The following is a 41,039-nucleotide window of genomic DNA, read 5'->3' as shown; positions in this document are numbered from 1 at the left end:
ATATACACATCTCCTCCCCCCCCCCCGCCATCTCAGACCGCAGATCTCACGCCCGAGTATAGTCCGGCTAAGTAGATGTTCGTAAACAAACTAAAGACCACTCCATAGCGGAGTGGTCTTGGTCGTTGTATGGTCTTATGTCGTATTGAAGTACATTGAACAATCTACTTAGGAAGACCGGTTTGATGTATGCGCGGTGATGGCCTCTATAATCGCAGGCCAGTCATCGGCATGAAGTTCATGTCCTGCTCCATCCAGTGTCAGCAGGGCAGCGCCAGGAATAGTACGGGCGAGGGCTTTCCCATGCTCGTAAGGAATAATTGGATCTTCTGTACCGTGGATCACAAGGGTAGGTATCGCGATCTCATCTGTCCTGGTGAGATAGGATTCTCCACCGGTCACAAGACCGTGGTTATGAATGCTGGCCATATTGTGGCTTCGTCTAATTTCTCTTTTGGCGAGATTGTATATTTTGGCCTCATTCGTCTTGCGCTTAGTGCCCTTAAGGATACTCCACTTCTCAACCGCAAAGCGTGCGGCCTCCTCCTCATTCGTCAAATCAACTTCTGCCGATCTAGAGAAGAAGTCTATCACCTTCTGTTCCATTGGAGGAAGATCTGGAGCAAAATTGGAGGTGGAGACTAAGGTGATACTGAGCAGGCGTTCGGGATGACGAAGAGCCGAAATTTGGGTCAGCAGCCCACCCATGGACATGCCCACGATATGGGCCTTATCAATATTGTAGGCATCCATCACCGCAATGGTGTCGTCGGCCATATCCTCAAATGTATATCCGGGGCTCCCGGGTTCGTACGTGGTGGACTGTCCGACATCCCGGTTATCATACCGGATCACATACCGCCCGGCATCGGCCAGGCGTTGGCAGAACTCATCCTCCCACCAAACCATGGAGGCTTGAGCCCCCATAATGAGGATCACAGTCGGATTCAAAGGGTCTCCGAAGCTCTCTGTACACAGTTCAATGCCATTCACTTGGATTTGTTGTTCGCTCATAGTTAAACTCTCCCCTTATTAGAAAAAATAAAAAAACACAGGCTGCTGCCTGTGCTTCCGTAATCGAGGAAAGAAGAAGGGAATGAGAATAGACTGGTCTCCGGGATATTCATCACGGACCATCTATTCCTTTAAATCCTTCTTTACAGTACATAAGTGTCCCCATATTAAAGCCGCCCAACGGGGCTTAGGATCACCTATGACTGACTGGTTACCACATGGCAAACCATTCTTCGATTACGATGCACACCACATAGCCTACAAGTGCTACTGTTCTCCATGGCTGCAAATGAAATCGAAAAATTAATTTACCACACGTAACCCTCCGTTCGTTATAAGTTAGGATCAGCCTAACATGACAGTTCAACTTATGTCAAGTTATGGAAAGTGACTTTAGCCTATAGTTAGAATACGGGCGATTACTGGTCAAATACAAATATTATTTTCAATATTCACTTGAAGGAATATTCCTATTATGGTATATTGAAGTTGTTAGAGCACAACCTGTCATGAATAGCAAGGTGGCATGCATGATTACGAAGACTGCTGGCGGCCACGTATGCAGCATGATCAGGGACAAAGAAGGAATTAAGGCCTATGGATATCACAACGTTTAGTGCGCTTGCGGAGCCGAACCGGTTCCGAATTGTGGAGCTGCTGCTCACCGGGCCCCTAACGGTAGGCGAAATTGCCAGCCGGCTTGAATTACGGCAGCCTCAAGCCTCGAAGCATCTTAAGGTCCTGCTCGAAGCAGGACTGGTAGAGGCTGAAGTGGATGCTAACCGGCGGAATTACAGGCTGTGTATGGAGCCTCTTCAAGCCATCGACGCTTGGCTGGACAGCTACCGTGCCGTATGGACCGAACGATTCGACAACCTAGAGAATTATTTGCAGAAGCTTCAATCTGAGGATAACAAATAAAATCAATCAGGAGGAATTTTCATGTCGAACACGTCGATGACCCGGGTAGAAGGAACGGAATTTATTATCGAGCGCATCTTTAATGCGCCGCGGGAGCTGGTATTTAAGGCTTTTTCCGAGGCTGAGCATTTGAAGAACTGGTGGGGGCCGCGAGGCTGGACAGTGCCGGTATGTCATGTTGATTTTCGCCCGGGCGGTGTGTGGCACTACTGTATGAAATGTGAAGATAAGAACCAGGGCGATTTCTATGGAATGGAATCCTGGGGCAAGGGAGTCTATCACGAAATCGTGAATGGGGAGAAAATTGTCTACACGGATTACTTCTCGGATGCGGATGGCAATGAGGCCCCGGGTGCGCCCTCCTCAACGACTACTGTGATCTTCGAAGATGTTGAAGGAAAGACTAAGGTAACAAGCCGTTCCAAATACGATTCAGCTGAAGCTGTGAAAGCAGTAATGGATATGGGTATGGAAGAAGGAATTACTCAGACTTGGGACCGTCTCGAAGAGCACCTGCAAGAGATCCGCTAAGCGGTCATCTTATTCTCTTGAATTACAACATAAATCCCCTTCCTGATCCAAGCCGTGCTTTGCACGCTTGCCTCGGGAAGGGGTTTTATATTATGGGAAAGGAACTGCTTTAATGAGCTGCTTGATTAGCTGGCTAAAGAATCAATCCGAGCTGGAGCTTGAGTCTTCTGCTTCTTAAGCCGCTTGTACAGTAGGAGTGAAGCTAAGAAGCCGATTACCGCAAGAACGATCAGGGACAAAAAGATGTATTTATAGCCAGGCGTTCCAGGGTTCTTATCGAGCAGATTGCCGAAATAAGTGTAGATGAACGTATCCGGCAGATAACCTACCAGGCTTATGGCCCCATAAGCAGCTCCCGCCAATGAGTTAGGAACTTTAATTTCATCCAACGGGGCGAAGTATACCCCTTTAATTGTGAATACCAGAAGGGAGACCACCAGCATATTCACCAGCATGATGACCAGGTAGCTTGGGTTTCCAGGGATGATGGTGAACAAGGCCATTAATAGAATGACTGCCACAAAGCCTATACGGATGTACCGCGTTGCTGAGCCCATCCGGTCTGCAATAATTCCTCCAAGCGGGCCACCGCCAAGCCGCAAGCCGTACGTTCTGATAATCCCGATAAAAGCACCCACCGATACGGACATGTGGAACACATCGGTCAAGTAAGGAGTTACATAAGTCAGCCCAGCGTTAATGCTGTAGCCTGTGAAGATAATAATGGCTGCCAGCCAGATGGATGGCATCTTCAAGACATCCACAATACCTTCGAACAATTTGCCGCTGGATTCTTCCTCGGATTTCTTGTTGTCCAGCAGGAAGTAGGCGGCGATACCAAGCACAATCAGAGCTACGGAGTAGAACAGAATAGCCCCACGCAGCCCCAAACTGGTTGCCCCGAAGGCTTTAAATATCCATAAAGCCGCAAAGGCGCTTAAGGTTGCGGACAAGCCCCGTCCTCCATCCAGGAAGCCGAACAGTCTGCCTTGCTCTGAGCTTTCCCCGAGCATTTTGACTGCCTTCAGCATCGTTGGCCAGAACGTGAATACGGTGGTGAATGCCCAGATAACATGAACGGTCAAAGCCATATGGTAAGCTGGGAAGGTGGAGTAATAGAATCCGGTAATCCCTGTAAGGATCAAGGAAAACGGAACCAGCAGCTTATAGGAGAATTTGTCCGCGAGCAGGCCGCCCGGCAGGTACAGGAAGAAGTTAATAATCCCGTAAATGGTCATCAGATTCCCAAGCTGCGTGTTGTTAATATGGAACGCATTTTGCATTGGAATATAGAACTGTTCCCTTAAATAAGGCAGCTGATAGATTAATCCGCCGGAGAAAGCCAGCACGAAGAGCGTTACCCATTTGCGTGTGCTAGATGTCATAGTGTCCCTCTTTCGTCATGAAGTAAAGTGATATAAGTAACAGGTAACGAACTGGTTTTTTAGCAAATCAAGATGTAATTGGCTTCATAGAAGAAGCGGATTTATTTACCCAAAGAAGCGGTCCGGATAATCGGTGATGATTCCGTCAACGCCGAAGTCCTCCAGAGTCTGTCCGGTCACGGCATCGTTAACCGTATAGCAGTATATTTTATAACCGTGCTGATGAATTTCAGATACATATTCCCGGGTGAGAAATTCATAGGCGGGATGAATGCTGTACACATTCAGACCGTTATCCTGAATATACTTCCAGGGATTAAGCATATGGGTATAGGTGAGCAGTCCAGTTTGGAGAGTTGGATCAATCTCATGAATACGCTTAAGACTGTAATGGTCGAAGGATGAGATAATCGTATGATCGGCCCGGTTGTACTTGGCAATGGACTCGGCTACCTTCTCTTCCAGATTTCTGCGTTCATAAGCAATCTGCTTCAGTTCCACATTTAAGAGCACATCACTTGGAATCAGTTCAAGGACTTCCTCCAGCGTGGGAACAAGTTCTCCCCCAAATTCCGGACGGAACGCACTTCCGGCATCCAGACTTCGAATTTCCTCAAGGGTCAGTTCATGAATCTTCCCTCTCCCATTGGTCGTTCTGTCTACAGTGAAGTCATGAATGATGACCACGTGATTGTCTTTGGTTAGTTGAGCATCAATTTCAATGCCCTGTACGCCTTGTTTTAAAGCGGTTACAATTGATTTCAGTGTGTTTTCGGGAGCATGTCCCGCTGCGCCTCTATGACCTATGATCTTCAAGACTTTACCCCCCCCAATCTATTATGTTTACCGAATCTTGTTGTTGCAGTCTTTGAACGAACCCCTCCCATTTCTTCAGGAACCTGTCTGCTATGAGCAAGTCTAACTCCTGAAATTCAATTCCTTGACGAAAGTGGCTGCACAAAAAAAGAGACCCGACAAATTGTCCCCGTACTGCAGGAAAAATTTGTGAGTCTCCATAATCTCCGCCACCAAGTATTAACTTGAGGTTATATTAATTTAAAATAAAAGCGCTGTCAACAGAAACATATTATTCTCCGTAAAGGGAATTTATTCCTTTTCTTTGCCGATAAGAACGGCTAGATCAACCGTAATCTCCAAGGAATCGACTTGAAGTGCGTCATGAAGACGCTCGGCATCTGCGCCCCAGGATAGTGGAGTCATGTGTACCAAATGCCGGGTAAGCTCACGGTCCAGCCTTCTCTTATAGTACAGACGCTGGGAGTCTACCAGTTGAAAGTGCTCAAGGAAGCGGTCCTGGATACCCTGGCTGGAATGGGGAGATTTGTTCGGCTCTCCGTAGAGAAGGGTGCGCAGCTCTCTCAGATAATCCGGTCCCGGTACCACTTTAATGATTCTTCCATCCTCTTTCAGCAGTCTGCCGAATTCAGCATAGTTGCTTGGCGAGAGAAAGTTCAGAATATAATCAAACCGGTCATCGGATAGAGGGCTGCGGGCGAGATCGGCAACGAGCCATACCAGGCTGGAATCCCTCTTCGAGGCCATCGCCACCCCTTCCTTAGCAATATCCAGGCCTACTCCAACTATGCCGGTATGTCCGTAAATACTGGTCAGACGCTCATGAATGTACGATAAATGAGAGCCTTCACCACAGCCCGCATCGAGCAGGGCCACAGGCCGGCAGCAGGATTGGCTGGACCTCTGAATATACTGGGAAATCCAATGGTCCATCGGTTCGAATAGACCATGCTCGCTGATTATGTGACGTGATTCAAACAGCGGCTTGCCGTACTTGGTACTGGCAGGGCGGGATAGCAGGTTCACATAGCCGTATTTGGATATATCATAGCTGTGCTTGTTGGCACAGGTTAAATTGGTGTTGTTAACTACACTCATAGGCCGGGTACATACCGGACATCTGAGCAGGTCTGCACAGGCAGTCAGCAGGTTCGCGGCAGTCGTTCTTCTATGGATATGAGACAATGTTATAGCACCCCATTCATTCGTATTGGTTGAATGAAAAAAGGCGCAGATAAATAAACCTAGCCCTGTTGGTTCAAAAAAAGGCAGGTCAGTTATCCGCACCTCTCATTAACGCAAACGAATGAATTTGATGATCATAACAGAGGATCACTCCGAATCTGATAAGGTAATAAGGGGGAATCCCCTTTCTATCATAACATAAAGTTGGGTTAGGGCGTGTCTCAGCAGGATCTGATTTGTATCCAGGCAATCGGAGAACTTATAATTAAGGCCATACCATTGAAGTAGTATAAAAATTTGATCCGGGGGTGAGCACAGTGCTGGATTTATTTATACATACACCATTGCAGCAGGAATGGCTCGGACGGCTCAGCGGGAAGGGAGGCTCCTTCAGAAACCGGGCAGATGGGATCGACAAGAGCGGTACCTTCCCTAGTGAGAATGTGACCGAGCTGATAGACATGGGGTACACTAAGATAACGCTGCCTTCTTCTTATGGAGGCGAAGGGCTTCGTATATATGATATGGTGCTGCTCCAAGAGACGCTGGCCTCATATGATGCGTCTACCGCATTATCCATCGGCTGGCATTTGTCTGTGGTGGGTGAGCTGTTTGAGAAGAGCCTGTGGGAGCAGGGAAGCATGAGCTTCATTGCTGAAGAAATCGCTAAAGGTGCACTGATCAACCGGGCAGCCAGTGAGGCTCAGACCGGAAGCCCGACACGTGGGGGGCGCCCGGGAACAACCGCGGTGAAGCAGGGCAACAAGTGGGTGATCACGGGACGCAAGATCTATACCACGCTGTCTCCGATGCTTACTTATTTTGTAGTATCAGCATGGATTGAAGAGAAGATGACCATTGGGCAGTTCCTGCTGCACCGTAATTTAGAAGGCCTTCGTATCGAGGAAACCTGGGATACGATGTCGCTGCGCGGAACGGGCAGCCATGATCTTGTTCTTGATCATGTGGAGGTGGACGAAGACCAGCTGGTGGAGCTCGGCACCCACCCCCGCAAAGTGGAGTCTCCGCTAAATGCATGGCTGCTTCATATTCCGGCATGTTATCTCGGCATCGCCCAGGCAGCCCGTGACTATGCCCTGCGGTTTGCATGTGAGTATACACCGAACAGCATCAGCGGTCCGATCAGCCAATTGGCGAACATCCGGCAGTTGATCGGAGAGATGGATCTTGAGTTAATGCAGGCCCGTCATTTCTTGTACAGTGTAGCTGGAGCCTATGACGACGAGATGCGCCGGGGCCGGCTGGAGACAGAGCTTGGCGCCGCGAAACATGCGGTGACTAATTCGGCTATTTCAATTGTAGACAAGGCCATGAGGATTGCCGGAATCCGCAGTCTGCAGCTGGATAACCCTCTGCAGCGCTACTACAGGGATGTAAGAGCAGGCCTTCATAATCCGCCTATGGATGATGCCGTGCTGAACAAAATCGCGTTGTCTGCGATCGAGCGTACAACCGGTCCAGTTCAAGGCCATATAAAATGAACTTTAGACTTAACCGATCTCAGCAAGAGAGGGCGAGTGATCCTGAAGAAGCGGAGCGTCCGCCTTTGTCTCCGAAATGCCCCTACTTAGACATCTAGTTCGAGGATTCCGGAGACAACAGGGTCGTAAGAACACTCAGCATCGCAGCGCCTGAATAGGATAACTTTCATAAGTTCAATTTATAAAGTAGAGAGTTTGAACATCATTGCGGCTGTAGGAGAGTTATTTCACTTTGGGGCAGCTAATATGGTAAATTATAGAATATACAATATTGTGAAATTTAGGGAGGGATTTCATTGGAGCTGGGTAATGAATATTCCATTTTCAACAAAGAGGGTTTCCAGGTGGTGGGATTAAAGTGGACAGGGACATTCGCTGAGGCAGCAGCAGGAGAAATCCGTAAGGTACATAATGAGATGCACCAGCGGCTGGGCGAGATCGAACATGTTCTCGATCCGGATAAGCTGCTGGGACTCTCCTATCAGAACATCCCGGGTGGATTCACCCATTATGCGGCCGTACTGGTGGACCGGGCTGAAGAGATTCCGGAGGGAATGGAAGCAGTCACCGTTCCGGCTTCGGCTTACGCCAGGTATGAACACGCCAAGGAACAGGACATTTCCGAGTCGTATTCCCGGATATATGCATGGATAGAAGGCCAAGGCTATAAGCCGAATGTAGGGGAGTATACCCACCTGGAGGAGTATCCGATGCAGCAGGACCCTTTTACCCCAGACCCTCAATTTGTCATCATGATCCCTATTGAGAAATAAGATCAGCAAGCCACCCGCCGGGTGGCTTTTGTCATGCCTGCGCTCAAAAGGGACAGCCCTATCCACCCTGGATACTCTTCCTTCTTGTTATTGCGATCAGCCTGGTTATCCTCTATTATCAATATTAATGAGAATGATAATTAATATCAATTGAAATAAATCTTTGGTTACAGGAGGGTACAATATGCTTGAGCATAAGGGAAACGGCGGTGGAGCAAGTACAGATATTAAGGGAATGTCGCTGGCTGAGATCCGTGATTACATGGCCGCTCATTTTCACGAGCCATTAACGATTCATCATCTCGCCAAGCTGACTGGGCTCAGTCCGAATTATTTCGGGGAAGCGTTCAAGAAGGCCTACGGCCAGAGTGTTTTGGACTATATAACGGGACTTCGGATTGGCCAGGCCAAGCAAATGCTGTGTGACACCGATCTGTATCTGCGCGATATTGCGCGGAGGGTGGGATATAGCGATGAGTTTTATTTTAGCAGGAAGTTTAAGAAAGAAGTCGGTGTTTCACCGTCGGTGTATAGCCGGGATTGCCGCCGCAGGGTAGCCGCCGTCTCTCCGGAGGCCACAGGGAATCTGCTTGCGCTTGGAATTGTGCCTGTAGCCGCTCCGTTAGATCCCAAGTGGAGCCCATACTATTATTATTTCTATGAATCGAGAATCAAGGTGCATTTGAGTTCTTCAAATTTAGAGCATGAAGATAACCTCCGGAAGCTGTTGTCCGCGAAGCCGGATTATCTGGTTGTCCATAGCGCGCTCCCGGAGCCTGTGATTAGCAGGATTATGAACAGCGGTATACAGCTCATCAGCGTTAAAGCGGAGCATTGGAGGGGGCAGATGAGAGAAACAGCGGCCGGGCTTGAACAGTCAGCAAGCTGTGAAGACTGGATCCGGTCTTATGATATAAGAGCTTTAGAGGCCAGAAAGAGCTTGAACCGGGCGGTGGGAGACGATATCTTCGTTACTCTAAGAGTATCCGGGGACGAAATTTATCTGTACAGCAACAGAGGCACCCGGGATGTGCTCTACCAGGATCTTGGACTTCATGTGCATTCTAAAATGCGAGGGCGGTGTAATGAGCCAATCACGTTAGAGCAGCTGTCAGGGATCAATCCGGACCGATTGTTGATGCTGATCTGCCCGGATGCGGTCACCCGGATGTTTTGGCTATCTCTTCAGAACCGTGAGGAGTGGAAAAGGCTTGAGGCTGTGAAGCGCGGGCATGTCTATTTGATTCCGTCTAATCCATGGTTCGAATACTCGGCTACAGCCGTCAACCGGATGCTGGAGGAAATGCTGCTTATGCTGACAGGGAAAAGTCCAAATCCATCTCCTGTTCCTGTCCATGGCGTCCCGTCAGCCATTCACTTATAATCCCTTCATATGAGAATTATTATCAATGGAAGGGGTTAGAGATTAAAGTGAATTCAGTTTATAATTGGCGCCAAGGTAAGATGCGGCAAGTAGGGGTCCTGCTGGCAGCTCTTCTGCTGGCAATGGGAGTACTGGCCGGATGCGGCTCCAGCTCCAGCAAAGCTGGTGAGTTGGGTGCGCCGAAAGAGGGGGCCGAAGGAACAACGGCAGCGCCTACAGCTGCCAAGGCAGACGATCAAGCGGGGGATCAGGCTTATCCGCTGACTGTACAAGACGAGATGGGCCATGAGGTGACAATCCCGGCCAATCCTGACAAGGTGTTCGCTCCGATGATGGAGGACTCCTTGCTAGCCTTGGGGGTTAAGCCGGTGATGCAGTGGTCTAACGGGGTTCAGCCGCAGCTGTACCTGAAGGATCAGCTTGAAGGGGTGCCGGAAATCGGTTTTGCCAGCGGGCAGCCGTCATTTGAAGTGCTTTTGGCAAATAAGCCGGATCTAATCATCCTGCACAATTCGTTCTATGCGGAGAATGGGGCCTATGAGCAGTATTCCAAGATTGCCCCGACCTATGTGTTTAAGAGCGCATCTAACGATTTGGCCAGCTCCATCCGGATAGTGGGGAAACTGCTGAACAAGACAGATGAAGCCGAGAAGGTACTGAAGGAGTATGAAGCCAAGGCCGAGGCAGCCAAGACGAAGCTGGCTGGTCATGCGAAGGGCAGAAAGGCCGCGATCATCCGGTTCAACGCCAAAGGCATGTTCTTCATGAACTATGACTATTACAGCGGTTACGTGCTTGCCAAGAACCTGGGGTTTGGCCAGAGCGACATGGTCAAGTCGGGTGCCTATGAGGTCTCCTTGGAGAAGCTGCCCGAGCTTGATGCCGATTATATCTTCTTGATCAATGATGGCAATCTGGGAGATGCCGCACTGAAGACTTTGAAGGAGAGCAAAATCTGGCAGAGTGTGCCTGGCGTCAAGAAAGGGCAGGTCTACGAGACAGCCAGTGATTATTGGCTTAGCGGCGGGTTCATCGCTCAGGGTAAAGTCATTGATGATATTGTGAGGTTTCTGGCGCCATGAGCAGAATGACGGCCAATCCATACGTTCCGGACCGGTGCTTTGAATACCGGATGACCTCAGGCAAGCAGCTTGAATACCGGATCATGATCTCCATTCCGGCAGCTGAACCCCCACCAGATGGATATGCGGTCATCTACGCGTTGGATGGAGATGCGGTATTCCAGACGCTGGTGGAAACCGTAAGGCTGCAGACGCGGAAGCCGAAGGGCTTCGGTCCGATATTGGTGGTCGGCATCGGGTATCCGTCCAAAGAGCCGTTCGATGCGGACCGGCGCTGCCGCGACTTCACCATGCAGACCGGCAATGCCTCTCTTCCGGTTCGGCCCGACGGCAGTCCATGGCCCCCGCATGGCGAAGCGGAGGATTTCCTTTATTTTCTGGAGCATGAGCTGAAGCCGGCCATCTCCCAAGAGTGGCCTGTTGACCCGAGCAGACAGGCAATTGTGGGTCACTCCCTTGGAGGGCTGTTCACCCTGCACGCTTTATTTACAAGAACACATCTTTTTACACATTATGTCGCGGGGAGCCCCTCCACCTGGTGGGCAGAGAACCTGTTGTTTAAGGAACTCGAAAGCTTTACAGAGGCCTGGAAGGGAGAGTGCCCAGTCCATCTTCTTCTTACCATCGGGGCCGACGAGCTTCCCGATATGCTGGAGGGGGCGGAGCAGGTTGCCCAAAGGCTGAGGCCTTTTTCTGATAAGGGAGTACGCATGGAATGGGTGAAGTTTGCGGATGAAAATCATGTAAGTGTGCTTCCGTCCGCACTCGGCCGCATTCCCCGGTTTCTATCGATCAACTCTACGGATATCTAAGAAATTCCCGGCACCTCATGGTATACTATTCTTATCTATCGATTAAGAGAATATAGGTGCGTGAGCAAATGGAAGTTAAGCCGGAACAGATAGCCAAAGGGAAGAAGCCGCTGTACTTGGCGGTGTATGATGAGCTTTTCAAACAAATTACGAACGGAACTTTTCCAGCGGACAGTCAGCTGCCGACAGAGCCCGAGCTTGCGAAGATGTTCAAGGTCAGCAGGATGACGCTGAGACAGGCCTTGGCACTGCTCCAAGATGACGGGCTGGTGAGGAGCATCCACGGGAAAGGCAACTTTATTACCAGATCCCAGAGGAAGAACCGGACGGTAGGTCTGGAGCGAATCGGGAATCCTATGTACAAGTGTCATACTGAGGACATTGACGAGGTGGACATGCAGTTCAGGCTGGACCTCGAGAGCGATTATACGCAGGAGGTCCTGAACCGCAAGGCCGCCGCGGTGGTTGCGATTGAGCGCTGGTACAGAAGCCAGGGGGAAGTGGTGGGCTTTGCGTTCACTTTTATGGCGATTGAAGCCGTATCCGAAATGAATTTGGATCTGCAAAATAAAGACGGGCTGTTGGACTTTCTGGAGAACAGGGCGTATGATCTTGCCACTTCCGCAGCTATTGAGATTAAGCGTTCTACGGCAGTAAGCACCTCAAGCCAGAAATTGAACATGGCGGGCGGCGAGGAATGTGATCTTATACTGGAGAGCTTGTATGTCAATGAGCAGCACCCGGTTGTATACAACAAGTATTATATTCCGAAGCAGTACAGCTTGATTAAGATCAACGCCACCAAATAATACAATACGAACATAAGAAGCAGTGAGCCCACGGGGGCCGCTGCTTTTTTTGCGTACGCTTCCAACCCGGGCGTGTGTTCGCCGGACTGCCTCTTTTTGCTATAAAAAATGTGGTTGATAAACAAGTTGCTACTGTGGTATTTTGTTAATATATCAATTAGACAACTTAACATACAACTATACTTAGTTGTAAAAAAGAGGAGAGATGGAAGTGAGTACATCCATGCACAAAGAAACTCCGCATATCAAGCCAGGGGGCGTTGAGATCGCCGAAACCATTCTGCTGCCGGGTGATCCGCTGCGGGCAAAATTTATTGCCGAGACTTATCTGGACAATGTCGTTCAATTTAACGAGGTACGCGGCATGCTTGGTTATACAGGCACCTTCAAGGGCAGAAAAATCTCTGTGATGGGCACCGGAATGGGAACACCAAGCATGAGCCTCTATTCCTGGGAGCTGATTCACGTATTTGGCGTGAAGAACCTGATTCGTATTGGTTCGGCCGGGGCGATCCAAGATCACTTGAACTTGTATGACATTGTTTTTGCAATGGGTTCTGCAACCGATTCCAATTATGCGCACCAGTTCAATTTACCGGGCCATTACTCGATTACTGCTTCCTTCGAGCTGTTGGAGAAGGCCAAAAAAGCTGCTGACCGTCAGGGACAAAAGGTTCATGTGGGCAACGTTCTCTCAAGCGATATCTTCTATAATGCCGATCCGACGGCTCTGAAGAGATGGAGCGAGATGGGCATTCTGTGCGCCGAGATGGAATCGGCTGGATTGTATTTGAACGCGGCGCATGCCGGGGTTAACGCGCTGTGTATTCTGACGATCAGCGATCACATTTTCAGACAGGAAGCCACCACGCCGGAAGAGAGACAGACCGCATTTACTAAAATGATGGAGATTGCTCTCGAGCTGGCTTAAGTTAAGACATCTTATATAGGGAAAGGATTGAAGCTAATGGCAATGGTAAGTGAACACCTGTCTCAGACTCCCGCCAAGGCTTATGATGCCAAGAAGGCTGTGCCTGTCATCCTGTTGTTTTTCGTGTTTGCTCTAATTATTGACAACTCTTTCAAGCTGGTCTCGGTAGCAATTGCGGATGACCTGGGCATCTCGGCAACTGCGGTGAGCTGGCAGGCTACCCTTGCCGGACTTGTGATCGGAATCGGTGCGGTGGTCTATGCGTCTCTGGCCGACTCGATCAGCATCAGAAAGCTGCTGAGTGCGGGAATTATTCTGATCTGTATCGGCTCCGTGCTGGGGTATATTTTTCAGCATTCCTTCATGCTGGTGATTATTGCGCGACTAATCCAGACCGCAGGTCTCGCTTCCGCCGAGACACTGTACGTAATATACGTAACCAAGCATCTGCCCAAAGAGGAGCAGAAGAAGTTCCTTGGACTCAGCACAAGCAGCTACTCGCTGTCCCTTGTAATCGGTTCCATTACGGGCGGTTACGTTTCTACGTACCTGAATTGGGCGGCCCTGTTCCTGATCCCGCTGTTGTCGCTGGTTCTGCTTCCCTTCATTCTAAAATATTTGCCTAAGGAGGAGTCGCAGAAGAGCCATGTGGACTTCATCGGCCTGCTGCTGATTGCGGCAATCGCTACTTCCGTGATGCTGTATATCACCGACTTCAACTGGATGTTTATCATTCTGTTTGTTGTGGCGACCGTTTTGTTCCTGATGTATATCAGCAAGAGCAAGAGTTCGTTCATCGGGATCTCCTTTTTCCAGAATAAAAGGTTCATCTCCGTGCTTGCCATCGCCTTTGTGATCTATTCCGTTCAGTTGGGGTACATCTTCATGTTTCCGTTCCTGCTTCAGAAGCTTTACGGGCTTCAGCTGGATACGATCTCGCTGCTGCTGATTCCCGGGTATGTTACAGCCGTTCTGGTCGGAGCGCTGTCCGGGAAAATTGCCAAAGTCCTGTCTAATAAACAGGCCGTGTCCATTGCTATGGTTATCATCGCCTGCAGTCTGGCCCTGCCGGGTCTCTTCAACACCAGTCCGGTGATCATCTACGTGCTCTCCATGCTGCTGTTCTCAGGGTCTTTCGCATTCATGTATGCGCCATTGCTGGATTCTTGTGTAGGTGCTATCCCTGCCGAGAAATCCGGGACTGCTGTAGGATTCTACAATTTGGTGCTTAACGTGGCTATCTCCATCGGGATTACTTATACGGCGGCATTGATGGAAGCGGTGTCGTTTAGAACAGTGCTGTTTATCCTGGGCCTGATTACTGTGCTTGCGCTGGTTATGTTCTGGCTGCTTGTGGGAAGGTTCTCAAGATCGGAACAGGTATAATATAAAATAGTAGAGGGGCTGCTGATGCAGCCCCTTTTCTCGTATGGTTCCCCGCCAGACTTGAAATCACGGCGGCAATAAGGGCACAATAAAGACACCGAGACTTGACGTCGTTTTACGAAAGAAAGCGTTGGCGAGAGACGGAACTTAGAAGCAGGAGGGACTGCAGGTGGAGATAGGGATAAGCACGTTTGTGGAAACAACGCCGGATGTGGTGACCGGGGAGGTCATGAGCCATGCCCAGCGGATTCGCGAGGTGGTTGAGGAGATTGTGCTCGCTGACAAGGTGGGCCTTGATGTATATGGTGTAGGGGAGCATCACCGGAAAGATTATGCGGCGTCTTCGCCCGCGGTCATTCTGGCTGCCGCGGCTGCGCAGACCAGCCGGATCAGGCTTACAAGTGCGGTTACGGTGCTACCCTCGGCAGATCCGGTGCGTGTATTCCAGGACTTTGCCACGCTGGACGGAATCTCCAATGGACGTGCGGAAATTATGGCCGGCCGCGGCTCGTTCATTGAATCGTTCCCGCTCTTTGGGTATGATCTGGACGATTATGACCAACTATTTGATGAGAAGCTGGAGCTGCTGCTCAAGCTTAGGGAATCCGAGAAGGTCACCTGGCGGGGCGGGCATCGGCCTGCCTTTAATGACCTCGGTATTTATCCGCGTCCGGTTCAAGATCCGCTGCCGGTATGGATTGGCAGCGGAGGGAACCAGGAGTCGGTGGTCCGCGCCGGACTTCTTGGCCTTCCGCTTGTGCTGGCTATTATTGGCGGCAGCCCGCTGCAGTTCGCGCCGCTCGTACAGCTCTATAAGAAAGCGGCGGCCCATGCCGGTCACGATGCGTCCAGGCTGCCGGTCGCCTCGCACTCGCACGGGTTCGTTGCAGAAGACAACCAGCTTGCGGCGGACAAGTTCTTCCCATCCACCCAATACAGCATGAATGTGATTGGTCGTGAGCGGGGATGGGGCCATTACAGCCGTGCAAGCTACGATGCGGCCCGCAGACCCGAAGGCGCGCTGTATGTTGGCGATCCGCAGACCGTTGCGGAGAAGATTATCAACCTGCGCAAGCATGTTGGTATTACCCGCTTCATGCTGCATGTGCCGCTTGGATCGATGCCTCACGAGGATGTTATGAAGGCCATCGAGCTCCTTGGAACCGAGGTTGCCCCACGGGTCCGGGAGGAAATTGCAAGATGGGAAGCTCAGCACGGGGAGAATGTGTGAGAGTGAGATAGCTTGATAGCCAGAGCGCTTTTGGCAGATGAAGAGGAGGCTTCAGTGAATGAAGCCTCCTTTTGCTGTAGGTGGATGATGTGAGCAATCTATAAGATTGGCTCACCATCTTTTTCATAAATAAAGGCAATGTAATCCGTTAGTACGCCTGTGTAACCTAAATATCTAAGCATCGTGGAAATATTGCCTCTGTGATAGGTTCCATGGTTCACAACCTGCTGGATAATCTCTGAGACCGAGTTCTGGCGCTCCTGCCCATTTTTGTTTCTGTAGGCTACTTTCTTCTCGAAATCATCAATTGTTGTTAAATGCTCACGAAATTGTGATTGCAAAATGTTAATGTGCTTGCCAGCCTCCTCAATGTCAGAAAATATGGTGGGTGCAGTAATGGAGGGGCTCCCTTCTGTTACACGGGTAAGCCATAACTGATCAGCTGAAATCAGGTGAGTTATGACTTCAGCAATGGATTTGAACCCTAGATTGACCTCTTTCGAAAAAATCTCCTCTGGCAATGACCCAAGGTGGCTGATCAATCGGTTATTCGCCCAAATATTATAATCATATAAAAGCAACCATGGACTGTTCATCGCACTCTCCCTCTCCTCAACAGCTTTAATGCAATCTAACAAGACTATATTAAGTTGAACTATTGATTTACAAGCAAGATACATAAACTCATAAGCGGGTTCCCCTGATGGCCACTTACAGCGTCTGTCCGCTGTCCACCGTGATGACCTGTCCAGTGAGGACCTCCTGCTCCAGCACAGAACAGATGAAGTGGGCGATATCCTCAGGGGCCGCAATGCGCTCAAGCAAAACCTGCGGGGCGAGCTTATTCATCTGCTCCTCTCTTCCCGCCCACCATCTTGTTGTAACAGCGCCGGGCACCACACAGTTGACCCGGACTTCCGGAGCCAGCGCGCGGGCAAGCGACTTCGTCAGACCGTGTACGGCAGCTTTGGACACAGCGTAGGGAAGGGAAGAGCCGGAACCTGTCTGTCCGGCGATGCTGCCCAGGTTCACAATAGCACCCCCGCTCTTCTTCAAATAAGGAGCAGCCGCTCTGGCACAGAAGAACATCCCCTGTACATTCACTTTGTACAGTTCATCCCAGATTTCTTCTGTAGCTGCTTCCAGATCGTCCAGCGGGATATGATAGGTCATTCCCGCATTGTTAACGATGGCATCCAGGCTGCCGAATTGCTGAACAGCCGTCTGTACCATCTTGCGTACCTCTTGATCCTTGGACACATCCGCTTGGATAGCAGCCGCCCTTCCGCCAGCGGACTGAATCTCGCGCGCCACTTCTTCCGCTTCTTCCTTGGAGCGGGAATAGTTCACCACAACAGCCGCGCCCCGTGCAGCTAGAGCTAGACTAGCTTCCTTCCCGATACCTGTACCTCCGCCAGTAACCAAGACGACTTTGTTTTGCAGATTCACTTAAATTCCTCCTGAGTGTTCGCTATCTGTTCTAACTGTAACTTTAATTTATCTCATTCGATTTGTATAATTGAATAATATGAAGTTTGAATTCAATTTTTTTGAATATAGGGAGAGGGGAGGGCTGCGTTTTGGATCTACGGGCTTTAAAGACCTTCCAGCTGATCGTACAGCATGGCAGTTTTATTCGGGCTGCGGAGGAGATGAATTATGCCCAATCTACGGTGACGATGCAGATGCAGAAGCTGGAGTCCGAGCTCGGCGTTCAGCTGATGGAACGGGGCAGGACGATCAAGCTGACTGAAGCAGGCAGACTGCTGTATGGACAAAGCCTATCCATTATGCAGGACATGGAGCAATTGGAGGAGGATATTGCCGGGCTTCAGAAGGGGAGCGCGGGGCATGTCCGTATTGGTGTAACCGAGCCTACGGCAAGTTTCCGTCTGCCGGAATTAATCAAACGGTTCCTGGATCTGTACCCGAGAGTACGTGTGTCCATTGAATTCGGGAATACGCCGCATCTCAGCGGGCGGCTGCTTGCGGGTGAGCTTGATTTTGCCCTGTGCTCGGCACCGGAGGTAGGATCAGGGCTTTATTATGAGCCTCTGTTTAGGGAAGAGTTCGTTGCGCTTATCCCGGCTGGCCATCTTCTGTCCGCCAAACCCCTGCTGACTCCTGTAGACTTTAAGGATCATCGCCTGCTTATTACAGCGGCCTCATGTCCGTATCGACAGAGGCTGGAGGCGGCTATTCAGGAAAGCGGAGGTACCCGGCCGGATACAATGGAGATTGGAAGCATGACTGCCTTAAAATATTATGTGCTCAGCGGTCTCGGGGTTGCTCTGGTGCCGCGGATCACGGTAGAGCCTGCACCGGAAGGCACGGTGATCCGTGAACTGGGAGGGACCCTGGTCGACATGGTCTTTGGCCTTCTCTCCCGCTCTTCCGGGCATTTCGCCGGATCGGCAGCAGGCAGGCTGATCCATTATCTGCGTAATGAGTTAGGTGAAGGCCTACCAGGAAGTCTGCCGGGAGACTAGCAGTTCCTCTGTACATCATAGTAAGCCCCCTTGCAAACAAGGGGAGCTTACTTGGTTCATTGTTTAGTTGCCATCATGGCCGATCCATCAGAATGGGATGCGTTCGGAGGCGATGGTGTATCCGTGCTTGTCAGCCCATTGCACCAGGCCGCTCCACAGCTCTTCACACGCCTCAATCAGTCTCGGGGCATCTATCAGTTCTCCGCTCATGACAAGCCGGGCGACCTGGTCATAACCCGCCGGCTGGCCAGGCAGCTGCACCGCCTCCGGCAGAACCCTTGCACCGGTGGTATACAGCTTCCGGTTGTGCAGTCCGACCAGCATCGCCCCATAGTGGGCGAACTGCATGGTTAAGTAGGGCAGGTAAGTATAAGAGCCCTCGGCTGTAGTATTTCTGAGCTTACCGATAAACTCGCACATCTCTCCAACCAGAACCTCATTAATGGCTTGGGTGAACTCGGCATCCGTAGGCGACTCTGCCGCTTTCTTCAAGAGGGGAAAGAAGTTCTCTGGATCATACAGAGACAGAGGGGCGAAGTAAGGGCCATGAGTCAACGGCCATTCGCCCTCCACGGTTGAAGCTTCTTGAAGCAGCGTGTCCGCACAGAGGATATTCACCTCTGCCTTCCAGGGACCGGCCGACCATTCGTGGCTGAAATCGGCTGGACCGCTGGCATCCCGCATCACACACAGCATCTCAACGTCGGAGTAAGGTCCGTCGGTTCCTCGTGCCACAGAGCCGTAGACTCCGACGGCAAGCACACGCTGCTGATATGTCTTGTGCAGTCTTTCTGAGATCTCATCACAAAGCTGCAGTCTTTCATTTCTGGACATGGCAATGGGGCCATTTGTATACATGGTATGCATCTCCCTTATGGATTAAATTTAGGTGGGATGGTGCATCCAGTATGGCGGGCCACGGGCTTAACGGGGGATTTTATCTCTTGGCATAAATAGTCCTCCTAAGTTCTCGTTTATGGAAATTATAACCATCCCTAAGGGGATAAGCAAGATTAGCAAACCCCGAGGAATGTAAAGAGCGGGTAGACATTGAGGGTGGAGCGGATTCTCTGGAGAGGCAGCGGGGCTTATTCGAGTGAAGTGTCCGGGATTTCCGCCCGCGGCTCAAGAGATAGACCCTGAAGTTAAATCCACAGCTCATCATGCTGCTGATCGCAACACAAAAAGACACCGTTCAAACGAACGGTGTCTTTTATGCTTCAAACCGAAAGTATTACGCCTGTTCTGCCGGCAGGGCGTGAGGCTTAGACCCCGCACTTCCGGCATTGCCGTCTTTCTGCGGACCCGCTGCACCAGCACCTTGGTTCGTGGTGCGCAGCGGCAGCTCCTTCAGGAAGAACACCAGAATGAACGCCAGCACAAGGACCAGTGTACCAGTCAGGAACACGGTGGACAGCGTGGTTCCCAGCGCATCGCGGATGCCGTCGATCATCTGAAGGAATACCGGCTTAGCGTTCGCTGGCATTGCAGCTATCGCTTTATCCAGCTCAGGCTTGTTCATAAGCTCCTGCGGATTAGCGAACTTAAGCATTTGCTTCGCTATAGCAGGGTCCACCTTAGTGAAGTCCGGTGCGTCCCCCGATGTCAGGGCGGACTTCAGGTTCTTGGTCAGATTGTTGGACATTACCGTACCCATAACTGCGATCCCGATGGTACCGCCGAGGTTACGGAACAGCTGGGTGGAGGCCGTCACCACACCAAGCTCTTTGTGAGGGACGGCGTTCTGGGTAGCCAGAGAGAATACAGGCATCCCGAGGCCCAGCCCCATTCCGAACACGCCCATACTGAGAACGGCGGTCCACACGTTGTCCATGAACACCATGATTGTCATCCCAATGATCATGATTGGAACTCCGATCAAGGCATACCGCTTGTATTTGCCTTTCTTGGCAATCAGCTGACCGGCGATAGCACTTGTCACAACCATTACGATGGACATCGGCATGGTCACATAACCCGCAAGCGTTGGAGTAATACCCAGCACGCCTTGAACGAAGAAGGAAATATAGATCATCGCGCCCATGAGACCGAAGTTCATGATAAATCCGATGATGTTGGAGATCGTCACTACACTGTTTTTGAAAAGATGCAGCGGGAGAATGGGGTTCTTGACTTTTGCTTCCGTGAAAATAAATATGGCAGCCGACACCACGGAAGCGCCGAGCAGTCCGAGAATTTCCTGCGAGCCCCAGGAATATTTAGTACCAGCCCAGGTGAACGCGAGCAGCAAAGGTACAATTGTTGTTGTGATAAACAGTGAGCCGAGATAATCGATTCCCTCGGAAGGTCTGCGTTCGACCTTAGGGAACAACATGATAATCATAATGAATGCTACAATGCCCAGCGGCAGGAAGATCCAGAACAGCCAGTGCCAGTCGAGATTATCGACCAGATAACCGCCCAGTGTTGGCCCAAGCACACTGGAGAAGCCGAAGATCGCTGTCATGAAGCCCATCCATTTCCCGCGCTCACGCGGAGGGAAGAGGTCCCCTACCGCTGTAAAGGCAGTTGATTGGATAATCCCGGCGCCGATCCCTTGAATCCCGCGGTAGATGATGAATTGAAATACATCTGAGGAGGTCCCCGTCATAAACGCGCCAACCATAAATAATAAAATACCAATTAACAAGAAAGGCTTGCGTCCGAAAATATCGGACAGCTTGCCGACAAGAACGGCAGCAATGGTGGACGTCAGCAGGTAAATGTTGATCGTCCAAGTATAATAGTCCATCCCTTGCAGGATGGCGATGATCCGCGGCATGGCCGTGCTCGTGATCGTCTGGTTGATTGCGGCAAAGAACATGGCGGCCATAATCGCAATCATGATCGATATTTTTCGTTTGTTAGATAAATGCTCCATACGGTTTTCTTTCCACCTCTAATTTATTTTTCTAATTGGGCAAGCATGGTCCCGAAGATCCGGCGGAGATGTTGAACATCTTCCTCGGGCAGCATCTTGAAGACGGACGTAATAGCTTCGCTCTGGTCCTTCTGAATTTCCTGAACAGCTTCGGCTCCCTTCGCTGTATTGGAAATATAGACAACCCGCCGGTCCTTCTCCGCGCGTTCCTTTCTGACATAACCCTCCGCCACAAGCTTGTCGGTCAGACCGATTACGGCGGCTGACGTAATGGACAAGGCGTGTGCTACTTGTGATACCATCTGCGGCCCGTCTTTGCTCAGTACATACAGGACCTTGAACTGTGGCAGGCTAAGGGCGCTGCCGCGCTTGTTCCATTCCTGTGAGATGCTCTTGAGCAGACTCCGGAACATGGATGTGACTTCAAATAGGACTGTATTATCATTCTGCAAAATATTAACCCTCCGATTGCGCTTTGCTTTCTCCTCTCTGGTCAGCGTATTGCTTCACAACATAATAATTTAGTTATAAATTAATAAACTGTTTAAAAATTTACCACTCTGATTTCGATTCGTCAAGCATTTTGGAGAGATTTTATTCCAAATTATGCATTTTCGTGAGCTTGAATCTAAACAGGACCAAACCTTCAACGAGTCGCTGAGGGCTTGGTCCCGGGGTAAATTTAAGCTCTCTTCAGTTTGGCATGACCCGTGGCGGCTGATCTGAGCAGCCTATGTGCGGACAAAGTAGCGAGGCCCATAAGCAGAGCGGTACATCCGAACATCAGGACTGTTCCTCCAGTCTCATACAGCAGGCTCCCCACGAGAGGGGCTGCTGCCATCCCCAGATACCGGATGAAGTTGTAGAGGCCAATAGCCGTAGCCCGGCCCTCCACGAATTCCTCGGTTAGCAGTGTAGGAGGGACCGACATGGTCAGACCGGCCGTGAAGCCCACTGCCGCCAGAGCCGCCAGCAGTCCGAACAGGGAATTTTCGGCGAGAAGAATGAATGAGGCAAGGCTGGCCAGAGCGAGCAGACAGGTGAGAATCAGGCTGGGTACAGTCCCCATGCGAGCCTGCAATTTCCCGCTAAGCTTGCTGCCGACGAAACTGAACGACATCAGCATCAGGAAGACCCACCCGATCTCACGGGCATCCAGTTGGTATCGGTGTGTGAGCAGGTCAGGAAGAAAGACAATAAAGTTATAAAACATATAGTACAAGACAAATCCTACAAGCAGTACGGCTGCTCCAGTCTTGTTGGAGAAAATGGAGGTCATGCTCTTCAGGGTGAAGGTTCTTCTGGATGCTCCAGACTGGCTGATCTTCGTCTCAGGGAGGACTGTGGCTGCCAGGATGAACATCAGACATGCGCTGACAGACAGGAACAGGAAGGCGCCGGGATAACCAGTCTGACTGCCGATGAATCCGCCAATAAGCGGACCGACGGCAGGGGCAATGCCGAGAATCATTTGATAGGTTGCCATGTTCTTGGCCCGTTCCTTGCCTTCATACATGTCTCCAATCATCGTGGCGGCTACGAGCGGAACCGCAGCAGCCCCAATGCCCTGCAGTATGCGGAAAATCAGCAGGACGGTTACGGAGGTGGCGAACACGCAGCCGATGGAAGCCACAGCATATAAAGCCATGCCGGGCAGGAGGATCGTTTTGCGGCCCTTAAGATCGATTAGAGGTCCCAGAACGACCTGCATAACAGCAAGTGCAATCGTGAACAGGGAGACGGTCAGATTCACCAGGTAGAACGTGGTGTGCAGATCTTCTTGCAGCTGGGGAAGCAGAGGTACGTAAAGATTCTGGGCCAGTGAAACCACGGCTGCACAAAAGCCCAGCAAAATCAGGGAGAAACGGGAATTCATCCAGAAACACACTCCATTCTTTAGCATTTTCAAAACTGACTGACTGTCAGTCAGTTTTGAAGTTATCTTAATACTTTGACTGACTATCAGTCAACTATTATATTTAAGATTAACTAAGAAATCACATGAATGAGTGTCGGCTGTTGGCTGAGCTTTTTTAAGAAGGAGGATTGGGGATGCCAAGGATTGCAAAGGACCCTCAGGAGCGGCGAAACGAGATTCTGGATGCGGCAATGGAGCTGTTCAGTACCAAAGGATACGAGAATACCGCAGTAAGTGATATTGTGAAGAAGGTTGGGGTGGCGCAGGGCACCTTTTACTATTATTTCAGATCCAAAGATGAGATTGCGGCTGCCGCGCACGAGCGGTCTCTTGCCGGGCGGCTGGAATTTGTGCGGAATGTGGCGGGGGATTCAGAACTGAGTGCTGTATCTAAACTCAGAAAAGTATTGCTTGAGGGGTTCCCGGCCCCGAAGTCAGATCAGGCCATATTGGACTATCTGCATGATGAGAGCAACACGGTGCTGCACCAGAAATGGCTGGTGGCCAAGATTACCTCTTTTACCCCTTTTATTACGGAGATTGTGCGGCAGGGGGTAGAGGAAGGGGTCTTTCAGCTGGAGGACCCGAAAGAAGCGGCCGAGTTCCTGCTGGTGGGTCTGTCCTTCTGGTTCGACCGGAGTATCTTTGGATGGACCGAAGAAGAGCTTGGGAGGAAGCTTCACGCACTTGAGGGGATTATAGACCGGCTGCTGGGGGGAAAAGGCATTATCTCAGCGGCGGAATATGTCAATAAGTAGTAGATGCTTCCACGCTTGTACGGCTCTCCATGCATAAGATGCTTACACCTTAGGCCATGCTAAATGTGCACAAGAGCATCTGATGAAGGGGAGGATCTGTAATCATGAAACATTACGATTCCAGTCTGCAGTCGGCCAGCAATGTGGCACAGGCTCAGAATTCGGTGAACAAGCTGCATTTTGCCGTATCGTCCGCTCTTAGCCATCCGACAGGGCAGCTGATTGAGCAGGCGGAGAACAGCCTTGAGCATACTGAGAAGGCTGTGAAGCAGGCTGTCCGTCCGGCGGAAGGCCAAGGGGTGGAACTGGCTGAGGAACTGCTTGCCGAAGAGAAAAACAGGCTTGCTAAGCTTGGCAAGCTGCCGGGTGTTCCGGGGAAGGACTAATTATGTATTGTTGATAAAATAGCGCCAAAACCAGCCTGCGCAGCACCTATCTTTCGCGGGCTGGCCGGTGCTGCTTAGCGAATACCGTTACAAAAGCATCCCGGAGTAACGGTGAAGCTAACTTCAACAGGACCGGCCTGCATAGCCGGTCCTGTTTGTTTTTAGAACAACCATGATCTTGTTCATCTATCCAGTCTCACAATTTCCGCAAGGGGATTTGGACGCTGAACAATTAAATCCCTTAACACCTGAGCCCCAACCATGCTGTATACTGTGCCGTTTCCCCCGTAGCCCAGCAGATAATACAGCCTTTCAATGGTAGGGTGTCTCCCGATAAAAGGCAGATGGTCAGTCGACTGGCCAAACACTGCACCCCACGCGAAGGCAATACGGGTTTCCAGCTGAGGGAACAGCTTCTGGACCTCCTTCAGCAAATGCCTGGCCCGATTAGCAATAAGGGCCGGGCTGTCAGGGGTGTCAGGCTTGTCTTCATCCTGTCCCCCGGCGAGAATGCGCCCCTCCGGTGTGGTCCTCATGTACAGATAGGGCCGCCGGGTCTCCCAGATCAGAACCCGGTCCTTCCAGGCCGACAGATCGGCGACAGGTTCGGTCGCTATGGCATAAGACCGGGTGCGCAGCAGCCGGGGTTCGTTCAGATAAGGCACAGTGGCGTACCCTGTAGCCAGAATTACATGGCTAGTGCGAAACTCCCCTGCTGAGGTCTGCACCTCAAGGCCATCAGGAATATCCCGAAGCCCGGTCATTTTAACATGTTCGAATACGTCCACCTTGCGGCTAAGTTTGTTCAGGATTCCCAAGGTGAGCCGCAGTGGGTTGACCTCCGCATCATGATGGGTCATGAGAGCGGCGGGTCTGAAGAAGGGATAATGCGCTTTGAGCCGGCCTTCGGTCCACCATTCAGCCTGAAAGCCGTGGGTGTTCAAGGCCTCAAATTCTTTCTTCAACCGGTCTGTATGAGCCTGTTCACTCGCGTAGTAAAGGCTGTTCCTCCGGGTGAAATCACAGGAAAAATCCAGGCTGTCCGCGATATGACCCAGCTCGTCAATAGCATTCCGGCATGACTTGTAGAAGCTTACCGCCCTATCCTGCCCGATCTGGGCAATCAGCTCATGCAGCATAATGTCGCTTGAGTACTGAAGCTGCCCTATACTGGCCAGAGTACTGCCACTTCCTACAGCTCCCTTGTCAATAACGGCAACCCGCAGCCCCTCTCCGGCCAAGGCGTGGGCACATAAAGCCCCGGACACCCCGCCGCCCACGATGACCACATCGTAGTGATCGGCTATTACACCCGGAGTAAGCGGGATTTCTCTATTCCCGGCTGCTTGCCAGAGCAGCCTGCCATGATGTAAATCCACATGAATGCCTCCAAACGTTCAGCCTATTTGTAGAGTGTGCCCGGATCGGGGACCTGGGAAACATCCAAGCTGATGAAAGGAGCATTTACTTGTGGGATCTAGAGTCAGATCACAGACAGACTAGAGTCAGATCAGAGCCCGGCCAGGTCAAATCCGGGTCAGATCTGGGTCAAATCAGAATGTGTCCGCCTTCGGTGTGCAGCACCGTGCCGGTGACAAAGCTGTTCTGGATCAGATACAGCACACTCTTGGCGACATCTTCTGCTGTGCCTACACGGCCTGCCGGAAGCTTCTGGGCAAGGGAAGCATAGAACCGGGAGCGGGCTTCATCGGACATTTTGCTCCGCGAAGGGGTGTCGATAATCCCGGGGGATACGACATTGACCCGGATCGGAGCGAGTTCGAGTGCCAGAGTCTGGGCCAGATTGGAGACGGCGGCGTTGACGGCTCCGAGCATGGAGGAGCCTGCCATCGTTTTGTAGGCTACAACGCCAGAAAATAAGGTGAGCGAGCCGTTCGGGGACATTCGCGGTGCGCCATATTTGGCCGCATAGTATTGGCCCCAGAATTTATTTTCGAACAATTGACGGGCCTGGGCGGTCTCCGTGCTGAGGAAAGGTCCTCCTGAGGTCTCCGCGGCCGTTACGACAAGATGATTCAGAGCGCCGATTTTCTCGAAGAAGGCTTGAACCTGGGTCTCCTGGGTCGTATCAAGTGGATACGCGGAGGCTCCTTCCCCGATTTGCTGTGCAGCTTGCCGGAGCTTATCTTCAGACCGGCTGGCGATCACCACTTCTGCCCCTAGGGCAGCAGCCTTCTTAGCTGTGGCAAGCCCGATGCCTGAGCTTCCCCCAATAATGACAATTTTCTGATTTTGCAGCATAAGTGAATCCTCCTCGAAAATAAATGTATTTGATGAGGGATAGCTTACCGCCATTAATTCCATTTGGGAAGTAGTGATATTTAATTCATATAGTTACTTAAAAGTTATCAATGTGCCCGTTAAGGGAAACCGGCTTTCGGGCCCTGCCCATAGAAAAAGACCGCTTAGCCCCCTTGAGGGCTGCAGCGGTCTTTCTAATGTGGAGGACCTCCTCCGTTAGTCCAAGCTTAAACCAAATCTTTTCAATTCAATAAAAATTCCTTCCAGCCGCCGTCCCTTCTCTGTAAGTGAATATTCGACACGGGGAGGGACCTCCGGGTAGACCTTTCTGGCTACAATATCCTGATTCTCCAGCTCTCTGAGACGCAGAGCGAGCGTCTTCGGGCTAATCCCTTCCAGGGATCTCAGCAGCTGGCTGAAGCGTAAGGTGTCATCAAGCAGCAGATCACGGATGATCAGAAAGGTCCACTTGGTTCCTATCACGTCGAGTGTCTTGGCTATCGGACACAGTTCGCCAAGGGTTCCTCTGGTCAGCTTGAGGCTTTCCGGCTCTATGGTATTCATAAGTGTCCTCCTGGCTTCACTAATTTCCTTCAAACTTAACATAACTTGAGCCCCTCAGACTAGGGGGAGGCAAATCAAGAAGACGGGAGACTCATCAGGTAGTTTAGACAAAAAACGTCAGGATTTGCTGTATCCATCACTGGGTGAAACTGGTATTATAAAGTGGACAACCAGTTATCCAATGATTCGGACGGAAATGGTCTCATACTACATATTGAAATGGAGGAATTAGAATATGAAAAAGGCTTTGTCGGTGCTGTTCTCATTGACGCTGATCTTTTCTTCTGGCACAAGTGCTTTCGCAGATAGCCAGGATAAGAAGCTGGACAAGATATATGAGCTGATCGAGAAGACCAATAACAAGATTGAGAAGAAGATTGAAGACGGGGTGGCTGCAGCGGACAAGCTGAAGGCCAAGTACCTGGAGGATGTCCGCAAACTGAAGCTGAAGAGCAAGGTGGCTGGTCTGGAGAGCCAGAAGCAGGCGTCCTTCGCAGCTGCGGGCGTGAATGATACGGCGCGTACAGCTCAAATTGATGCGCAGATTCAGGAAGCGACAGCCAAGGTGGATCAGGAGATCCATGGTCTTGAGCAGGAGATTGATCAGGCGACGGCAAAGTTGATCACACCGGAGGACAAGGATGGCAGCGCGGTGAGCCAACGCATCGGAGCTCTGGAGAGCAAGCTCAATCAGGGGTCAGACCGCTATGAGGAATTAACGAGAAGATATACGGAGAAGTTGAACAAGATCATTACCGATGTCTACGATGAGACCTACAAGCTGGCTTCTTACGCGATCGATAAGGCCGCAGAGCAGGGGATTGTAGTTGAGCGATATTGGAAGCTGGTCAAGTTCGCGGACCGCGAGGTATGGATTGACCCGGTATGGGTCGTTGGAATAAATTAAAGTCCGGCTCTTTCCTGTGACCCGTAATATCGTTATAATCTAGAGAAAAAACGAGTTCTGTTGATGAGCTCGTTTTTTCTTATATAAGGGGGATCGTGATGGACGGGTTCAGAATCGGAAAGAGAGGATCTTTTCTGGAGGAAGTGCATTTTGACAAAAATGAAATAAAGCTGCTTTCCCGGGGAGATGGGGTTGAGGTTCTTCTCCAGACGATAGAAAAAGACAGGCTATTCTACGTGTACCCCAGTGACAACCCGAATGTAATGGAATTCTTTTATATACTGTCAGGACATCTCGTATGTGAGCTGGATGATCAGAAGATCGAGCTTGGACCGCAGGATTATTATACAGCCAAAGGTCTAAAGGGACCGGTTCATTTCACCGCGCTCACAGACATCACTTATTTATGGGTCATCACAGAACCGACCTTCAGACATTTGAGCAAGGATATCTCCAAGTTAATGAACATAGTCAAAGAGGTGGAGAAAAAGGACCGCTACACTTATATGCACAGTGACCGGGTGGCGGAGTATGCAGTGAAGATTGCCAAGAAGCTCAAGCTGAACAAAGAGCAGCTGGAGAATCTTTCGATCGCTTCAGTGCTGCATGACATTGGCAAGATTCATATTCCCGAGGAGATCTTGAACAAGCCCGGCAGGTTAACTCCCGAGGAGTTCGAGCTGATCAAGAAACATCCGGCCGACGGGGCGGAGATGATCAAGGAGACGTACTATGGGGAAATTGCGCCTATTATTGAGCAGCACCACGAGAGGCTGGATGGAAGCGGGTATCCTCATGGGCTGCATGGCAGCGGGATTTTGCTGGAGGCGCGTATTATCGCGGTGAGCGACACGTTCGATGCGATGACCGAGGACCGGGCGTATCGCAAAGCTTCAGACGTACAGACGGCTATGAGTGAAATCCGGCGGCTGTCGGGAACCCATTATGATGAGACGGTTGTAGATGCTTTTGAGGAGGTCTTAAGAGAAGAAGGCCGTATTTAAGTTTAAGTGGGGAGAATTCCGTATTTACATTTCGGAAAACACCGATATAATAGATGGTGCAGAAACAGCTAATACTCTACGTGTAGAAAATATAAGCCTATCACTTTCTTGAATGGAGGGAATCAAAATGTCTAACCCATTATTCACCCCTTTCCGCGGGGAAAACTTGGAGCTGGATAACCGGATCGTTATGGCCCCGATGACCCGCTCATTCTCCCCCGGAGGCGTACCTGGCGAAGATGTGGCGGAATATTACCGGCGCCGTGCTGAGAACAGCGTGGGACTTATCATTACGGAAGGAACAGTAATTAACCATCCTGCAGCAACCGGAGACCCTAATGTGCCAAGGTTCCACGGTGAGGATGCCCTGAACGGATGGAAGAAGGTTGTAGAGGCTGTACATACAGCAGGGGGCAAAATTATTCCGCAGATCTGGCATGTGGGAACCGACCGCAAGATTGGTGACTCCCCTAACCCGGAGGCCCTGCCGATTGGCCCTTCCGGCATTAATATATTCGGGGAGAAGGTTGTGGAGCCGATGACGGAAGAGGAGATTTCCCAGGTCATCGACGCTTACGCTCAGGCAGCTGCCGATGCCAAGAGAATTGGCTTTGACGGGGTGGAAATTCACGGTGCCCATGGCTACCTGATTGACCAGTTCTTCTGGGAGAGAACGAACAAGCGGACAGACAAGTATGGCGGCGACATGATTGGCCGTACGCGGTTTGCAGTAGAGGTCATTGAGGCCTGCCGTCGTGCGGTTGGACCTGACTTCCCTATCGTATTCCGGTACTCTCAATGGAAATCCTCCGTGTATACGGCCAAGCTGGCTGAGACACCTGAGCTGCTGGGTCAATTCCTGGCCCCACTGGTGGAAGCCGGTGTGGATGTGTTCCACTGCTCCACTAGACGGTTCTGGGAGCCTGAGTTCGAAGGCTCCGACTTGAATCTGGCTGGCTGGACGAAAAAACTGACAGGCAAAACAACGATCACGGTTGGCTCTGTAGGGCTCGACAGCGACTTCATGAGCTCCTTCACGGAAGGCAAAGGAGCCGAGAATACTAACCTTGAGAGTCTTCTGAAGCGGCTTGAGCAAGGAGAGTTTGATCTTGTGGCCGTCGGCCGGGCCCTGCTTGTGGATCCTGCCTGGGCTCAGAAGGTGCGCGATGACCGGGTTCAGGACCTGGTGCCTTTCAACGTGGAAGCTCTGCGCACCTTGGTTTAACGGCAAAATTTGCATGTTGGCATTACAATGATTGCAGCGATAACAAGAGAAGGCTCTGCCCTTAAGTTAGGGGCAGGGCCTTTTTGTAACAATAACTCCATATATAATGCATTGTATTATGAGAATGATTATCATATAATTTATGCATTGATAATAGTTATCATTACCTGAGGTGAATCCAATGAAGTTAACGGAAATTGAATTGAGCTTGCCTGTACGTATCGTGGATATGGCCTGCAACAATCAGCTTGTGTGCAGACGCCTGAACGATCTGGGCATTATGGAGGGTACCTTGGTATCTATAAAAAAACGGCTGCCTTTTGGTGGGCCGATTACGCTGGAAGCGGGCAATCAGTGGATTTCGATCCGCCGCTGTGAGGCCCTGCAGATTTTAGTGGAAGCAGTATGACGGTTACGGTCCTCGCTGGTAACCCAAATACCGGCAAAAGCTCTTTATTTAACACGCTAACCGGCTCCTACGAGTATGTCGGCAACTGGGCGGGTGTGACCGTAGAGAAGAAGGTGGGCACCCTTAAGGCTGGCAAGGGCAGTCTGATAGATCTGCCGGGTCTCTACTCGCTGAACCCTCTGTCTCACGATGAAGAGGTGGCTTCCAGGTTTCTGATGAGCGAGCCCTTCGACTCTATTCTGAATGTGGTTGATGCTTCTCAGCTTGAGCGGAATTTGAATCTGACCGTGCAGCTTCTGGAATACGGTAAGCCGCTCCTGCTTGCCCTGAATATGATGGATGTGGCGAAGCAGAACGGACTGGTCATCGACACGCAGCGTCTGTCGGAGCTGCTGGGTGTTCAGGTCGTTCCCGTTGTCGCCCGGAGCGGCAAAGGCTCTGACCAAGTGCTGGAGGCGATTACGGATCATGCGCCGGGTACCGCTCTAGAGCCTTATTCCATTTGGTATGGAGACACCCTGGAGAAGGCGGTGGCCGAGCTGATTGGACAGATGCCGCAAGGAACGGCTTCGCCAAGGTGGATGGCCGTTCAGTTTTTTGAAGGCAATTCTGTGGTCCGTACCTCACTGGAATCCAAGATGGACTCAGCTTGGCTCCAGCGGTTGTATCAGACAGCGGAAGAAGCTGTGCGCAGCGAGTTCGGGGTCAGAACCCTGTCCCAGTACATGCGCAAGCAGCGGGCTGAGCATATTCAAGGTTTGCTTGCCCATTGTGTACGTCATACGAAGGAGGGGCACCTGACCTTCTCGGAACGCATCGACCGGATTGTGACGGATAAGTATCTGGGCATACCGATCTTCCTGCTCTTTATGTACCTTACATTCAAGCTGACGTTCGAGTGGATTGGCAGCCCGCTGTCCGACCTCCTGGATGCCTTCATTAACGGCCCGCTGCGGGATGGGACAACCTGGCTGCTGGACAGCATTGGGGCACAGGACTTCATCAAGGCGCTTATTTTCGACGGAATCTTCGCAGGCGTGGGCGGTGTGCTGGTTTTTGTCCCGCAAATCTTCATTTTGTTCCTGATCATCTCGTTTATTGAGGATTCGGGGTATATGGCACGAATTGCTTCAGTAATGGACCGCCTGATGGAGTTGGTTGGTCTGAACGGGAAGACTTTTATTCCTATGATTATCGGCTTCGGCTGCAATGTGCCCGGGATCATGGCGGCCAGAACGATTGAACAGCCGAAGGAGAGGCTGCTTACGATCATCCTGACCCCGCTGATGTCGTGTTCGGCGAGGCTGTCGGTCTACAGTCTGTTTGTCGGGATCTTCTTTAAGTCCAACCAGGCATTGGTTGTATTGTCTCTGTATGTGCTGGGTGTTGTGCTGGCTCTGGTTCTGGCGAAGCTGTTCTCATCAACTATCTTGAAGCAGCAGGAGTCGATGTTCGTTGTCGAGCTTCCCCCATACCGGATTCCGCAGTGGAAGACCCTGTCCCGAAGCACCTGGGAGAAAGGCAAAGGGTTCGTGCGCAAGGCGGGAACCTTTATCTTCGGCGGCTCGGTGCTGATCTGGCTGCTCAGCTATATGGGACCGCACGGCTGGAATGTGCCGATGGATCAGAGCTTTCTCGCCAAGATTGGCGGGCTGATCGGCCAGGTGCTGACTCCGCTCGGCTTCGGCACCTGGCAGGCAGGCGCGGCCCTGATCACGGGGTTTCTTGCCAAGGAAGTTGTTGTCTCGACCATGAATATTATTTATGCGGCTCCGGATACAGCCGCACTGCAGGGGCTTCTGGCCGGTCATTTTACTCCCCTGCAGGCCTATTCCTTCATGGCTTTCATTCTGCTCTATGTTCCTTGTCTGGCTACGGTGGGGGTTATCCGCAAAGAGACGATGTCCGCCCGCTGGACGTGGTTCTCCGTTCTCTACGCACTTGTCGTCGCTTACGTTATATCTTATGCCATCGTGTTGATAGGAAGAGCCCTCGGTTATCATTAAACCGTGTTAAGGAGTGGTATTATGATCGCCAGTATTGTTATTGGTGTCGCGATCTTCGGGTATGCGGGCTGGACGCTGACCTCATATATCCGTAAGACCAAGAAGGGGAAGTGTGCGAGCTGCTCGTTGGCCAAGTCTTGTGAGTCGGCCTGCAGCGATGTGGCTTCTATGTCTAAATAATAAGCGGTTCGAGTAATGGGAACCGTGATACGGATTAATAAAGATAAGCCGGCTGCGGAGTGCAGCCGGCTTTCATTTTGCTAAGAAGCTGGGGCTCCTTCTACGAGATCGCCTTCATATCCCCGCAAAAGCTGAATACATATGAAGCATGTCTGACAAGGTTTAGGAATATCCTGGGATTAGGGCTTGGGTTATGGTAGAATTGAGACAAATTAACTAAGAGGTGATCTTTGTTGGTAGGACGCAGCGGTAATCCCACATTAAATGACAAAGTATTTGAAAGGCATTATTCCGATCAGCATCAGATGACGATTGACGGCACGGTGAACAAGACGTTCATCACCCTGGTCATTCTGCTCGGAGCTGCCTTTGCAACCTGGTCCATGTATTTTAAAGGGCAGGAAGTTATTCCTTACGCGGTTGGCGGAGCACTTGTTGCCGTAGTATTGGGGCTGGTTGTCAGCTTTGTGCCTAAAGCGGCTCCTTATCTCGTGCCGATTTATGCTCTGGCTGAAGGCATGTTCCTAGGCGCGTTGTCTGCTATGTATGAGACGAGATTCAATGGCATTACAATGCAGGCCGCACTGCTTACCATGGGTGTGTTCGTAGCGCTGCTGGTGGCCTATAAGACTAAGCTGATTAAGGCAACGGAGAACTTCAAGCTGGGTGTCGTAGCTGCAACGGGTGGAGTATTCCTGGTATATCTGATCAGCTTCATTCTAGGCATGTTTGGCATAACCGTACCTTATCTGCATGATAATTCACTGGTGGGAATCGGGATTTCCATTGTCATTGTAATTATTGCTGCCCTGAATCTTGTGCTGGATTTCGATTTTATTGAGACAGGCGCGGAGCAGGGTGCTCCGAAGTACATGGAGTGGTACGGCGCTTTTGGTCTGATGGTGACGCTCGTATGGCTGTATGTGGAAATGCTTCGTCTTCTTTCGAAAATCTTCAGCCGCGACTAAAGCATAATTATTCTAAGCTTAAGGTCATCCTTCACGGGATGGCCTTATTCTTGTATGCGGGAGCTTCCATTATGTGTTACATTGGGGTATGAATTTATTTTCAAGGAGGTTATGTAGATGGAGAATAAGAATCATAACGAACTTCCCGCTAAAACCTGCACCATTGAACGCTTGATCACCAACCTGTCTGATATTGACAAGGTGCTTGCCGGACGGAAAACCGCGACCCGCCGCAACGGCCGTTATGCCGATGTGGGTGAGATTATGACACTTCAAGGACAGAGGTTTGTTGTGAATAAGGTATATTCTCAAACACTGGGCGAGCTGACGGACGAGCATGCTGTTCAAGAAGGATTCCCCAATGTGGAGGAATATAAAAATTCAATTCTGTCTTATCATCCGGGGATGCCTTGGCTCCCGCAGATGCGGGTATGGGTGCATGAGTTCAGTCCGGTTCAGGAGTAGCTCAGCGTGATTCTTTTATATAAATTCCTGTTATATATTCATATTCTAAGCGCGATAGCATCTATCGGGCCGTTCTTTGTTCTCATCTTCCTGGTCCGGCGGATAAGAACCGCACAACCCGTGGAGCTTAATGCTTATCTGATAGCTTTCAAGTCGGCCATCCGTCTGGTTAAGCATATGGGTCATGTGCTGGTGGTGTCCGGGATTCTTGTGGCCTATGCGGCAGGGTATCCCTGGAATACCTCGTGGATTGTAGCCACGGTGCTGATTATGGCCAGCTCCATTGTGTTCCTGGCCCGCGCATTCTCGCCGAAGCTTCGGAAGTTCGCCGATCCTGCTTCAGATAAAGAGGACCTGGTGCGCAGGCTGACCCGTTCGGTATGGATCTATCTCGCCTTGTTGTTGATCATGCTGTGGTTAATGGTGGCTAAACCCCATTTGTGGTAGGGGTTAGCCGCTTTTTTGCGTTTTTGATTCACTATCTTTGCAAAATATCTCCAAGAGCGCTCTCCAGGCTGTTGAACTTAAATGTGAAGCCTTCACGGGTAAGCCGCTCCGGAATCACCCATCGGCTCTTTAGAATGAGTTCTGTCTCGGTGCTTAGAGCCAGAGCGCCGATCTCCAGCATCCACTTGGCTGCTGGAAGCCCAAAGCTGCGGTGCATGGCTGTGCGAAGTCCGCTCATGAGCTCCCGGTTGGTTACCGGGCCCGGGGATGAGCAGTTGAAGACCCCGGCAAGATCCTCTCTTTCTTTTAGAAAAACAATGATTCGGAACAAATCCTCTACATGAATCCAGCTAAATTTCTGGCTGCCGGGGCCCTGCACACCGCCGAGTCCAAAGCGGACCAGGTTCTGGTAAGGCGTCATTACGCCTCCATGTTTGCCAAGGACGATTGCGATTCGCAGAGCGGCTTGTCTGGTCTTCGGAAGCTTGAAAGAGAAAAAGGCAGCCTCCCAGGCTTTTGCGACCTCAACGGAGAAGCCTGTGCCGATCTCTCCGCTCTCCTCCGTCATGGGACGGTCCTCCGCATGTCTATAGATGGTTGCTGTACTGGAGTTGATCCACAGCGGAGGTGGATTGGAACAGGACGATAGAGCTCTGCCCAAAATTTCAGTCGTTTCTGTCCTGGAATTCAGAATAGCTTCCCTGTTTTTACGGGTGTAGCGGCAGTTGACGGATTTGCCGGCCAGGTTAATCAGCAGCTCCGAGTCTTCCAAGGCAGCAAGAATTCCTACTCTATCCTCCCAAGGGATGTGTCCCGGTTGTCTGGAGATCATTTGTATCTCATATCCAAGCTCGTGGAACCTTTGGTTGAGGTATTGGCCGATGAAGCCGGTCCCGCCTGCAATGACAATCTTTCTGCTCATACACCCACCCCGTCCTAGTGATGTAATGGATTGATTTCTAAGCACATTCTACCATAATGTTACAGACTGATTTCGCTTAAAAGAAACAGAAGGGCTGCCCAATGGCACCTTTCTAGTTTATTAACTATTAAATCCAGGTAACAGCCATTCTTTGACTTTAAGTTCCGGTTCATCAATTGTTCTATACAGCATTAATGGGGTCCAGTCCCAGAAGCTGTTGCCATTAGCCATAATTAGAGCATTTAGCCATTCTGTGAAATTCATGAATAGGAAATTGAAATCCGGGCTATCAAATAACTTTCCCGTTGTGAATCTTCAGAAATGATCTATACTCACTGGGCAATTTCACTTGATGCTTCTCTTTGAATGTTTTGATTTGGTGTTCCGAAGCTGGATCAGAAAATTCAAATGGGGCTAAGTATACAGTTTCATCGACCTGCACCTCTAATGATCCATCACTTTTTCTTCTTTGGTCTAATCCTTCCAGAAGTAACTTAATCTCATGATCCATGGAAAATGAGGTTTTAATTCAAAGGGAAGTAGAGACCCCCTCCCGATCTGATCAAGATTAGCTCAAATTGACGGCTGCCCCTGCACCGGGTAATATCTGTCTTGGAGGTGGTGATGGACATGAATACGCTGCTGATGCTTGGCGGAATTATGATGTTTCTGGGTGTTGCCTTGGGGGCCTTCGGAGCTCATGCGCTGAAGGAGAAGCTGGCCGAAGACCAAATGAAGGTATATCAGACCGGGATTCAGTATCATTTGATTCACGGAATAGGATTAGTGCTGCTTGGACTGCTTGCGGGTCAGACTGGGGATTCGTCCAAGGTGCTTCTGGCCGGATGGTTCCTGTTTGCGGGAATTATTCTGTTCTCGGGCAGCTTGTATGCATTAAGTCTGTCAGGTATCCGGAAGCTGGGCGCGATTACGCCGCTTGGTGGGCTTGCTTTCCTGGCGGGATGGGCGATTCTAGTTGCCACGGCAATCCAAGGATAGCCGATGTACAATTGTACTATAAAGACCATCCAATTGTGGTAATTTCGGATGGTCTTTTTTCATTCGGAGGGGTCTGGAGTAATGACGGCCACTTATTCTTTGTACATACGAAAAAGAAAGTAGCTCATTTCCGAATCATTTTTTGTACACCCACTAATTTTATAGTCTATTTCACCGTTAGTGTTCTCCTCACTCGACACATTAGAGCATGTATCCATCCGGATGCCTTTGTCGGTTCCACCAAATTTATCATTTGAATTATCATAGGTATAATTAATGGTCTTGCCGTCAAACCTCAAATCCTTATATATCGGGTCACCTTCATCGGTATAACCCGTTATTCGGATCGTATCTGCTTTCTTGCTTCTAAGATTAGTTATGAAACGCTCAAATTTATCAAGGTTATAGATTTTGTTTAGATAAACAACATCGCCTTTATCAATTGCTTCCTGGAAAGAATACGATTGACTGCTATTAGAGCAGCCGAATACTCCTGCGAGCAAGGATAGTGAGACTAATAGAATAATGATTTTGTTCATCGCTCTCCCCCTTTAACATACAAAATTATCCTTATTCTTCACGGACGTTCCTTAAACAAAAAGGTTTCAGCGATGAGGGGAGCTTTCTAATAACGCTTGCAGACTTTTTATCAATCTTTTGTCTTAAGGGGTATAGTGTGGTCCTGTCAGCCTTAGAACCCTGGGATGCTCCGTCTGAGGAAGTATTTGGAAATCCGGCCGTGGGGCAATAGAAAGACCGACTTCTGCAAGCTAAGATACATACATAAGAAACTTTAGTATGGAGGCGGCTTAAGTGCGGATATTGATTGTGGGCGCCGGGGTGATCGGCACGCTGTACGGCTGGGCGTTGAAGGAAGCAGGGCATGAGGTGATCCACTGGGTGCGGGAAGGCAAAGGCAGTAGATACAATAACGGTGTGAGGCTGGACGTGCTTGACGAGCGGAAGCATTACCCAAAGAGCAATATTACGTCTTACGTGATCCACTGTGTGGAGCAGGTAGATAAGGGGGAGCCATTCGACCTGATTATGGTGCCTACGAACTCTTACCAGACCGGGCAGGCGCTTGGAAAAATATTGACCTTATCAACCAACGCGCCAGTACTCATCCTGTCTGCGAATTGGAGAGGGGAGCAGGAGATCCAGAAGTATTTGCCTAAAGACCGGTATATTCTCGGTTATCCGGATGGAGGTGGCACATTCAAGGGAGATCATCTGTGGGTGAATTTGGGCGGGGAGATGCATGTGGCTGAAGTGGACGCTGCCCGGTTGAAGGTCCTGAGCAAGCTCTTTGGGGATGCGGGAATCCGGCTGGATGTGCAGCCCCAGATGCTGCAATGGCTGTGGCTGCATAACGCCATGAGCGTAGCGATCTGGGCAGGGTTTGCGAAATATAAGGATGTGAACTTATTCCTGAAGGACAGCAAGCTGTTGAAGCAAAGCTTTCTGGCCACCCAAGAGTGCCTGGATTTATGCCGTCTGCGGGGAGTAAATGTACAGGAATTTCCCGAGACTAAGACGTTCACCTATCCTTACTGGCTGTTCGTAATTATGATCCGCATTCTGTACAAGTATAACAAAAGCATGCAGCGCTTCACCGCCCATGCCGCTGAAAGCCTGGAGGAGCTGCGTGATAACTTCCACGCTGTTATAGAAACGGCGGATCAACTGGGCGCGGCGGTTCCAAACCTGCGGTTGCTTACTCCTTATATCGAGGGAGGCTCCCATCGGTAAGAGAGCCTGCTTGTGTATCCAGAACTGGCACAACTTTCGATTCCGTTCGCGCTCCCGTTTCCCGTTGGATATACGAGAATCCCTTCAGCACGCTGATAGGGTTCTTTTTGCTTGCCTATATAAAACGAACTTTAAAAATCAACCGATCACAGCTTCGATCCCGAGTGATTCTGAAGAAGCGGAGCGTCCGCCTTTGTCTCCGAAATGCCCCTATTTGGATATCTAGTTCAAGCAATTCGGAGGCAACAGCGGCCTTAAAGAACACTCGGCATCGCAGCGCCCCATAAGGGTAACCTTCATAAGTTCATTTTATATAAGAGAACTTTTGCCGGAAATAATGCCCTAACCCTTGTGTTCGCAAAAAAAGTCTGGGACAATAATAGCAGGCTGCTTGCAGCCGCTGTCACTACGCAGGAAACAACTTTTAACGTTTGCAGAAAGAGGATAACAATAATGAATAAAGTAACGATATATGGTTTGACGTTCGAACAGCTGACCGCTTGGCTGGAAGAGCGCGGACACCGTAAGTTCCGGGCTTCCCAGGTCTGGGATTGGCTTTACGTGAAGCGGGTGACCGACTTCGCCGAGATGACCGATGTGAACCCGGATTGCATTAAGCTGCTGGAGGAGCACTTCGTGATTCAGACGCTGATAGAGCACGTGAAGCAGGAGTCTAAGGATGGAACGGTCAAGTTTCTGTTCAGACTTGAGGATGGAAATCTGATTGAAACGGTATTGATGCGTCACAAATTTGGGCTGTCTGTCTGTGTGACAACCCAGGTGGGCTGCAATATTGGCTGCAGCTTTTGCGCGAGCGGCCTTCTGAAGAAGAGCCGGGACTTGTCCGGTGGCGAAATTGTGGAACAGATCATGAAGGCTCAGCTGTATTTGGATGCGGCCGGCCAGGGTGATCGGGTGAGCCACATTGTGGTCATGGGCATTGGGGAGCCGTTCGATAACTTTACGAATATGGTGAACTTCATCCAGGTGGTTAAGGATCAGAAGGGGCTGGCGATTGCGGCCAGACACATCACGGTGTCTACCAGCGGCCTTGCGGACAAAATTAAAGAATTCGCGGATACCGACCTTCGTGTGAACTTGGCGATCTCACTTCATGCGCCGAATGATGCGATCCGTTCCCGGATCATGAAGATCAACCGGGCGATTCCGATCGCGAAGCTGATGGAAGCCATCGACTACTACCTAGAGCGGACGAACCGAAGAATTACACTTGAGTACATTATGCTGAAGGATGTTAACGACCAGCATGAGCATGCGCTTGAGCTTGCCGAACTGATCGGTGACCGCCGCAGTCTGGCGAACGTGAATCTGATCCCGTATAACCCGGTGGATGAGCACAGCCAGTACCAGCGGCCGGAACGGGAGACGATCCGGGCATTCTACGATTCGCTGAAAAAGCAGAACGTAAGTGTGAGCGTCCGTCTGGAGCACGGAACGGATATTGATGCGGCCTGCGGACAGCTGAGAAGCAAGCAGATCAAGAAAGATCAGGATCCGGTTGCTGCAAGGTAAAATATGAGTTCATGGTAGGCACATCCTTACATAGGATGTGCCTTTTTGCATATTGAATGTACTTTCATAAATGTGTCAGACATAACCTCATTCATCAGATTAGGAATAGTGAACCCCTTTCTTAATGAGATATAATGACAGGAAAAAGCAGGAGCTCAAACTTCGGCAAAGCCGGAGAGATTTCTTGGATAGTGAGGGTGAATTCAAATCAATGAGAATAGACCGATTATTGGCCATGACGGTGCTGCTGCTGAGCCGGGGGCGGGTCAGCGCGGCAGAGCTGGCTGAACGCTTTGAGGTATCGACCAAGACCATCTACCGGGACATGGAAACCCTCAATCAGGCGGGTATTCCGATTGTGGCCCATCAAGGCTCCACCGGCGGATTTGAGATTATGCAGCAGTATACGATCCATCGCCAGTTTCTGACGCTGGATGAGATTACCTCGGTTGTAGCCGCTGTCAAAGGAATTGGCACCGTTCTGGACGATCGGGCAATGGGCAACCTGCTTGGCAAAGTACAATCGATGCTGTCCAAGCAGGACATTCGTGAAACCGAGCAAAAGGGGGCGCGGTTTGTCTTTGATTTTAACCCTTGGGGCCAAGGGGTCGGGGCGAGAGCGAAATTCGATATGCTTAGACAGGCAGCCGAGGAATCGCGCCTGATTCAATTCCGCTACAGCAGCATAAATGGGAAGGAGACCGAGCGGGTGGCCGAGCCCTTAACTCTGATTTTGAAAGGCCCTCTATGGTATTTGTATGGATACTGCAGGCTTCGGGAGGAATTTCGGGTATTCCGGCTGACCCGGATGCAGGATATCCGTGTTATAAGCGAGACGGTTCCCCGCCGCCCGGCACCGGAGCTGAAGGAGCAGTTCCGGTGGGAGCCGCAGTGGTCAGGGGGGAAGGCTCAGCATGTGGTGATCCATTTCTCGCCAAAGGTTCGCTACAGGGTTCTTGATGTATTTGATCCGACCTCGGTAGAGATCCTCAAGGACGGTTCCCTTAAAGTCAGCTGCCCTTATCTGATTGATGATTGGTTTTATGGACTGATGCTCAGCTTCGGAGCTGATGCCCGGATTGAGCAGCCTGCAGAGGCTGCCGCCGAAATTCGCAGAAGGGCAGAGAAAATTACCGCACTCTACACGGAATCCGGACATACTGATGTCCTAGTTCACCCTGTACAATGAGGCCATACTACGG

General features: G+C 50.6%; 43 protein-coding genes. 27 read left to right on the top strand and 16 right to left on the bottom strand.

Going from position 1 to position 41,039, the window contains the following annotated elements:
- Positions 1-168: 168 nt before the first annotated feature.
- Positions 169-1,014 carry an alpha/beta fold macrolide esterase gene (locus BN6628_RS23780; protein ID WP_068621217.1) on the bottom strand — a complete coding sequence of 282 codons (846 nt, stop codon included), beginning with the start codon at positions 1,012-1,014 and terminating at the stop codon, positions 169-171.
- A 597-nt stretch (positions 1,015-1,611) separates the two neighbouring features.
- Between BN6628_RS23780 and BN6628_RS23775 the strand changes: the two genes are divergently transcribed.
- Positions 1,612-1,935: an ArsR/SmtB family transcription factor gene (locus BN6628_RS23775; RefSeq protein WP_068621215.1), complete on the top strand. Its 324-nt coding sequence runs from the start codon at positions 1,612-1,614 to the stop codon at positions 1,933-1,935.
- Between the two features lie 21 nt (positions 1,936-1,956).
- Complete coding sequence (locus tag BN6628_RS23770; RefSeq protein ID WP_068621213.1) at positions 1,957-2,466, top strand: SRPBCC domain-containing protein; 510 nt, start codon at positions 1,957-1,959, stop codon at positions 2,464-2,466.
- A gap of 125 nt (positions 2,467-2,591) precedes the next feature.
- Here BN6628_RS23770 and BN6628_RS23765 read toward each other — a convergent pair whose 3' ends face one another.
- From BN6628_RS23765 to BN6628_RS23755, 3 genes are all read right to left on the bottom strand, one after another.
- Complete coding sequence (locus BN6628_RS23765) at positions 2,592-3,851, bottom strand: MFS transporter (RefSeq protein ID WP_068621212.1); 1,260 nt, start codon at positions 3,849-3,851, stop codon at positions 2,592-2,594.
- A gap of 105 nt (positions 3,852-3,956) precedes the next feature.
- Complete coding sequence (locus tag BN6628_RS23760) at positions 3,957-4,667, bottom strand: glycerophosphodiester phosphodiesterase (RefSeq protein ID WP_068621210.1); 711 nt, start codon at positions 4,665-4,667, stop codon at positions 3,957-3,959.
- Positions 4,668-4,958: 291 nt separating this feature from the next.
- Positions 4,959-5,852: a putative RNA methyltransferase gene (locus tag BN6628_RS23755; RefSeq protein ID WP_082927043.1), complete on the bottom strand. Its 894-nt coding sequence runs from the start codon at positions 5,850-5,852 to the stop codon at positions 4,959-4,961.
- 320 nt (positions 5,853-6,172) lie between these two features.
- Here BN6628_RS23755 and BN6628_RS23750 point away from each other — a divergent pair, with 320 nt between their 5' ends.
- The 9 genes from BN6628_RS23750 (at position 6,173) to BN6628_RS23710 (ending at position 15,762) form a co-directional block, all read left to right on the top strand.
- The gene (locus BN6628_RS23750) at positions 6,173-7,354 is read left to right on the top strand and encodes an acyl-CoA dehydrogenase family protein (protein WP_068622608.1); all 1,182 of its coding nucleotides are present in this window, start codon (positions 6,173-6,175) and stop codon (positions 7,352-7,354) included.
- A gap of 296 nt (positions 7,355-7,650) precedes the next feature.
- Positions 7,651-8,127 carry a GyrI-like domain-containing protein gene (locus BN6628_RS23745; protein ID WP_316245818.1) on the top strand — a complete coding sequence of 159 codons (477 nt, stop codon included), beginning with the start codon at positions 7,651-7,653 and terminating at the stop codon, positions 8,125-8,127.
- Between the two features lie 184 nt (positions 8,128-8,311).
- Positions 8,312-9,511, top strand: a complete 1,200-nt coding sequence (locus tag BN6628_RS23740) for a helix-turn-helix domain-containing protein (RefSeq protein WP_068621206.1) — start codon at positions 8,312-8,314, stop codon at positions 9,509-9,511.
- A gap of 80 nt (positions 9,512-9,591) precedes the next feature.
- On the top strand, positions 9,592-10,593 hold the full coding sequence (locus BN6628_RS23735; protein WP_068622606.1) for an ABC transporter substrate-binding protein: 1,002 nt from the start codon (positions 9,592-9,594) through the stop codon (positions 10,591-10,593).
- Positions 10,590-11,405, top strand: a complete 816-nt coding sequence (locus BN6628_RS23730) for an alpha/beta hydrolase (RefSeq protein ID WP_068621204.1) — start codon at positions 10,590-10,592, stop codon at positions 11,403-11,405. The genes BN6628_RS23735 and BN6628_RS23730 overlap by 4 nt, the downstream gene beginning before the upstream one ends.
- A gap of 68 nt (positions 11,406-11,473) precedes the next feature.
- Positions 11,474-12,214: a GntR family transcriptional regulator gene (locus BN6628_RS23725; protein WP_068622604.1), complete on the top strand. Its 741-nt coding sequence runs from the start codon at positions 11,474-11,476 to the stop codon at positions 12,212-12,214.
- Positions 12,215-12,437: 223 nt separating this feature from the next.
- A complete protein-coding gene (gene deoD, locus BN6628_RS23720) occupies positions 12,438-13,145 on the top strand; it encodes a purine-nucleoside phosphorylase (protein WP_187386186.1) in 708 nt (235 codons plus the stop codon).
- A 36-nt stretch (positions 13,146-13,181) separates the two neighbouring features.
- The gene (locus BN6628_RS23715; protein WP_068621202.1) at positions 13,182-14,531 is read left to right on the top strand and encodes an MFS transporter; all 1,350 of its coding nucleotides are present in this window, start codon (positions 13,182-13,184) and stop codon (positions 14,529-14,531) included.
- A gap of 169 nt (positions 14,532-14,700) precedes the next feature.
- Positions 14,701-15,762 (top strand): LLM class flavin-dependent oxidoreductase, encoded by a 1,062-nt coding sequence (locus BN6628_RS23710; RefSeq protein ID WP_068621200.1) that lies wholly within the window; start codon positions 14,701-14,703, stop codon positions 15,760-15,762.
- Positions 15,763-15,860: 98 nt separating this feature from the next.
- On the opposite strand, the gene BN6628_RS23705 is transcribed toward BN6628_RS23710, so the two are convergent.
- A complete protein-coding gene (locus tag BN6628_RS23705; protein ID WP_068621198.1) occupies positions 15,861-16,358 on the bottom strand; it encodes a DinB family protein in 498 nt (165 codons plus the stop codon).
- Between the two features lie 115 nt (positions 16,359-16,473).
- Positions 16,474-17,211: an SDR family NAD(P)-dependent oxidoreductase gene (locus BN6628_RS23700; protein WP_068621196.1), complete on the bottom strand. Its 738-nt coding sequence runs from the start codon at positions 17,209-17,211 to the stop codon at positions 16,474-16,476.
- A 131-nt stretch (positions 17,212-17,342) separates the two neighbouring features.
- On the opposite strand from BN6628_RS23700, the gene BN6628_RS23695 reads away from it, so the two are divergent.
- Entirely contained in the window at positions 17,343-18,251 is a 909-nt protein-coding gene (locus tag BN6628_RS23695; RefSeq protein WP_068621194.1) for a LysR family transcriptional regulator, read from the top strand.
- 87 nt (positions 18,252-18,338) lie between these two features.
- On the opposite strand, the gene BN6628_RS23690 is transcribed toward BN6628_RS23695, so the two are convergent.
- The 4 genes from BN6628_RS23690 to BN6628_RS23675 all read right to left on the bottom strand — a co-directional run bounded on the left by BN6628_RS23690 (position 18,339) and on the right by BN6628_RS23675 (position 23,008).
- Complete coding sequence (locus BN6628_RS23690) at positions 18,339-19,109, bottom strand: ANT(4')-I family aminoglycoside nucleotidyltransferase (RefSeq protein ID WP_068621192.1); 771 nt, start codon at positions 19,107-19,109, stop codon at positions 18,339-18,341.
- A 376-nt stretch (positions 19,110-19,485) separates the two neighbouring features.
- On the bottom strand, positions 19,486-21,132 hold the full coding sequence (locus BN6628_RS23685; RefSeq protein WP_068621190.1) for a DHA2 family efflux MFS transporter permease subunit: 1,647 nt from the start codon (positions 21,130-21,132) through the stop codon (positions 19,486-19,488).
- Between the two features lie 23 nt (positions 21,133-21,155).
- Positions 21,156-21,584 carry a MarR family winged helix-turn-helix transcriptional regulator gene (locus BN6628_RS23680; protein WP_235847694.1) on the bottom strand — a complete coding sequence of 143 codons (429 nt, stop codon included), beginning with the start codon at positions 21,582-21,584 and terminating at the stop codon, positions 21,156-21,158.
- A gap of 230 nt (positions 21,585-21,814) precedes the next feature.
- Positions 21,815-23,008 carry an MFS transporter gene (locus tag BN6628_RS23675; protein WP_068621188.1) on the bottom strand — a complete coding sequence of 398 codons (1,194 nt, stop codon included), beginning with the start codon at positions 23,006-23,008 and terminating at the stop codon, positions 21,815-21,817.
- A gap of 176 nt (positions 23,009-23,184) precedes the next feature.
- Here BN6628_RS23675 and BN6628_RS23670 point away from each other — a divergent pair, with 176 nt between their 5' ends.
- Together BN6628_RS23670 and BN6628_RS23665 are read left to right on the top strand one after the other, a co-directional pair.
- On the top strand, positions 23,185-23,808 hold the full coding sequence (locus tag BN6628_RS23670; protein ID WP_068621186.1) for a TetR/AcrR family transcriptional regulator: 624 nt from the start codon (positions 23,185-23,187) through the stop codon (positions 23,806-23,808).
- A gap of 104 nt (positions 23,809-23,912) precedes the next feature.
- A complete protein-coding gene (locus tag BN6628_RS23665) occupies positions 23,913-24,194 on the top strand; it encodes a hypothetical protein (protein WP_068621183.1) in 282 nt (93 codons plus the stop codon).
- 182 nt (positions 24,195-24,376) lie between these two features.
- Here BN6628_RS23665 and BN6628_RS23660 read toward each other — a convergent pair whose 3' ends face one another.
- From BN6628_RS23660 to BN6628_RS23650, 3 genes are all read right to left on the bottom strand, one after another.
- Entirely contained in the window at positions 24,377-25,573 is a 1,197-nt protein-coding gene (locus BN6628_RS23660) for an NAD(P)/FAD-dependent oxidoreductase (protein ID WP_068621181.1), read from the bottom strand.
- 169 nt (positions 25,574-25,742) lie between these two features.
- Positions 25,743-26,456: an SDR family oxidoreductase gene (locus tag BN6628_RS23655; protein ID WP_068621178.1), complete on the bottom strand. Its 714-nt coding sequence runs from the start codon at positions 26,454-26,456 to the stop codon at positions 25,743-25,745.
- 216 nt (positions 26,457-26,672) lie between these two features.
- Positions 26,673-27,020 (bottom strand): winged helix-turn-helix transcriptional regulator, encoded by a 348-nt coding sequence (locus BN6628_RS23650; RefSeq protein ID WP_068621177.1) that lies wholly within the window; start codon positions 27,018-27,020, stop codon positions 26,673-26,675.
- Positions 27,021-27,255: 235 nt separating this feature from the next.
- On the opposite strand from BN6628_RS23650, the gene BN6628_RS23645 reads away from it, so the two are divergent.
- The 9 genes from BN6628_RS23645 (at position 27,256) to BN6628_RS23605 (ending at position 34,631) form a co-directional block, all read left to right on the top strand.
- Positions 27,256-27,927: a hypothetical protein gene (locus tag BN6628_RS23645; RefSeq protein WP_068621175.1), complete on the top strand. Its 672-nt coding sequence runs from the start codon at positions 27,256-27,258 to the stop codon at positions 27,925-27,927.
- 98 nt (positions 27,928-28,025) lie between these two features.
- Complete coding sequence (locus BN6628_RS23640; protein ID WP_068621173.1) at positions 28,026-28,931, top strand: HD domain-containing phosphohydrolase; 906 nt, start codon at positions 28,026-28,028, stop codon at positions 28,929-28,931.
- A 127-nt stretch (positions 28,932-29,058) separates the two neighbouring features.
- Positions 29,059-30,156 (top strand): NADH:flavin oxidoreductase, encoded by a 1,098-nt coding sequence (locus BN6628_RS23635; RefSeq protein ID WP_235847693.1) that lies wholly within the window; start codon positions 29,059-29,061, stop codon positions 30,154-30,156.
- A 181-nt stretch (positions 30,157-30,337) separates the two neighbouring features.
- Complete coding sequence (locus BN6628_RS23630; protein ID WP_068621168.1) at positions 30,338-30,565, top strand: FeoA family protein; 228 nt, start codon at positions 30,338-30,340, stop codon at positions 30,563-30,565.
- Complete coding sequence (feoB, locus tag BN6628_RS23625; protein WP_068621166.1) at positions 30,562-32,571, top strand: ferrous iron transport protein B; 2,010 nt, start codon at positions 30,562-30,564, stop codon at positions 32,569-32,571. Before BN6628_RS23630 ends, feoB begins: the two co-directional genes overlap by 4 nt.
- A 21-nt stretch (positions 32,572-32,592) precedes the next feature.
- Entirely contained in the window at positions 32,593-32,751 is a 159-nt protein-coding gene (locus BN6628_RS23620; RefSeq protein WP_068621164.1) for a FeoB-associated Cys-rich membrane protein, read from the top strand.
- A gap of 233 nt (positions 32,752-32,984) precedes the next feature.
- Positions 32,985-33,719, top strand: a complete 735-nt coding sequence (locus BN6628_RS23615) for a Bax inhibitor-1/YccA family protein (protein WP_068621162.1) — start codon at positions 32,985-32,987, stop codon at positions 33,717-33,719.
- A gap of 117 nt (positions 33,720-33,836) precedes the next feature.
- Positions 33,837-34,184, top strand: a complete 348-nt coding sequence (locus BN6628_RS23610) for an ASCH domain-containing protein (RefSeq protein ID WP_068621161.1) — start codon at positions 33,837-33,839, stop codon at positions 34,182-34,184.
- Between the two features lie 6 nt (positions 34,185-34,190).
- Positions 34,191-34,631, top strand: coding sequence for a DUF2269 family protein (locus tag BN6628_RS23605; protein ID WP_068621159.1), 441 nt, complete (start codon positions 34,191-34,193; stop codon positions 34,629-34,631).
- Positions 34,632-34,662: 31 nt separating this feature from the next.
- Here BN6628_RS23605 and BN6628_RS23600 read toward each other — a convergent pair whose 3' ends face one another.
- Together BN6628_RS23600 and BN6628_RS27005 are read right to left on the bottom strand one after the other, a co-directional pair.
- Positions 34,663-35,553, bottom strand: coding sequence for a TIGR01777 family oxidoreductase (locus BN6628_RS23600; protein WP_068621157.1), 891 nt, complete (start codon positions 35,551-35,553; stop codon positions 34,663-34,665).
- A 289-nt stretch (positions 35,554-35,842) separates the two neighbouring features.
- On the bottom strand, positions 35,843-36,064 hold the full coding sequence (locus tag BN6628_RS27005; protein ID WP_068621155.1) for an SMI1/KNR4 family protein: 222 nt from the start codon (positions 36,062-36,064) through the stop codon (positions 35,843-35,845).
- 119 nt (positions 36,065-36,183) lie between these two features.
- On the opposite strand from BN6628_RS27005, the gene BN6628_RS23590 reads away from it, so the two are divergent.
- Positions 36,184-36,552 carry a DUF423 domain-containing protein gene (locus tag BN6628_RS23590; RefSeq protein WP_068622598.1) on the top strand — a complete coding sequence of 123 codons (369 nt, stop codon included), beginning with the start codon at positions 36,184-36,186 and terminating at the stop codon, positions 36,550-36,552.
- Between the two features lie 92 nt (positions 36,553-36,644).
- On the opposite strand, the gene BN6628_RS23585 is transcribed toward BN6628_RS23590, so the two are convergent.
- A complete protein-coding gene (locus BN6628_RS23585; RefSeq protein WP_068621153.1) occupies positions 36,645-37,091 on the bottom strand; it encodes a DUF4362 domain-containing protein in 447 nt (148 codons plus the stop codon).
- A 274-nt stretch (positions 37,092-37,365) separates the two neighbouring features.
- Between BN6628_RS23585 and BN6628_RS23580 the strand changes: the two genes are divergently transcribed.
- The 3 genes from BN6628_RS23580 to BN6628_RS23570 all read left to right on the top strand — a co-directional run bounded on the left by BN6628_RS23580 (position 37,366) and on the right by BN6628_RS23570 (position 41,026).
- Complete coding sequence (locus BN6628_RS23580) at positions 37,366-38,304, top strand: ketopantoate reductase family protein (RefSeq protein ID WP_068621151.1); 939 nt, start codon at positions 37,366-37,368, stop codon at positions 38,302-38,304.
- 453 nt (positions 38,305-38,757) lie between these two features.
- On the top strand, positions 38,758-39,837 hold the full coding sequence (gene rlmN / locus BN6628_RS23575; protein ID WP_068621149.1) for a dual-specificity RNA methyltransferase RlmN: 1,080 nt from the start codon (positions 38,758-38,760) through the stop codon (positions 39,835-39,837).
- 211 nt (positions 39,838-40,048) lie between these two features.
- Positions 40,049-41,026 carry a helix-turn-helix transcriptional regulator gene (locus tag BN6628_RS23570; RefSeq protein ID WP_068622596.1) on the top strand — a complete coding sequence of 326 codons (978 nt, stop codon included), beginning with the start codon at positions 40,049-40,051 and terminating at the stop codon, positions 41,024-41,026.
- The last annotated feature ends 13 nt before the right edge of the window (positions 41,027-41,039 follow it).

The organism is Paenibacillus tuaregi (assembly GCF_900086655.1).
Taxonomy (GTDB): domain Bacteria; phylum Bacillota; class Bacilli; order Paenibacillales; family Paenibacillaceae; genus Fontibacillus; species Fontibacillus tuaregi.
The sequence above is the reverse complement of the archived record's forward strand: the minus strand, read 5'-3'. Positions and strand labels throughout refer to the sequence as shown.

Excerpts from the sequence above, each read along its gene's own strand:
- BN6628_RS23780 (WP_068621217.1), bottom strand. The coding sequence starts at position 1,014 with ATGAGCGAACAACAAATCCAAGTGAATGGCATTGAACTGTGTACAGAG.
- BN6628_RS23775 (WP_068621215.1), top strand. The coding sequence starts at position 1,612 with ATGGATATCACAACGTTTAGTGCGCTTGCGGAGCCGAACCGGTTCCGA.
- BN6628_RS23770 (WP_068621213.1), top strand. The coding sequence starts at position 1,957 with ATGTCGAACACGTCGATGACCCGGGTAGAAGGAACGGAATTTATTATC.
- BN6628_RS23765 (WP_068621212.1), bottom strand. The coding sequence starts at position 3,851 with ATGACATCTAGCACACGCAAATGGGTAACGCTCTTCGTGCTGGCTTTC.
- BN6628_RS23740 (WP_068621206.1), top strand. The coding sequence starts at position 8,312 with ATGCTTGAGCATAAGGGAAACGGCGGTGGAGCAAGTACAGATATTAAG.
- BN6628_RS23735 (WP_068622606.1), top strand. The coding sequence starts at position 9,592 with ATGCGGCAAGTAGGGGTCCTGCTGGCAGCTCTTCTGCTGGCAATGGGA.
- BN6628_RS23730 (WP_068621204.1), top strand. The coding sequence starts at position 10,590 with ATGAGCAGAATGACGGCCAATCCATACGTTCCGGACCGGTGCTTTGAA.
- BN6628_RS23725 (WP_068622604.1), top strand. The coding sequence starts at position 11,474 with ATGGAAGTTAAGCCGGAACAGATAGCCAAAGGGAAGAAGCCGCTGTAC.
- deoD (WP_187386186.1), top strand. The coding sequence starts at position 12,438 with ATGCACAAAGAAACTCCGCATATCAAGCCAGGGGGCGTTGAGATCGCC.
- BN6628_RS23715 (WP_068621202.1), top strand. The coding sequence starts at position 13,182 with ATGGCAATGGTAAGTGAACACCTGTCTCAGACTCCCGCCAAGGCTTAT.
- BN6628_RS23705 (WP_068621198.1), bottom strand. The coding sequence starts at position 16,358 with ATGAACAGTCCATGGTTGCTTTTATATGATTATAATATTTGGGCGAAT.
- BN6628_RS23690 (WP_068621192.1), bottom strand. The coding sequence starts at position 19,109 with ATGTATACAAATGGCCCCATTGCCATGTCCAGAAATGAAAGACTGCAG.
- BN6628_RS23685 (WP_068621190.1), bottom strand. The coding sequence starts at position 21,132 with ATGGAGCATTTATCTAACAAACGAAAAATATCGATCATGATTGCGATT.
- BN6628_RS23675 (WP_068621188.1), bottom strand. The coding sequence starts at position 23,008 with ATGAATTCCCGTTTCTCCCTGATTTTGCTGGGCTTTTGTGCAGCCGTG.
- BN6628_RS23670 (WP_068621186.1), top strand. The coding sequence starts at position 23,185 with ATGCCAAGGATTGCAAAGGACCCTCAGGAGCGGCGAAACGAGATTCTG.
- BN6628_RS23665 (WP_068621183.1), top strand. The coding sequence starts at position 23,913 with ATGAAACATTACGATTCCAGTCTGCAGTCGGCCAGCAATGTGGCACAG.
- BN6628_RS23655 (WP_068621178.1), bottom strand. The coding sequence starts at position 26,456 with ATGCTGCAAAATCAGAAAATTGTCATTATTGGGGGAAGCTCAGGCATC.
- BN6628_RS23650 (WP_068621177.1), bottom strand. The coding sequence starts at position 27,020 with ATGAATACCATAGAGCCGGAAAGCCTCAAGCTGACCAGAGGAACCCTT.
- BN6628_RS23645 (WP_068621175.1), top strand. The coding sequence starts at position 27,256 with ATGAAAAAGGCTTTGTCGGTGCTGTTCTCATTGACGCTGATCTTTTCT.
- BN6628_RS23640 (WP_068621173.1), top strand. The coding sequence starts at position 28,026 with ATGGACGGGTTCAGAATCGGAAAGAGAGGATCTTTTCTGGAGGAAGTG.
- BN6628_RS23635 (WP_235847693.1), top strand. The coding sequence starts at position 29,059 with ATGTCTAACCCATTATTCACCCCTTTCCGCGGGGAAAACTTGGAGCTG.
- BN6628_RS23630 (WP_068621168.1), top strand. The coding sequence starts at position 30,338 with ATGAAGTTAACGGAAATTGAATTGAGCTTGCCTGTACGTATCGTGGAT.
- feoB (WP_068621166.1), top strand. The coding sequence starts at position 30,562 with ATGACGGTTACGGTCCTCGCTGGTAACCCAAATACCGGCAAAAGCTCT.
- BN6628_RS23620 (WP_068621164.1), top strand. The coding sequence starts at position 32,593 with ATGATCGCCAGTATTGTTATTGGTGTCGCGATCTTCGGGTATGCGGGC.
- BN6628_RS23610 (WP_068621161.1), top strand. The coding sequence starts at position 33,837 with ATGGAGAATAAGAATCATAACGAACTTCCCGCTAAAACCTGCACCATT.
- BN6628_RS23600 (WP_068621157.1), bottom strand. The coding sequence starts at position 35,553 with ATGAGCAGAAAGATTGTCATTGCAGGCGGGACCGGCTTCATCGGCCAA.
- BN6628_RS27005 (WP_068621155.1), bottom strand. The coding sequence starts at position 36,064 with ATGGATCATGAGATTAAGTTACTTCTGGAAGGATTAGACCAAAGAAGA.
- BN6628_RS23590 (WP_068622598.1), top strand. The coding sequence starts at position 36,184 with ATGAATACGCTGCTGATGCTTGGCGGAATTATGATGTTTCTGGGTGTT.
- BN6628_RS23585 (WP_068621153.1), bottom strand. The coding sequence starts at position 37,091 with ATGAACAAAATCATTATTCTATTAGTCTCACTATCCTTGCTCGCAGGA.
- rlmN (WP_068621149.1), top strand. The coding sequence starts at position 38,758 with ATGAATAAAGTAACGATATATGGTTTGACGTTCGAACAGCTGACCGCT.
- BN6628_RS23570 (WP_068622596.1), top strand. The coding sequence starts at position 40,049 with ATGAGAATAGACCGATTATTGGCCATGACGGTGCTGCTGCTGAGCCGG.